Annotated in this window: 47 protein-coding genes and 1 pseudogene (1 of these 48 running past the window's edge); 15 read left to right on the forward strand and 33 right to left on the reverse strand. The window is 45.9% G+C overall.

Translation table 11 applies throughout. The features are described 5' to 3' along the window. The 8 genes and pseudogenes from J7L64_01435 to dinB form a co-directional block, all read left to right on the forward strand. On the forward strand, nucleotides 1-779 hold a 779-nt coding region (locus J7L64_01435), incomplete at its 5' end, for a N(4)-(beta-N-acetylglucosaminyl)-L-asparaginase (protein ID MCD6451015.1). Nucleotides 780-847: 68 nt separating this feature from the next. After that, nucleotides 848-2,032: an aminopeptidase P family protein gene (locus J7L64_01440; GenBank protein MCD6451016.1), complete on the forward strand. Its 1,185-nt coding sequence runs from the start codon at nucleotides 848-850 to the stop codon at nucleotides 2,030-2,032. Between the two features lie 10 nt (nucleotides 2,033-2,042). Continuing rightward, complete coding sequence (locus J7L64_01445; protein ID MCD6451017.1) at nucleotides 2,043-2,570, forward strand: hypothetical protein; 528 nt, start codon at nucleotides 2,043-2,045, stop codon at nucleotides 2,568-2,570. Between the two features lie 16 nt (nucleotides 2,571-2,586). After that, a complete protein-coding gene (locus J7L64_01450; protein ID MCD6451018.1) occupies nucleotides 2,587-2,943 on the forward strand; it encodes a hypothetical protein in 357 nt (118 codons plus the stop codon). Next, a complete protein-coding gene (locus J7L64_01455) occupies nucleotides 2,915-4,258 on the forward strand; it encodes a glycerate kinase (GenBank protein MCD6451019.1) in 1,344 nt (447 codons plus the stop codon). Before J7L64_01450 ends, J7L64_01455 begins: the two co-directional genes overlap by 29 nt. A 3-nt stretch (nucleotides 4,259-4,261) precedes the next feature. Further along, nucleotides 4,262-5,184 (forward strand): annotated as a pseudogene (gene fba / locus J7L64_01460) (class II fructose-1,6-bisphosphate aldolase). A 215-nt stretch (nucleotides 5,185-5,399) separates the two neighbouring features. Then, complete coding sequence (locus tag J7L64_01465) at nucleotides 5,400-6,014, forward strand: MBL fold metallo-hydrolase (GenBank protein ID MCD6451020.1); 615 nt, start codon at nucleotides 5,400-5,402, stop codon at nucleotides 6,012-6,014. Nucleotides 6,015-6,151: 137 nt separating this feature from the next. After that, a complete protein-coding gene (gene dinB, locus J7L64_01470) occupies nucleotides 6,152-7,342 on the forward strand; it encodes a DNA polymerase IV (protein ID MCD6451021.1) in 1,191 nt (396 codons plus the stop codon). An 18-nt stretch (nucleotides 7,343-7,360) separates the two neighbouring features. On the opposite strand, the gene J7L64_01475 is transcribed toward dinB, so the two are convergent. Next, nucleotides 7,361-7,579 carry a DUF2007 domain-containing protein gene (locus tag J7L64_01475; protein ID MCD6451022.1) on the reverse strand — a complete coding sequence of 73 codons (219 nt, stop codon included), beginning with the start codon at nucleotides 7,577-7,579 and terminating at the stop codon, nucleotides 7,361-7,363. Between the two features lie 98 nt (nucleotides 7,580-7,677). On the opposite strand from J7L64_01475, the gene J7L64_01480 reads away from it, so the two are divergent. After that, a complete protein-coding gene (locus J7L64_01480) occupies nucleotides 7,678-8,880 on the forward strand; it encodes a dipeptidase (GenBank protein ID MCD6451023.1) in 1,203 nt (400 codons plus the stop codon). A gap of 29 nt (nucleotides 8,881-8,909) precedes the next feature. On the opposite strand, the gene J7L64_01485 is transcribed toward J7L64_01480, so the two are convergent. Together J7L64_01485 and J7L64_01490 are read right to left on the reverse strand one after the other, a co-directional pair. Continuing rightward, complete coding sequence (locus J7L64_01485) at nucleotides 8,910-9,929, reverse strand: hypothetical protein (GenBank protein MCD6451024.1); 1,020 nt, start codon at nucleotides 9,927-9,929, stop codon at nucleotides 8,910-8,912. 106 nt (nucleotides 9,930-10,035) lie between these two features. Continuing rightward, complete coding sequence (locus J7L64_01490) at nucleotides 10,036-12,630, reverse strand: hypothetical protein (GenBank protein ID MCD6451025.1); 2,595 nt, start codon at nucleotides 12,628-12,630, stop codon at nucleotides 10,036-10,038. 104 nt (nucleotides 12,631-12,734) lie between these two features. Here J7L64_01490 and J7L64_01495 point away from each other — a divergent pair, with 104 nt between their 5' ends. The 5 genes from J7L64_01495 to J7L64_01515 all read left to right on the forward strand — a co-directional run bounded on the left by J7L64_01495 (nucleotide 12,735) and on the right by J7L64_01515 (nucleotide 20,994). Beyond that, nucleotides 12,735-13,496: a methyltransferase domain-containing protein gene (locus tag J7L64_01495; protein MCD6451026.1), complete on the forward strand. Its 762-nt coding sequence runs from the start codon at nucleotides 12,735-12,737 to the stop codon at nucleotides 13,494-13,496. 116 nt (nucleotides 13,497-13,612) lie between these two features. Beyond that, the gene (locus J7L64_01500) at nucleotides 13,613-14,614 is read left to right on the forward strand and encodes an O-antigen ligase family protein (GenBank protein MCD6451027.1); all 1,002 of its coding nucleotides are present in this window, start codon (nucleotides 13,613-13,615) and stop codon (nucleotides 14,612-14,614) included. A 217-nt stretch (nucleotides 14,615-14,831) separates the two neighbouring features. Then, a complete protein-coding gene (locus J7L64_01505; protein ID MCD6451028.1) occupies nucleotides 14,832-15,668 on the forward strand; it encodes a DUF4388 domain-containing protein in 837 nt (278 codons plus the stop codon). A gap of 6 nt (nucleotides 15,669-15,674) precedes the next feature. Next, on the forward strand, nucleotides 15,675-18,116 hold the full coding sequence (locus tag J7L64_01510) for a GAF domain-containing protein (protein ID MCD6451029.1): 2,442 nt from the start codon (nucleotides 15,675-15,677) through the stop codon (nucleotides 18,114-18,116). 199 nt (nucleotides 18,117-18,315) lie between these two features. Next, nucleotides 18,316-20,994, forward strand: a complete 2,679-nt coding sequence (locus J7L64_01515) for an LptF/LptG family permease (protein ID MCD6451030.1) — start codon at nucleotides 18,316-18,318, stop codon at nucleotides 20,992-20,994. Between the two features lie 60 nt (nucleotides 20,995-21,054). Here the strand turns inward: J7L64_01515 and J7L64_01520 are convergent, their stop codons facing one another. The 25 genes from J7L64_01520 to J7L64_01640 form a co-directional block, all read right to left on the reverse strand. Continuing rightward, on the reverse strand, nucleotides 21,055-23,358 hold the full coding sequence (locus J7L64_01520; GenBank protein ID MCD6451031.1) for a S9 family peptidase: 2,304 nt from the start codon (nucleotides 23,356-23,358) through the stop codon (nucleotides 21,055-21,057). 332 nt (nucleotides 23,359-23,690) lie between these two features. Beyond that, the gene (locus J7L64_01525; GenBank protein MCD6451032.1) at nucleotides 23,691-24,947 is read right to left on the reverse strand and encodes an adenosylhomocysteinase; all 1,257 of its coding nucleotides are present in this window, start codon (nucleotides 24,945-24,947) and stop codon (nucleotides 23,691-23,693) included. A gap of 33 nt (nucleotides 24,948-24,980) precedes the next feature. Continuing rightward, nucleotides 24,981-26,132, reverse strand: a complete 1,152-nt coding sequence (gene metK / locus J7L64_01530) for a methionine adenosyltransferase (GenBank protein ID MCD6451033.1) — start codon at nucleotides 26,130-26,132, stop codon at nucleotides 24,981-24,983. A 209-nt stretch (nucleotides 26,133-26,341) separates the two neighbouring features. Continuing rightward, the gene (locus tag J7L64_01535; protein ID MCD6451034.1) at nucleotides 26,342-26,833 is read right to left on the reverse strand and encodes a hypothetical protein; all 492 of its coding nucleotides are present in this window, start codon (nucleotides 26,831-26,833) and stop codon (nucleotides 26,342-26,344) included. A gap of 663 nt (nucleotides 26,834-27,496) precedes the next feature. Beyond that, entirely contained in the window at nucleotides 27,497-27,982 is a 486-nt protein-coding gene (locus J7L64_01540) for a hypothetical protein (GenBank protein MCD6451035.1), read from the reverse strand. 223 nt (nucleotides 27,983-28,205) lie between these two features. Next, the gene (locus tag J7L64_01545) at nucleotides 28,206-29,366 is read right to left on the reverse strand and encodes an undecaprenyl/decaprenyl-phosphate alpha-N-acetylglucosaminyl 1-phosphate transferase (GenBank protein MCD6451036.1); all 1,161 of its coding nucleotides are present in this window, start codon (nucleotides 29,364-29,366) and stop codon (nucleotides 28,206-28,208) included. After that, nucleotides 29,366-30,409 carry a DegT/DnrJ/EryC1/StrS family aminotransferase gene (locus tag J7L64_01550; GenBank protein MCD6451037.1) on the reverse strand — a complete coding sequence of 348 codons (1,044 nt, stop codon included), beginning with the start codon at nucleotides 30,407-30,409 and terminating at the stop codon, nucleotides 29,366-29,368. The genes J7L64_01545 and J7L64_01550 overlap by 1 nt, the downstream gene beginning before the upstream one ends. 10 nt (nucleotides 30,410-30,419) lie before the next feature. Then, nucleotides 30,420-31,034, reverse strand: a complete 615-nt coding sequence (locus tag J7L64_01555) for a PIG-L family deacetylase (GenBank protein ID MCD6451038.1) — start codon at nucleotides 31,032-31,034, stop codon at nucleotides 30,420-30,422. Continuing rightward, nucleotides 31,031-31,720, reverse strand: a complete 690-nt coding sequence (locus tag J7L64_01560) for a WbqC family protein (GenBank protein MCD6451039.1) — start codon at nucleotides 31,718-31,720, stop codon at nucleotides 31,031-31,033. Before J7L64_01560 ends, J7L64_01555 begins: the two co-directional genes overlap by 4 nt. Continuing rightward, nucleotides 31,717-33,180, reverse strand: a complete 1,464-nt coding sequence (locus J7L64_01565; GenBank protein MCD6451040.1) for a hypothetical protein — start codon at nucleotides 33,178-33,180, stop codon at nucleotides 31,717-31,719. The genes J7L64_01560 and J7L64_01565 overlap by 4 nt, the downstream gene beginning before the upstream one ends. Then, the gene (locus J7L64_01570) at nucleotides 33,177-34,337 is read right to left on the reverse strand and encodes a glycosyltransferase family 4 protein (GenBank protein ID MCD6451041.1); all 1,161 of its coding nucleotides are present in this window, start codon (nucleotides 34,335-34,337) and stop codon (nucleotides 33,177-33,179) included. The genes J7L64_01565 and J7L64_01570 overlap by 4 nt, the downstream gene beginning before the upstream one ends. Further along, entirely contained in the window at nucleotides 34,330-35,478 is a 1,149-nt protein-coding gene (locus J7L64_01575) for a glycosyltransferase family 4 protein (protein MCD6451042.1), read from the reverse strand. Before J7L64_01575 ends, J7L64_01570 begins: the two co-directional genes overlap by 8 nt. Then, nucleotides 35,475-36,587 (reverse strand): glycosyltransferase family 4 protein, encoded by a 1,113-nt coding sequence (locus tag J7L64_01580; protein MCD6451043.1) that lies wholly within the window; start codon nucleotides 36,585-36,587, stop codon nucleotides 35,475-35,477. Before J7L64_01580 ends, J7L64_01575 begins: the two co-directional genes overlap by 4 nt. Beyond that, nucleotides 36,584-37,705 carry a glycosyltransferase family 4 protein gene (locus J7L64_01585; protein ID MCD6451044.1) on the reverse strand — a complete coding sequence of 374 codons (1,122 nt, stop codon included), beginning with the start codon at nucleotides 37,703-37,705 and terminating at the stop codon, nucleotides 36,584-36,586. Before J7L64_01585 ends, J7L64_01580 begins: the two co-directional genes overlap by 4 nt. After that, on the reverse strand, nucleotides 37,698-38,483 hold the full coding sequence (locus J7L64_01590) for a glycosyltransferase family 2 protein (GenBank protein ID MCD6451045.1): 786 nt from the start codon (nucleotides 38,481-38,483) through the stop codon (nucleotides 37,698-37,700). Before J7L64_01590 ends, J7L64_01585 begins: the two co-directional genes overlap by 8 nt. Then, entirely contained in the window at nucleotides 38,480-39,460 is a 981-nt protein-coding gene (locus J7L64_01595; protein ID MCD6451046.1) for a glycosyltransferase, read from the reverse strand. Before J7L64_01595 ends, J7L64_01590 begins: the two co-directional genes overlap by 4 nt. Continuing rightward, a complete protein-coding gene (locus tag J7L64_01600; GenBank protein MCD6451047.1) occupies nucleotides 39,457-40,494 on the reverse strand; it encodes a glycosyltransferase in 1,038 nt (345 codons plus the stop codon). The genes J7L64_01595 and J7L64_01600 overlap by 4 nt, the downstream gene beginning before the upstream one ends. Further along, entirely contained in the window at nucleotides 40,494-41,948 is a 1,455-nt protein-coding gene (locus tag J7L64_01605) for a flippase (protein MCD6451048.1), read from the reverse strand. The genes J7L64_01600 and J7L64_01605 overlap by 1 nt, the downstream gene beginning before the upstream one ends. Beyond that, nucleotides 41,945-43,318 (reverse strand): O-antigen ligase family protein, encoded by a 1,374-nt coding sequence (locus J7L64_01610; GenBank protein MCD6451049.1) that lies wholly within the window; start codon nucleotides 43,316-43,318, stop codon nucleotides 41,945-41,947. The genes J7L64_01605 and J7L64_01610 overlap by 4 nt, the downstream gene beginning before the upstream one ends. Continuing rightward, on the reverse strand, nucleotides 43,315-44,286 hold the full coding sequence (locus J7L64_01615) for a P-loop NTPase (protein MCD6451050.1): 972 nt from the start codon (nucleotides 44,284-44,286) through the stop codon (nucleotides 43,315-43,317). The genes J7L64_01610 and J7L64_01615 overlap by 4 nt, the downstream gene beginning before the upstream one ends. Before the next feature lie 8 nt (nucleotides 44,287-44,294). After that, the gene (locus J7L64_01620; protein ID MCD6451051.1) at nucleotides 44,295-46,574 is read right to left on the reverse strand and encodes a polysaccharide biosynthesis tyrosine autokinase; all 2,280 of its coding nucleotides are present in this window, start codon (nucleotides 46,572-46,574) and stop codon (nucleotides 44,295-44,297) included. A gap of 29 nt (nucleotides 46,575-46,603) precedes the next feature. Next, the gene (locus tag J7L64_01625; protein ID MCD6451052.1) at nucleotides 46,604-48,748 is read right to left on the reverse strand and encodes a VCBS repeat-containing protein; all 2,145 of its coding nucleotides are present in this window, start codon (nucleotides 48,746-48,748) and stop codon (nucleotides 46,604-46,606) included. Next, the gene (locus J7L64_01630; GenBank protein MCD6451053.1) at nucleotides 48,745-50,598 is read right to left on the reverse strand and encodes an HD domain-containing protein; all 1,854 of its coding nucleotides are present in this window, start codon (nucleotides 50,596-50,598) and stop codon (nucleotides 48,745-48,747) included. The genes J7L64_01625 and J7L64_01630 overlap by 4 nt, the downstream gene beginning before the upstream one ends. A gap of 15 nt (nucleotides 50,599-50,613) precedes the next feature. Further along, complete coding sequence (locus J7L64_01635) at nucleotides 50,614-50,850, reverse strand: helix-turn-helix domain-containing protein (protein ID MCD6451054.1); 237 nt, start codon at nucleotides 50,848-50,850, stop codon at nucleotides 50,614-50,616. Nucleotides 50,851-50,998: 148 nt separating this feature from the next. Further along, nucleotides 50,999-52,420 carry a CCA tRNA nucleotidyltransferase gene (locus tag J7L64_01640; protein ID MCD6451055.1) on the reverse strand — a complete coding sequence of 474 codons (1,422 nt, stop codon included), beginning with the start codon at nucleotides 52,418-52,420 and terminating at the stop codon, nucleotides 50,999-51,001. A gap of 28 nt (nucleotides 52,421-52,448) precedes the next feature. Here J7L64_01640 and J7L64_01645 point away from each other — a divergent pair, with 28 nt between their 5' ends. Beyond that, on the forward strand, nucleotides 52,449-53,651 hold the full coding sequence (locus tag J7L64_01645) for an alanyl-tRNA editing protein AlaX-L (GenBank protein MCD6451056.1): 1,203 nt from the start codon (nucleotides 52,449-52,451) through the stop codon (nucleotides 53,649-53,651). On the opposite strand, the gene J7L64_01650 is transcribed toward J7L64_01645, so the two are convergent. The 5 genes from J7L64_01650 to J7L64_01670 form a co-directional block, all read right to left on the reverse strand. Next, a complete protein-coding gene (locus tag J7L64_01650; protein ID MCD6451057.1) occupies nucleotides 53,648-54,151 on the reverse strand; it encodes a hypothetical protein in 504 nt (167 codons plus the stop codon). The genes J7L64_01645 and J7L64_01650 overlap by 4 nt on opposite strands. 47 nt (nucleotides 54,152-54,198) lie before the next feature. Continuing rightward, nucleotides 54,199-55,617, reverse strand: coding sequence for a B12-binding domain-containing radical SAM protein (locus J7L64_01655; GenBank protein ID MCD6451058.1), 1,419 nt, complete (start codon nucleotides 55,615-55,617; stop codon nucleotides 54,199-54,201). 133 nt (nucleotides 55,618-55,750) lie between these two features. Further along, on the reverse strand, nucleotides 55,751-56,845 hold the full coding sequence (locus J7L64_01660; protein ID MCD6451059.1) for a radical SAM protein: 1,095 nt from the start codon (nucleotides 56,843-56,845) through the stop codon (nucleotides 55,751-55,753). Further along, complete coding sequence (locus tag J7L64_01665) at nucleotides 56,835-57,128, reverse strand: PqqD family protein (protein MCD6451060.1); 294 nt, start codon at nucleotides 57,126-57,128, stop codon at nucleotides 56,835-56,837. The genes J7L64_01660 and J7L64_01665 overlap by 11 nt, the downstream gene beginning before the upstream one ends. Next, nucleotides 57,112-57,671, reverse strand: partial view of a hypothetical protein gene (locus J7L64_01670; GenBank protein ID MCD6451061.1) — the 3' portion only. Its footprint extends 139 nt past the window's final position; the window shows 560 of its 699 coding nt (coding positions 140-699); its start codon lies off the right edge, out of view; its stop codon occupies nucleotides 57,112-57,114. The genes J7L64_01665 and J7L64_01670 overlap by 17 nt, the downstream gene beginning before the upstream one ends.

A 57,671-nucleotide genomic window follows, 5' to 3' on the forward strand; every position in this document is an offset into this window, starting at 1 on the left:
CCAACGAAGAAGGAGTGGTTCAGCTCGATGCCTCGGTGATGTATGGACCAACTTTTGGTGCTGGAGCGGTTGGTGCCCTCGAGAATATCGCCACTCCCTCGTCGGTAGCCCGATTGGTAATGGAGAGGACCACTCGGATATTCTTAGTGGGAGAAGGAGCCTTGAAGTTCGCCTTAGCCCATGGGTTCAAGAAGACCAATCTTCTTACTGAAAAAGCGAGAAAGATATGGCTCCTTTGGAAGGAAACGATGAGCGATAGGGACGATTGGCTTCCACCGGCTGATTGGCGGAATAAATATCCTGAATTTGCTGCTGTTTTTGACGAGCTCTGGCTCCATGAGGGGACGATCAATGTCCTCGCTATCGATGCTGAGGGCAATATAAGTGGTATAACCACCACCTCAGGGCTTCCCTTCAAACTCGATGGTAGGGTGGGTGATTCCCCAATCATTGGTGCTGGCCTCTATGTGGATCAGGAAGTAGGGGCTGCTGGCGCCACTGGTAGGGGTGAGGAGGTGATAAGGACCTGCGGTTCTTACTATGTGGTTGAGAATATGCGAAAGGGAATGGATCCAGATGAAGCTTGCCGGGCAGCCGCTGAACGCATAGTGAAGGTGAATAAGGGGAAAGCGAATTTTCAAGTGAACTTTGTAGCTTTGAGGGAGGATTGTAAGTTCGGCGCCTTTTCTATCCGCAGTGGGTTTAAATTCGCCGTTTATAACGAGCGCGGTAACAACCTCTACGATGGGAAATACCTATTCAAAAGGAAAGGGAGATAAAACGAGTTAAAAAAATAGCCAGGGGGCTTACCCCTGGCTTCTTCTATATCTATTAGGAGCGGAAAACGATGGCCCAGATCCCTACCAAAGAGATAGAAAATAGGATAAAACTTCTTCAAGGGAGGGTTAGGAAGGAAGAAGTAGACCTTTTCCTCGTCTTCCAGCCGGTCGATCGGTTTTATTTCTCAGGGACGATGCTCGATGGACTTTTGGCAGTACCTAAGGAAGGAGAGCCATTCCTCGAGATAAAAAGAGGTATCGACAGAGCCAAAAAGGAGACTCCGATTTCTTTGCTACTGCCCTTCAGCCTCTCTAAGTTGCCAAGCGTTCTTGCTGAATGTGGAATCGGAGAGCCAAATAGGATCGCCCTCGAATTCGATGTCCTTCCCAGCTCAATTTACTTGAGGATAAGAGAGATCTTCCCCAAAGCGGAGGTAGTTAACGGAACCCCATTCATTATGGATTTGAGAATGATAAAGTCGGAGTATGAACTTTCTCAGATGAGAAGGGCAGCTGATGTGATCAACAAGGTATTCTCTCGGATCCCTGAATTGATCGAGGCTGGTGAGGAGGAGATCGAGCTTGCCGCGAGAATAGAGGAGGAGTTCTTAAAAGAGGGGCATCAAGGTTTTGTCCGTCTCCGTCGCTTCGGGCAGGAGATGCATTTCGGAGGGATCGCTGTAGGTGATAGTGCCTGCCTTCCCACCCCCTTCGATGGACCGGTGGGGGTCTCCGGACTTGGTCCTGCTTCCCCTTGTTCTCCCGGAAGGAGGAAAATAAGAGTGGGAGAGCCGATAATCTGTGACCTCGTCGCTGGGGTAAACGGATATCTGGTAGACAAAACCCGGGTATTTGCTTTAAAAAATGTTCCCAAAGTCATTCGGGATGCCCATAGATTCTCCATCGAGCTCACGAGAAGGATCGAAGACCTCCTTCGTCCTGGATCCATCTGTGAGGATATCTATCAGAAGGTAATATCGCTCGTTTCCTCTTCCCCTTATGAGGACAACTTTATGGGATGTGGTCCGAATAAGGTCAGGTTTGTCGCCCACGGTATCGGGCTTGAGCTCGATGAGCCCCCGGTTATCGCCCCAAAGATGAAATATGCTCTTGTCCCTGGTATGACCTTGGCAGTTGAACCTAAGTTCTTCTTCCCCGGGATTGGTGGAGCAGGAATAGAAAATACCTACATTATAAGAGAGAACGAACTAGAAAAGCTTACTACTACTTCTGAAGAGATAGTGGTAATCTAAAGGAGAGAAAGTGATTCGCCTTTCCACGATTATCTTTCTCCTAATAGTAGTAGGATATGTCTTTGCCCAGGAGGAAGCCGAACCAAAGGTTACCCTTGACATCAAGGAAGGCGAAATAAGGGAAATCCTAAAGCTCTTCGCTCAGGCGTTGGGAGTGGACTTGGTGGTCTCCCCGGATGTCAAGGGAAAAATCACCGTTTTCTTCAAGGATGTACCGATAAGTCGCGCACTTCCATCTCTTCTCCGGGCAGCGGGACTATATGCCGAGTTATCTGAAGGGATACTCTATGTCGCTCCCATCTCCCGGTTTATTGAAGAAGAAAGGGAAAAATCAGAGTTAAGAGAAAGAAGGCTCCTATCCGCTCCGCTTATGACCGTGATCATTCCCCTCTCCTATGCTGATTGCCGAGATGTTGCCCAGATCGTCAGGAAATTCCTTTCCAAAAGGGGGAAAGTGATGGCAGACCCTCGAACTAACAGCTTGATCATAACCGATATACCGAGTAAAGTGGCGGAGATCAAAATGGCAATAAAATAATAAGGAGGATCGCAAAATGGGGGTAATGCCTCCGGAAAGGATCAACTTGGAAAAGAGCAATGAGAAGGAGATATATGTAGTATGTTCCCATTTTCACCTCAAAACGACCATATTCGAAAGGAATAAGCAGGAAAAAAGCATCCACGAAATAGTAATAACAAAAAAGGGCTGCCTTCATACCTGCACTGCCCAGGGTAAAAAGGGAAAGCTCGCCTGCCCGGTCGCCCCTGGCGGAAAGGGGATAAAGACTTATTTCGAATATTACGCGAAAGCCACAGGCGCTAAGAAAAAACCTACCACGAAGAAGAAAACCGAGGGGAAAAACAGAAGAAAAAAGGGGAAGGATGAAGGCACAAAGGGCTCTCCTGAATGACGCCCTTCATCTTTTCAATTACGCCCTTACCAAGGTGGCGGGTGGTAACCTAATCCGAGAGAGGGTTAGGCGAGAGGGGGATTTTCTTTATATCAATGATCTCTCTCTCAACCTTAGGAATTATCAGAGGATAGTAGTGGCAGGAGCGGGTAAATGTGTTGCCGCAATGGGGGAAACATTAGAGAAGATACTTCCTGAATACATAGATTCAGGGATAATAGTGGTAAAAGAAGGACATACCCTCCCTTTATGCCGGATCGAGGTGATCGAGGGAGGACATCCTTATCCTAATGCTCAGAGTTTAGAGGCGGGAAAAAGGATATTTCGTTTAGCGGAAAAACTCGGTGAGAAGGATCTCCTTCTCTTCCTTCTTTCTGGAGGGGCATCTTCCCTTTTAACCCTTCCTGCTCCCAGCATCTCGTTTGCAGAGAAGGTCAAAACCACTGAGCTTCTCCTCAAATCCGGGGCAAAGATAAGGGAGATAAACACGGTGCGAAAGCACATCTCTGCGATTAAGGGGGGCAACCTCGCCAAAACAGCTTATCCTGCCTCGGTCATCTCTTTGATTCTCTCCGATGTCATTGGAGGAAGGTTTGAGGACATCGGCTCAGGTCCCACTGCTCCGGACAGCACCACCTATAATCAAGCCAAGGAGGTGCTCATTAACTATGGGATATGGGATGAGGTCCCCTCATCTATAAGGCAAAGAATAGAGCAGGGTATAGCAGGTGAAGCAGAAGAAACGCCCAAGATGGATGATCCCGCCTTATCTCGAACTACAAATATACTTATAGGCGATAATCGAAGGGCACTTTATGCAATAGAGGAGGAGGGGAAAAGAAAAGGTTATAACACAATCCTTCTCACCAGTTCCCTTGAGGGGGAAGCGAAGGAGATAGCCAAGGTATTTTCCGGAATAGCCCGGGAGATAAAGGAGAAGGAAAAACCCGTTCCTCCTCCAGCTTTGGTGATATCTGGAGGTGAGACCACGGTAAAGGTGAGGGGAAAGGGGAAAGGAGGGAGAAATATGGAACTTGCCCTTTCCTTTCTCATTGAGACAGAGGATATAATGAAGGAGATTGTTTTTCTTAGCGGTGGGACCGACGGCAGTGATGGACCAACGGAAGCAGCGGGGGCAATAGTGGATTACGCGGTTATCGAGAGGATGCGAAGAATGAACATCGACCCGAGGGAATATCTCCTTCGAAACGATTCCTATACCTTTTTCAAGGAGACCGGTGGCCTGTTAATTACTGGTCCTACCAATACCAATGTGATGGATATCCAGCTTCTTTTAGTAGAAAGGAAGGAGTAATCGATGGGGCTTACCAATAATTTGGAATTACAAAAAAAGGCAAAAGAGGGGGGGTATGCCATTCCCGCTTTCAACACGAGCAATCTGGAGATCACCCAGGCGATAATCGAGGTGGCTGAGGAGATGAGATCCCCAGTGATTATAGCGACCTCTCCTTCAGCGATGAAATACGCCGGCGCCAAGGAGATAAGTGCGATAGTGCGCTCCCTTGCTACGAGGCAAGTATCCCGGTATCGTTTCATCTCGACCACGGAAAGGACCTCGAAACGGTAATTTCTGCATTACGCTATGGTTGGACTTCAGTAATGATTGACGGCTCTCATCTTTCTTTGGAAGAGAACATCGCCCTCACCAAGGAGGTGGTGCGGATCGCTCATTCGATCGGGGTATCGGTTGAGGCTGAACTGGGAAGGATCGGAGGGAAAGAGGATCTTGTTTCTGTATCCGAGCGGGAGGCAACCTTTACCGATCCTGATGAAGCGGTTTCCTTTGTGGAGGAGACAGGTTGCGATACCTTGGCGGTAGCCATTGGCACCTCGCATGGAGCCTATAAATTCAAAGGAGAACCGAAACTCGATTTTGACCGGCTCTCAGAGATAGCAAGTAAGGTTGATGCCCCCCTTGTTCTTCATGGAGCATCGAGTGTGGTTCCGGAGCTGGTAGAAAAAGCGGAGCGTTATGGCGCCACCTTAGGAAAACCAAAAGGCGTTCCCGAAAAGGATATAAAGGAAGCAGTAAGGAGAGGAATAACCAAGGTTAACATTGATACCGATATTCGCCTTGCCTTCACCGCTGGTATCAGGGAACTTCTGGCTAAAAATCCGGATGTCTTTGACCCAAGGAAGATACTCAAATCAGCCAAAGAGGAGATAAAGAGGGTAGTTGCTTCTAAAATCGAGCTCTTAGGTAGTGGAGGTAGATTGTGATGGAGAGTTCCCAGCTATTCCCTTGACATATGTGTTTTATCGCAAATACAATATAATAGTTAAGTTCCTCATAGGAGGGAGAGATGAGAAGACATAAACCGATAGTAGTGGTATGGGTTATCCTTTTTGGGATGGGGTTCTTAAGCCTGGGAGGTACCTTCGGTAAGCCTACTCCCTCCCATCTTTTATCCCCTGTAACCTCGGAGGTAAATAGAATGTTGGAAAAGATCAAGTGGTTAGGTCACGCCAGTTTCAAAATAACTGGTCCTCCGGTAATATATATAGACCCTTGGAAGTTAACCGATGGAGAGAAAGCGGATATCATCCTAATAACCCATCCGCATTACGATCACTGCTCCCCCGAAGATATAGCTAAGATTCAGAAAGAGGACACGATAATAGTTGCTACTCAGGACACGGCGGCTAAGCTTAAAGGAGAGATCAAAATCGTGAAGCCGGGTGATAAGATCAGGGTTAAGGATGTGGAGATAGAGGCTGTTCCAGCGTACAATATCGGTAAGCCCTTCCATCCCAAGGAGAATGGATGGGTGGGTTACATAATAACCATCAATGGAGTGCACATTTACCACGCTGGCGATACCGATTTCATCCCGGAAATGAAGGATATTAAAGCTGACATTGCCTTTCTTCCCGTCGGCGGGACTTATACGATGAACGCCGAAGAAGCAGCTCGAGCGGCAAACACCATTATGCCCCAGGTAGCAATACCAATGCATTACGGCACCATAGTGGGTTCCATAAAGGATGCGGAGAAGTTCAGAAAGCTTTGTAAGGTTGAGGTAAGGATCTTAACTCCAACTGCTCCTTAAATTCTTCCGTCCTCCGTTTATCGATCCTCCTCCCCAAAAGGGAGGTTTTTTATTCGACCGAATTAATTGATGCGTTTTTCCCCTCTATATTGTAAGCTATTGGTAAAGAGCCACATAAAAATTGAGGCTGGGGAGATATGGCCCGGGTGATTCTCCATGTAGATATGGATGCCTTTTTCGCTTCGATAGAGCAAAGGGACCATCCGGAGTTAAAAGGAAAGCCGGTAATCGTGGGGGCGGACCCCAAAGGAGGAAAGGGGAGGGGAGTAGTTTCCGCTTGTTCTTACGAGGCGAGAAAATACGGCATACACTCCGCCATGCCCATCTCCTACGCCTATTTTCGCTGTCCTCACGCCCACTTTCTTCCCGTCGATATGAAGCGATATCAAGAGGTTTCTAAGAGAATAATGAGGATACTAAAACGCTTCACCCCAGCTGTCGAGCCGGTAAGTATCGACGAAGCCTTCCTCGATGTAACGGGCAGTATCCGCCTGTTCGGCTCCGGAATGAGGATTGCCTTCCTTATCAAAGAGGCAATCCGGAAGGAGGAGGGTTTAACCGCTTCAATAGGGGTGGCTCCCAACAAGCTAATAGCCAAAATCGCCTCTAGCGTCAGCAAGCCTGATGGTCTTCTTGAGGTAAAGCCCGAAAAGGTGAAGGAGTTTTTAGCACCGCTTTCCATAGCCCGACTTTACGGGGTGGGAATGAAGCTTGAGGCAAAACTCCTCCGGATGGGGATCGAAAGGGTAGGAGAGCTGGCTAAACTCTCTGAAGAGGAGCTCACCTCACTCTTTGGAGAGATGGGGCGAAAGCTATGGGAGATGGCTCAGGGGATCGACCACAGCCCGGTGCTTCCTCCAGGGAAGCCGAAGTCCATATCACACGAAGTCACTTTTGAGGAGGATATTTCACAAAAAGAACTCATAGAAAAGGAGCTTCTGCTGATCGCAGAAAGATTAGCCAGACGGCTAAGGAAGCGTGGATTTCAGGGGCGAACCATCACCCTCAAATTTCGCTTCCCCGATTTCACTACCCTAACCAGAAGCAAAACCCTCTCTTATCCTTTGGACTCAGCAGAGGAGATATACAAAGAGGCGAAGTGCCTCCTCTCGTTTATCAAAAAGAGGAGGTTGACTGCTCGTCTTATCGGTATTGGGATAAGTAAATTGGAGCCAAGGGAAAAGCGACAACTCCCCCTTTTTGAGGATAAAGAAGAAAAGTTATTGGAGGCGGAGGATAAAATAGCAGACCGATTTGGCGACCAAGCTATTACCCGTGCCTCCCTTATAGATCTTTTAAGAAAACCACCCTCTAATTCTCGATCTTAGCCAGTATATTACTCCAACTTATTCTTTCTTTTCTTCCTTAATGATTTTTACTGCTCGTTCATAATCCTCCTCATTAACAAGGACTTTTATCTCTCCAAGTCCATTTACAGTGAAGGGATATACGCCTTGTGCGATGTTTCCCCGGAGGAGACATCTTATGCCATTAGCCTCGAGAAGCCCCTTTATTACCTCTGCCTCGGCAGACCCCATTGCAGTGTATAATTCCTTCAATCCCATTTTGTCCCTCGATTCTCTCGAAAATGATTTTAATTCTTCTCCTCATCTCGAAAAGTAGTATAATGAAATGTTTGAGAATAAGAAAGGAGATTGTTGAAATGAGAAGGAGTGGGTATCTAATTGTTTTATTCATTTTTTTAGGCTTTACCGTTGCCTTCTCTCAAACAAAACAGATCAATGAGGCTCAGGTGAAGAAGGTGCACTTCAATGCGATCGTCATTGACGGCCACTGTGATACTATTGGGCGGGTGCTCGATGGGGGAGTTGACTTGGGCATAAGGAGCAACAAGGGACATATTGATATCCCAAGGATGATCGAGGGCGGACTTGATGCTCAGTTCTTCGCCTGTTTCGTCCATCCCCGTTATATGCCTGACCATTGCATCAAGCGCACTATAGATATGATCGATGCTTTATATCGTGAGGTAGCGAGACACCCCGACAAGATGGAGATTGCTTATAGCGCCTCTGATGTCATTCGGATAAACAAGGAGGGCAAGATAGCAGCAATACTCGCTATTGAAGGGGGGCATGCGATTGAGGATGACCTCGCTGCTCTTCGTACTTTTTACCGACTTGGAGTTCGGTATATGACCCTTACCTGGATGAATAACAACAATTGGGCAGATGCCTCGGGTCCAGAACAGACCATTCCCAATCATGGGGGACTAACCGATTTCGGCCGGGAGGTTGTCCGGGAGATGAACCGGTTGGGAATGATCGTCGATGTATCCCATGTTGCCGATTCCACCTTCTGGGATGTTATTGAAGTGGCTAAGAAACCTATAATTGCCTCACATTCCTGCTGTTATGCTCTGAACCCCCATTATCGCAATCTAAAGGACGATGAGCTCCGAGCCCTGGCTAAAAACGGCGGAGTGATCGGGATAAATTATTCCCCCAGCTTCCTTAGCACCCGCTATTGGAAGGAAAGTGAAAAAGTACGAGAGGAGCTCCGACCTAAGGTGGAGAAGCTGCGCAAAGAATATAAGGATCAACCAGATGTTATGCGGAAGAAGATAATGGCTCTCTATCGTGAGGCGAGGAGTAAAGTAAAACCGGTGCCACTGAGTGTCCTCGTCGACCATATCGATCATGCGGTGAAGATAGCGGGAGTGGACCATGTAGGCCTTGGCTCCGACTTCGACGGCATATCCAACACCCCGGAAGGACTTGAGGATGTGAGCAAACTACCTAACATTACCAGAGAACTATTAAAACGGGGCTATACTGAAGAGGAAATCAGAAAAATACTCGGAGGAAATTTCCTTCGCGTTTTAAAGGCAAATGTAGGTAAATAAAAGTTAAATGAAGAAAGAGAAGCCCCTTTCTATTTAATGAAGGGGGCTTTCTCTTTAACCTCGTCCGGAGAGAGAAAGGAGAGGAGATTTCCCCCTTTCCCCCTTTTTTTGGAAAGAATGGCATACATTGGCGAAGGTATTATCTCTCCATTAGTACCAATTTTAATAAGGGACCATTCGCTCCATCCCACCGCTTCATCTCCATCCCAAAGACACCACCAGAAAACCCTTTCCGGATTTAGCTTGGTGAGAATCAGGTAGTAGTCGTTGCTAACATAGGGAAGTTGAAGATCCCAGTAGGGTACACCGCACTCAGTTACCCATACTCGGGCGTTCTTCACCCGATTTATTTGTATGAGATAGTCTTCGAGGAGAACAGCGCTCAGATAAGTATGGATGTTTAGAATTACTCCATTGATATCTCCCAATCCTGCATCGATGAACCTCTTAAGATGATCTGGTCCATCGAGAACATCACCTCCAGGGAATGACACGATGAAAGTGAAGCCCCTTTTTGCAAAATATGAATGACACCACTTCATCCGAGCCACGAATTCAGGGATATTGAGATCAGGGGATATATTTAGAGGCTCGTTCGGTCCCTCCCAGTATCTTATCTCGGGAAAGGTGGCGATGACGCTATCGATATACTCCTTCCAATCCTCAAGCGGTTTTATCGACCCATCCTTATCAAAAAGAGCCCATTTGTCCAATATACCCAAGGTCTCAAAACGAGAGGCAAATCGGTGGACCACCTCGTCATTTGCCCTCTGGCCTATGGGAATGCGAACAAACTTGGTATCGATCTGGTAGAGCGCTCCCATCAACTTATCTGCTACTGTATCATCTCCCAGGCGGAGATTTATATTCCTCTGAAAGTACTCCTCCCACAAAGGATAATAATCAAGAGAAACACCCTTACTTTTTCCTGAAATGACCTTGCCCGGCTCAGTGGGAATAGAAGGAGCAGTAGAACGGCATCCAAGGTGTACAAGGGCTAAAATGAGAAAGAAAACCGTCCACTGAAAAAGTCTCAGATCATCCTTCACTCCTCCCTCTCCCCTCCTTTCCTCTTCCCCTAATTATACTCAAAGTGTCCATTAATAAAACAAAAAGGGGCGAGAAATTCTCGCCCCCTTTTTTCCTCTGAGGTTGTTATCTCGTCTTACTCCCGGCAGCACTGGAGGAACAGCCGTAATAGATGGAATTGAAGAGCAGTTTGAATGTACCATGAGGCTGGGCTCGATGCTGACAACGGAATCCTATCAATATTACCCTGCCTTTGCCTATTGGCACTTCCACCAAGGCAGCTTTGTTCTTCAAGTAGTCAGGACCTATCAACCAACCGCTCATAAGAGGGTTTTTATTAGGATATTTTGCCACCACCTGGGGTTTCAAATTGAATGAAGGGAGTACTTTGAATACCGGGCTCCCTCTAAATACCGCTGCTGTCTTTCCCGGCATCCCATAAGCGATAGGATGATTATTATTCACCTCTATCTCGAGGATAGAGCCGGGACAGAAGAATTTATCCGGTTTTATCTTCTCGACTACATTGACTACCGGGAGGCCAAACTTCCCGATGAAGAGTAGCGAAGCGGTGTCAAGGGCTATGATTGTCCCTCCAGCATCGACGAATGTTTTAAGATTCTCCACCCCTTCAGTACCAATGCCACCGCAATATTGAGGAGGCATTGTTCCCTTTTTCCTTCCCTCGATTATCCGCTCAGGAGACATATCGGGGATTATAATAACATCGTAACGCGATTTAAGATCCCCTGCCTTTATCTCCGCATTATGAATGGTGGTATATGGGAATTCGTACTGCTCGAGGAGCCAACGGGTCCATCCTTCATCCATATTGGCGGTCCAGGGTTGATAAAGGGCTATCCTTAAAGGCTTTAATCGATAGGTTGGGATTGAAGATAGCGAACGGTTGAAAGGAAAGATGGTTAGTGAAAGTTCCTTTGCCAGTTTTGAAAGGAGGGTAGAGGCTCCTTTTCTTCCAGCAACGATAACCGCGCCCGGGGCGAAACTTCGCTTACCAAGGGTAAGCCTCTCCTTTGCAAAATAGACCTTATATCCTGCTTTTAGAAGCCTATTTATCGCAATAGCGCTGTTATTCAACTTATGAGAGAAGATGTAATTCTTTCCCTTGCCTAAGAACCTTCCTTGGGTGAAGGGAAACTTATGAACGGGAACGAGATCGGCATTGAGCGGACTGTTAATGGGAACCACTTTTACTCCCATCTGATAGGGGAGGGTCCAGCCGCAGAGATCGTAGGGAAAGAGGGGAGGACCACCAGGATAAACCCTGATATCAGGATAACTCTGTGGTTCGAGGAGATCTTTGACATATCTTCCGTAGGGTTGAGCAGTAAGGATTACATAGGTACCAGCAGGGTAAGTAATCCCTTCAATAGTGAAGGGCTCTTTTGCTTTATGGATCTTCACTCCAGTCTCTTTCAAGAGGGTGAGCATCTTCGTTGCTACTGGTGGGTCCCACTGTTCTTTAGGAATTAGGAAGGCAAAAGGAGGCTCCTTTTTTCCTTTTTCTATCGCATCTTTCCCCATCAGATAGTAGTTATACTTGAACTCTTCCTTATATCTGGAAGCGGTATCGAGGAGGGAGTAAGAGATAATAAGCTCGTAGCGAACGATATCCCTAAGACGCCACCAGCCGCCCTCCCAAGGGTGAGGGAAATTTATATGAGGAGCATAAGTGGGAAGCCCGCGGCGAGACCCCCGAAGCTCATCCTTGTTCTGGAAGATTGGAGAAGCGATCCTTACTGAAGCAGCCTCACTGAGCAGACCCACTATATTGTGCCACCAAGGGGATTGAAGAAACGCCCCTTCCCACCAACCAGTATAGTAGGCGAAGTTAACCACCCCAGTACACCCTGCGGCTTCAAGATCGGTTGCCATATGAGCTCCGATTATCTCCATCTCTCTCCAGATTAAAGGGTTGATATTGGGATTAATCGGATCACACATCGGAGGGATAAAGAGACGAGCCCCACGGTTTCCCATTTGATGCTCATCGAGAACTATCTCCGGAAACCACTCCTTGTAGAGGACATCGTTCACCAACCTCGTTTCCTTCTGGGTAAGCATATAGGCATCACGGTTGTTATCGTGCCCCACATATTTATGGTAAAGCCAAGGAAGAGGGCAGCCTTCATATTGGGTTCCCAACCATTTGTTGTACCAATCGACCACCATAATTTGCCCATCGGGATTATGGGAGGGTATGAGGAGAAGAATTACATCATTTAGGATCCTTTTCGTCTTAGGCGAATTGTCGGTGGCGAGTTGATAGGCAAACTCAAGGGACATCTGGCTCGAGGCGATCTCGGTAGAGTGAATATTACAACTAATCAGGACAACGACCTTTCCCTCTTTAGCGAGTTTCCTTGCCCGAGCGTCGGAAAGGCCAGTGGGATCAGCGAGCATCCTCTGAATACGCTTGTACTTATCAAGGTTTGCCAAGTTCTCCTTTGATGAGATGATTACCATAATGAAAGGATTACCCATCGTCGTTTTGCCGAGCTCAACCACCTTAACTCGATCCGACTGAACATCGAGCATCTTGAAGTATTCCACCATCTTGTCCCAGCGAACCAGTTTGTAGTCCGCGCCCATCTCGAAACCGAAGACATCCTTGGGAGACCTTCTTATCTGAGCAAGGGAGAGAGAGGCGGTTAAAAGAAACGCTAAGCCTAATATTGCCAATATCTTAATTCTTCGCATCTCCTCCTCCTATTATTAATTTGTAATCTCTTGATATAATGTTACCGTAGTCTTTTTTCTTTTTCAACGAGCTTTTGAGAAGAGGCAACAAGGAGAGAAATTGTATGGTAGTAAAACCACTACTTAAACACATCATCCCTAAGCCCCTCCATCCTTTGGCTAAACGGGTTTACACAAAGCTCAAGAGGCTATGGTACTTTGGGTTCAAGTTCACCTGTCCTTGTTGTGGAGGACACTTCCGAAAATTTCTCCCCTACGGGGTCCAGCCAAGACCAAACGCCTTATGCCCTAAATGTGGCTCCTTGGAACGTCATCGCCTCCTTTGGCTCTATTTGAAGAATAGAACCAATTTCTTCCAGAAGAGGCTGAAGGTCCTTGATATTGCTCCGATGCCCTTTTTTAAGGAGAAATGTGAGGCTCTTCCTAACATCGACTATATCAGTGCCGATATAGTCTCTCCTTTGGCTATGGTAAGGATGGATGTTCAAGAGATACCTTTTCCTGATGATCAATTTGACTGTATTATATGCTACCATGTTCTTGAGCACCTTCTTGATGACCAAAAGGCTATGGGGGAATTATACCGTGTTTTGAAACCAGGAGGCTGGGCAATAATCCAATCTCCTATTGACATAAATCGGGAAAAAACCTACGAGGATCCGAGCCTTCCTCCGGAAGAGCGGGGGCGTATTTTCGGAGGCAGGGAGCATATAAGGATATATGGGAGAGATTACAAAGATAGACTTGAGAAAGCGGGTTTTGTGGTGAAAATCGATAGTTATGTGCGGCAGTTAGGAGATTCTACAATTAAAAAATACGGTTTGATGAAAGGTGAGGACATATATTTCTGTTCAAAACCCCGATAGTATTTCTAAGATGGTTCTTATACTTTACTGTATCTCCATATCACAAAATATTTTTTACTTGACATTCAAAGAAGGGCTCATAGCGTCCGCATTAATGGCTGTTTTGATGTTTACTTCTGCTTTTTATCCTTCTTCCCTTCCTAATAACGATCGCTAACTCGTACAATATCAGCTCTAAAAGAAACCTTCACACCCCAATTGATTTGATCCTTTTCACCCTAAATTCCAACAATATGTTAGATAAAATATTTAGTGAACGGCTAAGCACCTACTGGAAGGTGGGGATGGAAATGATAAAAGACCACCCACTTTTTGGGGTAGGGGTGGGCTCCTTCATCGTTCATTTTAAGGATTACAAGAACAAGATAAAGTATTCTCAGCACCCAGAAAATGCCCATAACTATTTCCTCCAGATCGGAGCAGAGTTGGGCTTGGTGGGCTTAGTGGCATTCTTCTACCTTATCGGGATGATATTCAGCTACGGGTTTACTGCTTTGAGGTTTTCCTCCGAGGCTTTTTGGGAAACCACCTCGTTAGGTATATTAACCGGTATATTTGGCTTTATTGTCAGCTGTTTAGCCCAACATCCCTTACTGTTGATAGAGATTCAATTCATCTTTTGGCTCTTTGTCTATTTGATCTTCCTAATGGGAACCCCCTACAGGGTAAAAGGGGAGCAATACCTTTGTTCTTTTTCAAAAAAGCTTTATTTAATCATTATATTTGCCATTTTCGCAAGTATTCCCTTTAGAATCGTTTGCCTCCCAAAAAATAAAATTATAGCCAACCACGGCTTTTATTCCTGGGAGAAATGGGGGGGTAAAGTCCCATTTCGATGGACCAAACGAGTTGCTTCAGAGAGAATAGAGATTAAGGGGAGGGTACTATATCTGCCAATATTGGCTTATCGGCCGGACATATCCAAAAACCCAGTAAAGCTAACTATATATTTTGACGGACAAAAGGTTGACAGCATCACTCTTAATAAGAATGGGTGGCGGATCTTTAGTTATCCAATTGCGAATAAGAATAAAAGGCTTATAATCTCTTTCATAATCGATAGGACCTGGAATCCACTAAAATCTGGTTTAACAAAGACAGCCGTAACCTCGGGATAGGGGTTGGAGAACCTTCTTGGGACGAAATCCCATCCTGTTTTAAATGTCTAAACTCAGAGGGAATGGCAATGGGGCAGATCAAACCCTCGAAGGAGATAATCTTTACTTTCAGTAGACTTTTATTCCCTTTTATTTAAAAAATCTTTAACTTTTCAAATTAAACTCTTGATAAGAACGGAGAAATATGTTATCATTGTCTTACAAAAGGGAGGAAACAGTGGGGAAAGGGGTTATTCTTGTCATTCACGAAGATGATAACTTCGTAAAGAAGATTAAGGATAGCTTTCCTGAGGAATTTGAGATATATACGGCGAGTAGCAGTAAGGAGGGGTACGAGTTATCCTTAAAGCTTATCCCGGATGTTGTCCTTTCCAACACATCTTCACCAGAGATCGATGGTTGGGCTCTTATAAAACAGTTGAAGGAAGAGAACAAAACATCTCATATTCCTTTCATTTTTCTCTCTGAAGAGAAGGGGATCTCTCCCCGGATAAAGGCGTTTGAGCTTGGAGCTTATGATTACATAACCAAACCGTTTGACTTGGATGAGCTGAGGGCGAGAGTAGAAATAGCACTTAGGCGAAGTAAGCGGGTAGATACGACTCCTCCTCCAGAGAGAAAGAATATATCGGGAAAACTGGGGCAAATGAGCCTTGCTGATATCCTCCAGATCTTGGGGATGAACCGGAAAACTTGCACCGTAACTCTGGAGAAGGGTGGAGTGAAGGGGAAAATATTCTTTGAGCATGGGAAGATACTCCATGCTTATGTGGGGAATATCGAAGGAGAAAAGGCGGTTCATCTTCTCCTTCGGTGGCAGGATGCCGATTTTCTAATAGAGGATGGGATCACCGCTATCTTCGATGTCACCATAGGGAAAGACCCTCAATCTCTTCTTCTCGACGGGATGACCCAATCAGATGAAGAAAGGAGGAAAAAGGGGGAGGAGCTATTGGAGGACTTTCTCTTTCCTGAAAGTGGAGATAACACTGAGGTCATAAGGGCTCTTGAGAAGTTGGAAGCTATGGGATTGATAAAGAGAGTGGAGGGATAAAAAGATATGGAGGAGGAAAAGATAAAGGTAGCCATAATCGGGGGGGATTATCCGGGTCTTGAGCTGATGGCATTAATCAAGAAACTTCCTTCTCCCTCATTTGAGGTAGCTGCGGTGATTGACCCTAACGAAGACGCTCTCCTTTTCCACCTCGCGGATTATGGTTATCAGTTTGCCGACCCTCCCGAAGCTATCTTCTCTTCTGATTTAAGGACTTTAGAGAAGATAGAGGGGCTTTCTCTAATTATCGACACCACGGGGAATAAGGATATCCATCAGGCTCTTTATAATTTAGATCTTCACCAGGTAAAGATCTTAAACCGAGAAAGTGGCAATTTTCTTATCCGAATGAAGCTTTCCGCAGGGGAACCCAATGAAGAAGGGGAGGTTGACTTAGCCAAAAGGCGGATATTTATCTTCCAGAACTTCATTGGAGCTGCGAACTCGATCAATCTGGCGGAACATCAAGATGAGTTCTACGAACTCTTTCTCACCACTGCGATGGAGGCTACCCAGGCTGATACAGGTTCGGTGATGCTCCTTAATCGGAGCAGGGAGTATCTTTATTTAGTGGTAGCGAGAGGACTATCTCCAGATTATATAAATGCTCTCGGTCGTTTCCCTAGAATAGGGGAGGGGATCGCAGGGCGGGTCGCTCAGATTGGGGAACCACTACTCCTTTCCGGGAGGTTTGAGGATCTCCGCTTTGCCCGAGTAGAAGAGAAGAACGGGATAAAGTCCTCCATTTGCGTGCCCATAAAGGTGGGTGGTAATAATGTGCTGGGCGTCCTCAATGTGGGGAACAAAAGATCGACCTCCGCTTTCAGTCGGGAGGACCTGGTTTTTCTCTCCCAATTCTCCAACTTAGCGGCAAAATATATTATGGAGATCGCCACCCATCAGGAACTCAAGATCACCCAGCTCGAGCAACAGTTGACCAAAGCAGTAGGAAAGATAGTGAGCCTCTCCCTTCCCTTAAAGGATAAGCTTCAGAAAGCGATCCTTGAGATAGCCAATGTCCTTAATCTGGAATCCTTAAACCTCTACTTGAAGGAATCTCCAGCTGATGAGCTCACCCTTCGCGCCTCCACCGATATCACCCCTTCCTTATTTGGCATTCTCAAACTTAGGGAGTTAAAAGGCGCCATTGGAAAGGTAGTAAAGACAAAAAGGCCCCTTTTGCTAAAGGAACAGTCGAGTTATTTGATCTTCGATGAAGATAAGAAAGAAGGTGATAGGGATATGGGTGAGGCGTATCAGTTCATCCTTCCCCTTCTCCATAAGGATAAACTTCTCGGCGTGATGAGCATCCTTTTCTCCGAAAGGATCGATCGCTCAGATTATCGGCTTTCCCTTTGTCAGCGTCTCTCTAATACCCTTGCTGATACCATTCATAATCAGCTGGAGACGGAGAGCCAACGGGAGGCGGCGGTACGCCTTACCACTGCCAACGAAGCGGGAATGTCCCTCGTCTCCATAATAGACCGAGAGAAGCTCGCCTTTACCATAGCCGTTTCCGCAGTTCAACTTGTTAACGCCGAATTCGTCATCCTCAGAATCTACAACAAAAAGGAGAACAAACTTCCCATCTCCTCCTTTTATCATCGAGGAGGGGATAGGCTCTCGGATGAGATAAGGCGTTACGACGGGGAGCTTTGCTTAGCCACCTTCCAAAGCCAATCGGTGGAGACAGAAGCGTCAATCCCTTCTAAGGTAGAGGCGATAAAATCGGCGATAGCCTTCCCCTTAATTGTGGAGGAAGAGATATTAGGGGTACTTTCCGCCTATAACCGCCAGGACGAAGAATCCTTCTCGCCCATTCCTTTTACTGAGAACGATCGGATTGTACTGGATAAGTTCGCCTTCTATGCTGCGATGTCCTTGAGGAACCTGCGTGATTTTGAGGAGCGAAAGCAGTTCTCCTCTGTCAATGAGCTCACTGGGATGTACACCAAGAAGATCCTAGAAGCTCGTCTCCTGGAAGAGGTGAAGAGAGCAGATCGAACACAGGGCAAATTTAGTCTACTGATGTTTAAAATCGCCAACCTTAACTCCCTTGAGGTAAATATAGGGATCTCTAAAACTCAGCTCATTAAGTTGGTTGCTTACGAGATCGAACGCCACTTCAGAAAAAGCGATATCCTTTTCCATTTAGAGGACGATGTCTTTGCTGTCCTTCTTCCCGAAATTGGGATGCAAGTTGAGGAGGCACTGGAACGGTTCCGCTCCTATCTATCGAGAAGGAACCTCCGAATTAGAGGGTTAAGTGAACCGTTAACCCTACTTGCCGGCTACAGCTCCTATCCAGTTAACGCCTTTTCCCCCGAAGAATTACTTGAACAAGCCTCTCAATATAAGGAAAAGTTGTCCTTCGGCGGAGGAGAAGGTAGGGTTAAAGGGATTTCTCCCTTCACCCAATTTGAGGAAGAGAGCTCAGCTGGCGCCTGATTTTCAATCATCTCCAAAAGGAAAGAAACGGAAACTGAAATAAAGTGGTTTTATATTTTCCTTCCTCATAATTTAACATAATATATATTATCAGACATTAAAATTGAGGGGGAAAAGCTTTAACTAAGGTTTATGAGGATGCGGTTTACAGAGAAGACTTCAGATGGTATTATCTTAAGGAAAGAAATGGGAACCTTAAATGCGGTTAATTGAACGATATCTCTTAAAAGAGATCTTTCCTCCTACCTTGCTCTCCCTTTTTATCTTCAGCTTTTTGCTTCTTATGAACACCATTCTCCATTTGGCTGACCTTCTTATCCGCCGTGGAGTAGATTTGAGGCATATCCTTCAGATGATGCTCTATCTTACGCCAAGCATTGTCGTCTTTACCATCCCTATTGGGGTGCTACTTGGAATAATGGTGGGATTGAACAGACTCGTCTCCGACGGAGAAGTGACTGCTATCCTTGCTGGAGGGATCAGCCCCTATCGATTTCTCCGTCCCATTATGATATTTGCCCTTCTCTTCTTTCTCATCGATCTATGGCTAATGAACTACGCCCTTCCCTGGGGGAACCAATCATTTCGGGAACTCGATTTCAAGATCCTTTCCGGACGAATCATCTCAGGAGAAGTAAAACCAAGGGTATTCAATGAAGATTTTCCCGGAAAAGTCCTTTATATCTCGGAAGTAGACGAAAAAACTGGCTTGTGGAAACGAGTATTCATATTCGACCAGGGACATCCTGGCGAGTCCCAGGTGATCCTGGCCAAAGAAGGGCTCCCTATTTTTGAGAAGCGAAAGAGGCGTCTTATCTTGGAACTATCCGAAGCGAAACTATATCAGACCTCTAACATCGATCCAGAAAAAAGAACAAGCTTCGCCAACTTCAAACATATGTATTTGGTGCTTCTTTCTATGCCTTCGTTAGCTGAGTTGAACTTAGGAAAGGATGAACGCTCTATGCGAGCGGATGAGTTAAGGGAAGAGATATGGAGAACGCGAGGTGAAAGCAGATTAACAGGAATATTAATAAACAAAAGCAGTGAAAAAAAATCTCTTCAAATTAGATTAAAATTTGTCCAAAATTCCTCAGAGAAGGAGTATACCTTCCCCCTTTCCCTCTTACCCAAGGAGAGGAAGTATATTTCTCTGCCGTTTATCGCCCCCGCCTTTCCCCAAGATAGCTCTTCCGTAATTATTTCTCTTATTTTTTCGGGAAAACTTGTTTTTTCTCGAGAATTTACTTTAAACAAACTCCCCCCTACCCTTCTCCGTCATCTTCGAATAAATGGTGATTTGATCGTAGCCAGTCTTGGCTTTCAAGAATTGAACCCAAAAGGCAACCATTTCCATTTTGAGGTAGAATATCACAAAAGATATGCCATCCCCTTTGCTTGTCTCGTCTTCGGCATCCTTGGGTTTAGCTTTGCCCTCAAATTCCGGCGGAGTGGAAAGGCAGGAAGCTATGTTATTGGACTTATTGTTTTTGTTGTCTATTGGGCTTTTTTCATCAATGGCGAAGCATTCGGGGACAAAGGAATAATTCCTCCCTTCCTTGGAATGTGGGCGGCCAATATCTTTTTTGGAGCCATTGCCCTCCTCCTGTTAGCCAAAATAAAGTTTAGCGAAGGAACCAGATCTTCTTTACTTAGATTTCTTAGCAACCAATCGTTGGTATTCGTAAGCAACATTCGAAAGATCTTTAGAAATCGACGAAGAGCGAAAAGGAGAAGAATGATTAATAGCGAAGCCTCCTTCTCTTTTTCTAAAAAAATCCCCTTCCCCAGCATACTCGATCGGTATATAACCAAGAATTTCATCACTATCTTCTTCTTAGTACTATTCGGGGTGTATTCCATATTTGCCTTAGTAGATTTCATAGAAATGAACCAAGAAATAGAGAAAAATAACCTATCACACATCCTTCTTGTCGATTTTTTCAAATTCAAGTTACCTCAAATACTTATCTTTATTATTCCGATCTCCATCCTAATGGCGACTATGGTTACTTTGGGAATTATGGCGAAAAACAAAGAAACAACAGCAGCTAAGGCGGGAGGTATAAGCATTTATCGCCTTTTCATCCCCTTTCTTGTATTTGCCTTAATAGGAAGCGGAATAGTCTTCCTCATCCAGGATCGGATCCTTCCTTACTCCAATCAACGACTTAGTGAGATAATCCAGATAATTAAAGGAGCTCCTCCTCAAACCTACCGTCAGGCAAAAGGAAGCCGGTACCTATTCGGTAAGGGTAACCGGATCTTCCACCATGAAGGGTACGACGAAGAGCACGGAGTCATCAGAAGATTCACTGCCTACGAATTTGATCAGGAAACTCTTTCCCTTAAAGAAATGATATTCGCCCTCTCACTCAGATGGGACAAGGCATCCGGTAGATGGTTAAGTTACAATGATGGTTGGCTCTCTCGTTTTTCAGCCAATAAGGTAACCGTTAAGAGGTTCCATAAATTAAGAAACCACTTTCCCCCTGAGGAACCTTCCTATTTTAGTCGGATAATTCGAGAACCAGAGGAAATGAGTTTTAATGAATTGAGGCTCTACATAAAAGAACTCAAAGGATCGGGCGTAGATACCACCAGGGAAGAAGTGGAGCTATATTGGAAGACAGCTTTACCCTTCCTTACCCTGATCATCACCCTCATTGGTCTTGCTTTTTCCCTAAGGGGAGAAAAGGGAGGAGCGATAACGGGTATCTTCTTTAGCATAACCATAGTAGTAATCTACTGGGTTTTCTGGAGTGTCTTTAAAAACCTGGGCTATCTTGGAATACTCCCCCCCTTTCTCGCCGCCTGGAGCCCAAATCTCATCTTTGGAGCAGGAGCATTATATCTCATCCTCACCTTAAGAACTTAAAAGAGCCCTCCCCTCTCGCTCCTCCCGATGCAGAAAAAAACATCGCCCCAATCAATCCAATCACCTTGGTCCTGGAGGAAGATGCTTCAGTAGATAACGGAGGAGAAGCGTCCTCAGGTGGACGGTAGTGTTCTTACCCTCAAAGATTCCATGGGACCGATTGGGATAGATCATCACGCTAAACTGTTTATTATTCTTGATCAACTCGTTTATCAACTTTGCGGTGCCCTGAAAGTGCACATTATCATCGCCAGTGCCGTGAACCACCAAAAGGTTCCCCTTCAGCTGATGGGCAAATGTAATGGGAGAGCCTTTTATATATGCCTCCTTATTCTCGCTGGGCAAACCGGTGTACCGCTCTTGATAGATGGTGTCATATAGCCGTATATCCGGTACCGGCGCAACAGCCATCCCGGTTTTATAAAGGTCAGGATAGCGGAAAAGGAGGTTTAGTGTCATCGAGCCACCACCACTCCATCCCCAAACGCCGATCCTCTCTGGATCCACATAGCTCCATCTACGGATGATTTTTCTCACCGCTGCTGCCTGATCAGCGGAATTCAAAACTCCGATCTTCCCATAAATGCACTTCCGCCATTCACGACCCCGGGGGCAAGGTGTTCCTCGGTTATCAAGCGCCATAACAATATAACCTCTTTGGGCGATCATCAGGTGCCAGAGATCGGTTCTTCCTCCCCAGGCATCCCTTACGATTTGACCCGCTGGCTCACCATAGACATAAAACAGGACCGGATACTTCTTACCGGGATCGAAGTTATAAGGTTTGATTTGATAGCCATCGAGAACAACGCCGTTGCCGATATCCACCCGGAAAAACTCTATCGGGCGATGTTTAAGTGCCTCTACCTTCTTCTTCAACTTATCGTTCCTCACCAGGGTACGAACAACCTTATGACTTGGGAGTTCAATGAGGTCAACGGTTGGAGGGATAAATTTCTTGGAGAAGGTATGAAACGCCCACCTGCTGTTTCTGGAAATCTGATAACTATGGGTCCCGCTTTGAGACATTGGGGTTATCCGTTGAAGCTTTCCCTTCCCATCTAACCGAACCCGATAAAGATATCTCCTTAGAGGATCGTCAGGAGAGGCGATGAAATAAACCCAACCATCCTTTTCATCGACATTCGCAATGCTGATCACATCGTAAGGACCGGGGGTAATACAACTAACATCTCTTCCATCCCGGGAGACAACATAAAGATGGCGCCACCCATCTCTCTCGCTTACCCAGATGAACCTTTTCCCCTTATCAAGCCAATAAATCCTATCTACCACCTCCACCCAGGCATTATCGCGTTCAGTAAGGATCGTTCTCACCTCACCAGTAAGCGCATCGCCGATCATAACCCTATCGGTATTCTGCTTCCGGTTGAGCACCTGAAAGATAATCTCCTTAGGGCTTTTTGCCCAGTCCATTTGGGCGATATACTGATTCCGTGGGTCACCTGGCACCTTCATCCATACGGTCTTCCCCCCGGAGGCGCTTATCACCCCTACCCGACAGGCAGAGTTAGTGGTTCCCGCCTTTGGATAGCGAATGGGAATCAACTTAGGATAAAGGGAATCGGTGTAATTGATTAGATAGAAAATTTTTACCTTCGAGGAATCAAGTTGCCAATAGGCTATGAATCGGCTGTCCGGACTCCAGCGAAAACCGTCCCTTAAGCTGAACTCCTCCTCGTATACCCAGTCGAAGGTACCGTTGATGATCGTGTCTGAGCCATCTTTTGTAAGCTGGATTATCCTGTGATCCTCAAGGTCCTCAACATAGATGTTGTGCTCCCGGACATAGGCCACCTTTTTGCTATCTGGCGAAAATTTGGCGAACATAAGGGTTGAGGGTTTGGCATCACCACCGAGCTTTTTTAGCTCCCAGTTCTTAAGATCGAGTACATAGTAGTCCCCCCTCGTATTACGACGCCAGACCCGCTTCGAATTGGTATAGATAAGAAGATACTTAAAATCGGGAGAAAAAGCAAAATCATCAATCCTTAACGGTTTCGATCCCCCTGTAGGTATCAGCTTCGATGCGGAAACGAGTACCTCCCGTTTTCCGGTCTTGGCGTCATAGCGAACGATATCCCTTCCGCCCTTTATCTCCTTGGATGGCTCAAGAACAACATACCCATTTCCATCCTCAAGCCACCTTGCTCGGAAGTACTTGGCGCTGAACTCCCTACTAGCGTAGATCCTCTCGATGGATAAAAGTCCGGTATCTTTCCCCACCGTTTGTGAGAAGGCAGAGGAAAAGGCGAAAACAACCCCACCGATTAAGAGCAAAGATGCCCATAACAAAACTCTTCTTCCAGCGGTGGTTAAGCTGTTATTGTAGTTTTTCCCCATTTTTCCCTCCTTTTTTATGCGGTATATGAAAGTATTATATCCCGAAGTGGATGGCTTACGAAATCTTTTTTAAGGAGTTCCTTACTGGATGAAAATCCGAAGAATAAAAAAATAAAAATGGGAATCATCCCCCTCTTCAAATATCCTCATACTCTAACAAATTTCTTCTGCCTTTACACTCTATCCAAGCTTTTAAACAATCCTTCCTCACACTTATAATACGCCTCTGTGCATTCTATTTACACAATCGCCGCTCTTTCCCCTCTGCAATTTATTATCCTTGGGAAACGGTATTATACAGCTTGCACCAACAAAAATTAAAAATAAGTGATCTAAGTCCCTTCAGACCAAGAAGAGAGATATTCCCTCTGCTCCTCGGTGAGGACATCGATGTTCACCCCCATCGACTTAAGCTTAAGCCGAGCGATCTCCTCATCTATCTCCTTAGGCACCTTATAGACTTGGGGCTTTAAGGAAGCACCTTCCCTCACTAAATAGTCGACCGTAAGCGCCTGATTGGCGAAACTCATATCCATCACCATTGCCGGATGTCCTTCTGCTGCTGCTAGGTTTATCAACCTACCTTCACCGAGGAGATATATCTTCTTTCCATCGTAAAGGGTGAATTCCTCGACAAACTCCCTCACCTTTCTCCTGGAGGAAGAAAGTTCTTCAAGGGCAGTTATGTCGATCTCCACATTGAAGTGTCCCGAATTGGCTACTATCGCCCCATCCTTCATCGCAAGGAAGTGCTCCTTCCTAATGACACTCTTATCCCCGGTCACGGTGACGAAAAGATCGCCTACCTTAGCCGCTTCTATCATCGGCATCACCAGATAGCCATCCATCACCGCCTCAAGGGCTCTCACCGGGTCAACCTCACAAACTATCACCTTCGCTCCCATCCCCCGCGCTCTCATCGCCACCCCTTTACCACACCATCCATAGCCGGCAACCACAAAGTTGAGCCCAGCGAGTAGGATGTTGGTCGCCCGGATTATCCCATCAAGGGTGCTTTGTCCCGTCCCATAGCGGTTGTCAAAAAGATGTTTGGTATCGGCATCGTTTACCGCGATTATGGGGTACTTAAGAACCCCGTGCTTCGCCATACTCTTTAACCTGATGACGCCAGTAGTTGTTTCCTCAGTACCTCCAATAATTCCTTTCGCCAATTCCTTCTTCTCTGAGAGCACCGTGGTTACCAGATCAGCTCCGTCATCCATCGTTATCATCGGTCTATGAGCTAAAGCAGAGTAAATGTGTTGATAGTAAGTCTCTTTATCCTCCCCCTTTATAGCGAAGACGGGGATGTTATAGTCGGCGACCAGAGAAGCGGCGACATCATCCTGCGTACTCAAAGGGTTGGAAGCACAAAGCACAACCTCCGCCCCTCCGGCCTTAAAGGTTAGGGCAAGATTCGCCGTCTCAGTGGTGATATGGAGACAGGCAGAAATCTTTACCCCCTTTAGAGGTTTTTCCTTCTCAAACCTCTTTCTGATACTTTGGAGAACGGGCATATTCCTCGATGCCCATTCGATCCTCAGCTTACCTTCTTCAGCCAGACCAAGATCTTTTACATCGTAATCCATAAACCAACACTCCCTATCTCAGTTTCTTCGCAGTTATAATCCTGCCTCCCTCCTAAGGGTCTCGGCCAAGTCGGTTCTCTCCCAGGTGAAATCTTCGTCCTCTCTACCGAAATGACCGTATGCCGCCGTCTTCTTAAAGATGGGACGGCGAAGCTTCAGATAATCAATGATCTCAAACGGCTTCAAGGGGAAATGCTCCCAGATCAACTCCTTTATCTTATCCTCTGAGATCTTCCCTGTCCCCAAGGTATCGACCATTATGGAGACGGGATCAGCTACCCCAATGGCATAGGCAAGCTGGACCTCTACCTTATCGGCAAGCCCTGCTGCTACGATGTTCTTCGCTATGTAACGAGCCATATAGGAGGCGGAGCGATCGACCTTGGTCGGATCCTTGCCGGAGAAACAACCACCACCATGGCTACCTACCCCACCATAAGTATCGACTATTATCTTTCTCCCAGTGAGACCTGTATCCGCCTGGGGACCGCCGGTGACGAACCTACCAGTAGGGTTTATATGATAGATGGTATCCTTATCCCGAAATTCCTCAGGGATTACCGGGAAAATAACCGTCTCCCTAAGTTCTTCCTTTAGTCTATCGGTGCTAACCTTATCGCTATGCTGGGCAGAAAGGACAACCGTCGTCACCCTCCTTGGCTTTCCCCCATCGTACTCCACCGTGACCTGAGTCTTTCCATCGGGACGAAGATAGTCAAGGATCTTCTGTTTCCTCACCTCAGCCAGCCTCATCGCCAACTTATGGGCAAGCATAATGGGGAGGGGCATAAGCTCCTTTGTCTCATTACAAGCATAACCAAACATAATACCCTGATCGCCTGCTCCACCAGTATCCACCCCCTGAGCAATATCCCGGGACTGCTCATCAATAGAGGTAATCACCGCGCAGGTATCCCCATCGAACCCATACTTCGCCCTGGTATAACCGATATCCAATATTGTCCGGCGCACGATCTTGGGAATATCAATATAGCAATTGGTGGTTATCTCACCCGCCACTACCGCCAACCCTGTAGTTACCAATGTCTCACAGGCTACCCGACCAAAGGGATCCTGCTCCATAATGGCATCGAGGATGGCATCGGATATCTGATCCGCGATCTTATCCGGGTGCCCCTCGGTTACCGATTCAGAAGTAAAAAGAAACCTCCCTTCCTTGCTCATACGTGCCTCCCTCCAATAGAAATCTCACATTCCGAAAAAATAACTTTATCACGCCCCAATTTCGAAATCAACAAAAAAAGAAAAGGATGTATAAGGGTGATTATTACCCCCTCCTCCTGAATTGTCCGTCCAGCAATCTATCCAAACGAGGACGCCTCTCTTGAAAAGAGTACTCTTTAGAAAACGACTAATTCAACCCTTATATCCAACTATAATCGCAAAACAACCCCTCTCAGTAAGGATAGGCTATGGATGTTATCTGGCGTCGAAACTATGATCGCATATCTAAGATCGAACCTCAATCCCGCAGTTTGATCCAGAAACCAGCAAAATCCTCCGCCCATATTAATTATGGGATCAACCGTCCTTTCCGGCGTTAAAATCTCCACCGTATCTCGATCAGAAGGATCCTCTCTTCTCACCTTGGAAGAAAAACAAACTCCTCCATTAAACTCAATCGCTATCTGTTCCTTGAGGAGATAGGCAATGCCCAACCCTATGTTTGGAGAGGAATGAGCAGGGGTAACCGGAAAATCATTTCCACCGGAGATATAATCGTCTTGAGATCCGTACTGGAATGTCCGAGTTAATCCACCGAAAAAGATCAATTGGAACTTCTTTTCTTGCCCATACGAGATACCACTCCCTACCAAAGAGAAGAAAAAGATAATAAATCCTGTCTTTACTCTCTTCTGTCTCATATCACCTCCCCCCCTTTAATTTCTTCACCTTCTTCACCCTTATCTCCACCTCTTCTCTATCCACATACCAACCACCGGTAACGATGAGATAAACTTTATAGGTTCCCGATTGGGTGAAATCCGGTGTCCAAGAAAAGAAACCATATACGGATAGTAGAGGGTAAATGAATTACCGACGCCGGCGGTTCCAGTAAGTAATCCCGTGTCGTGGGGAAGGCCCTTTATATGAGGCCATCTATAGAGCCGAGGCCAACAATACCTTATCTTAATCCTAAGGAAAGCCTTCTATAACTCACTCCAAATCCAGAAATCAGCTGCAAATCTCCTTTCCTGATATTTGTTATCGGTTTTATAACGATATCGTTCTTCCTGTCCACCATCTTGCTTGTCAGGCAAATATCAAACTCCACCCCTAAGGTGGTAAAAATGCTAAACCCTGAAAGAGGTAAGCGATAATGGGCTAAAAGTGGTAGGGCTAAGTAAGTGAGCTTATAAAATGTATCCCCCCACTTCACCCCGGAAAATTCAACAAGTTCTGACCTCTTCTCTTTATACAGGAAACATCGGTTTCTAAGAAAAACCTCTTAGAGAGGTCGAAGCTAACCCCCACACCAGCACAATATCCCAGCTTCGCTTCATGCCTCGGAGGAGGAATAAGAGGGTTCACTCCCTCACTGTAGCCGAAATTTTGATTGTATTCGAGTCATCCTCTATTAAACCAGCGTTCTTTAACTGACAGAAAAGGCACCAAACCTCTTTACCTTTCTCAAAAAGGGCATCAACTAAGTCCTTCCTTCCCTTAACAGTAGCAAACTCCTCAACCCCTTTAGCTTCAGGATAACTGAAATCCCAATAAGCATCGCTCCAATCTATGTCTTCGAACCCCCAATAAGCAATGACACCACCCCTTTCGCCCCCATAGTTCTCGTCATCGATGTTTGCTATCCAGCAAACCGTATATAGATGCTTCGGGTAAGGGAAAATCCCTTGCGTTGACTCTCCCCTTACCCAGCCATAATTCGGGATCCAGATTTCCACTATATAATGTGACGAGGGTTTCCTCCTCTTCTGAAAAGGAAAAGGAACAAAAAGCGAAGAGAAGGAGGAAACAGCTATAACGAGAAACCGCCTTCTAACTTTTAGCCCCATTTTTAGCTCCTTTCCCTGAAGAAGAATAAAGAGATATTCAGATTCCTTTTTTGTAGAGCAAAAGTTATGCTATCTTCCTTAATTGACTCAGAGATATTATCTTAATAAATTTTTTATACTTAGACAATAAACCAGGTAAGAACGATCGGCATAATGTATTCTATCGGATACAACAATCGTCACCTCTTGAGGACAGTTTCAAATAAGAATGCTATTTGAGATATTATCTCCTGCGTTCGAGGCGGTTTCCCGCTCGCTCGAGGAAGGTGATAAGAATGAGTATTGTAGCCCCTTGACCAAGAAGGATCAATGCATCCTTGGTGGTCGCCGAGCGGAGAAGAAGGGCGGTAATACCAAGGCAAATGCTTATAAGGTAAATGAAAAGAACACTCTGTTTTTTACTGCGGAAGAGAGATTCAAACCGATGATGGATATGATCCCGTCCCACATAAGCAATCCACTCCTTCACACTCTTTACCTTTCCCGTAAGAACACGGCTCACCGTGATATGAACCATATCATAGATCATCACCGCAAATATAAGAAGAGGGGCGGTAAGAGAGACGATGGGATTGTTATCCGCCCACTCCCCTTTTACCGCGATCGAAGCGAGGATGAAACCGAGGAAGGTGCTTCCCGAGTCCCCCAAGAATATCTCCGCATCTCCTCTTATCTTAAAGTTATAGGGAAGAAAACCGACCGAACTTCCTAATGCAGCCACCGCCAACCAGCCAAGATAGGGCTGATTGGTCTCAAAGGCGACCATTCCAAGAAAAAAAGCAGTGATCCCGGAAAGCCCTGCAGCAAGACCATCCATACCATCAAGGAAATTAAAGGCATTGGTTATTCCAATAACCCAGAGGTAGGTGAGGACGGCATTTACCACCATCCCCCACCAAAGATAGGGAGGAAAAAGAACAAGATAGACCCCATATTTAAGAAGCAAAGAAACAGCGAGTATCTGCACTCCTAACCGGAAGGCAGGTGAAAGTCGTCTTATGTCATCGATAAGGCTAAAAAGAAACACAACCGTTGCTCCAAGAAGAACCGCTTTCATCCCTGGATCGAGGATAAAGTTCTTCAAAAGGGAAAAGGTGAACGCAGAATAAACTGCAACTCCACCCAAGATGGGAGTGGGATGGCGATGAATCTTCCTTGCCGAAGGGAAATCGAGGAGCTTAAACTTGAGGGCGATCCGCTTCATAATTGGAGTAAGAGAGAGAGATAAGGAAAGAGAGAAAATAAGGATGTAAACCCACCTCAATCCTGCTCTCCGGAAGAACGATTCCACCGAAGGAAACCAAAGCGATATAAAAACAACCAAAGCAAGCGGGTAGCAAAACTTGATAGGTATGATGTTCAGACACTTCCTCTCGACATTCATCAACCGACTGCCTCAATTACTGCAGAAAGTACCCCTTTTATCTCCCCCTCCTTTAAGTCAGGATAGATGGGGAGGGACACCGCCTTGCTAAATGCCTCATCGGTTCTGGTAAAACCGGATAAACCGAGATATGAGGAAAGGGGACGGAAAACCGGCTTCCTCGCCTCTATGCCTCGCTCTTTTAGGGAATGAACAAGCTCATCTGCTCCCTTATTTTCAGCCCGGATAACAAAGCGAAAGAATATACCCTCCCTCTCCGAAGATGTTTCTGGAAGAATTAAGGGCAGTTTCTCAAAAGCGGAAATATACCTTCGCGCTATCTTTCTTCTTTTCTCGATAAACCGGGGAAGCTTCTTAAGCTGTATCAACCCTATCGCTGCCTCTATGTCGTTCATCTTGAAGTTGAAGCGGGGGATAAAATCTTCTTTCTCATCGTACTCTCGCATCTCCTTCACCCTTTCTATTATCCGACGAGAATGAGAAAAAACCATCCCCCCCTCCCCAGTGGTGATGACCTTGGTGGCGTAAAAGGAAAATATCGAAACCACCCCAAAGGAGCCCACCGGCTTACCCTGATAGCTTGCCCCGATACTCATAGCACAGTCCTCAATCACCGGGATGCCGAGCGACAAAACCTCATCTAAGCTCGCAGGAAAGCCGAACATATGAGGAAGAATAACCGCTTTTGTCCTCTTGGTAATCTTCTTTCTTAAATCGGCAGGGTCGAGATTAAACCCTGAGGGCTCTATATCGATCAACAAGGGGGAAGCACCACAGGAGATTAAAGCATAAAGGGGAGCGGTACAGACGAAGGCGGGAAGCGCCACCTCATCGCCCTGCCCTATCCCGAGTGCCTTTAAGGCGAGGAATAAAGCAGCAGTTCCCGAAGAGCAAGCAGCGGCAAATCCCCCCCCCAGCGATTGGGCAAGGGCTTCTTCAAATTGGACTACCTTCTCTCCCCCTGCTATCATCCCCGAGCGGATAACCGCATTAACCGCCTCTATCTCCTCTTTACCTAAGCTCGGTTTTGAGTGCGGTATCATTGTAGCTCCGCTATATATTGATGAACAGACGAAGAGAAACAAACCCCTCGGCGTACTGAACCTTTGCCTGGGTTCCTCGGAAATGAGCAGTGGCTCGAGCTATATCCAATATGGAAAGACCCTCTACATTGGTCTTGGTTATCTGGGAGCTATGGGCTTCAAGGGAAGCGAGCTTTGCCTCGAATGTCTGTTTTATATCTATAAACACATTGGGTGAGAAATTGACCGTGGTCGGAACCTCATAGAAAAGCACATTGCGAATGTATCTGGTAGCGGAAAGGGATGCTTTCGCCAGGGCTACATGGTCTTGGTGGGTATCCTCATAATAATTGACGAAGATAAAACTCGGCTTCACCCTTTCGATAACCTCCTCGATCTTGTGAATAAGGGGTAAACTCATCGTTAGCTCGGTATCCCTATACCCACCAAAAAAGACCTCTTTTGCTCCGATAATCCGTTTTGCCTCAAACTGCTCCCTCCTTCTCACCTCGGGATCCCCACCCAACTCTCCCAAGGTTAAGATAAGAAGATAGATATCACATCCCTTCTTCCGATATTTTATCAGGCTACCCCCACAGCCAAACTCGATGTCATCGGGATGGGCACCTATCGCCAATATATTCATAGCTTCCCTCCCTCAAGGATTATTTTGCCACTTTCCTCTCCCAAGTTAAAGAGCAGGTCTACCACAGAGAGATAAGGTTCAAACTCTCCATAAAGTTGAGGATATACTGGATGCTTGAATTCCTGAAAGATTACCTTTATCCCTGCCTTTTCAAACTTCGTTAATTCAAGATAACCTCTCCCCCCAGCGCCGGATATGTAGGTGTTTCCACCAAGCTTTTGGCAGATAGCCACCAATCTATCCGTCGCCCCCTCTGGAAGGGATTCAAGCTCAGAGGCCACTACAAACCTTTTCTCTATAGCCAGCGCTTCGGCTATCTTTTCAACGAAGTAAACATTAAGGGGAGAAAGGTAAACCCATTCCTTCTCAAACCCTTCAACAAATATGGGGAAAAAACGCTCAAAGTACGGCGCCTTGCGGTAGTTTATCTCGAGCGTCCTCAGATGCTTTTTTCTCCAATTCTCCCGATTGTTTATCATCACTTCAGAGATAAGTTGAGGAAAACGGTGAATAACGGGTACGGTGAGCCAGATCACCCTGTCCTTTGTCTTTATCCGATTCCTGTTTTGGAACTCGTTCTTCTTGAACTGGACATTATCGAGAAAGACGAAGACATCAGCCATCATCATCTTATGGAAATAACCGAGCCAGGGTAGATACTGCGGTTGGTGAATAGCGATCTTCATTCCTTCATTCTCCGCACAAATATCGGGTTGCTAACGATGGTATGAGGGTAATGGGTAGTTGCCTCAATACGATAATACCCCTTTTTCATCCCCGCTGGAGGCACATCGACAAAGCTTATCTCGAGGCTCCCTTTGCCGCTTGCCGTCTTTATAACTTCACCATCTCTTATTACCTTTACCGTTATCATCTCATCAGGCTGCGGGGGGATGAGCGACAGGGATATATTGACCCTCACCAAAGAGGAAAAAGAAACGGTGTCCCCAGATATGCCCCTGCCTTTTTCCCCTTCCAAACTGAAATCATCAAGCACCATCTTATATTCCCTTGTCCTTCTTAAGGCGTACATTCTCCCCCGCTTAAGGGCAGATATTACACTCTTCTTGTCAATTGTATCTATCAGAAATACCGTCTGCACATCATCAATTCTTTTACCTCCCTCCCCTTCATAATGATAATCGAGCTCTCCTATAGTGAAGGGAGGATTCGCTCTTAATCCCATTATATACTCTTTAAGCGCCTTATCCCAATATCCTCCGGGGTTAGCACATTCCTTCATCCCCTCGTAAAGCGAGGCAAACCCGGTATAGTTCTTGGTCTTAATCAGCATTTCTGGATATTTCCTGGTCCTGAAAAAAGCCAGCCGGTAATCCCTGGTTGCCTCTGCCTCTGGATGAGCGATAAAAACCACCCCTCCCTTCCCCGTCACATAGTCTATGAAAAACTGATATGGCTTCATCCCTTGATCCCCATGATATTGATCGAAAGGAGCAACCTTAAATGGGAAATTGTTAGCTAAGAAGATAAGGGAAAGGACAATGAGCGATATCCCCCAACCCCGATATCTCTTCACCACCTTAACCTGAACCAATCTCAACTTTATTATCTTCGTCTTCTTCCTTTTGGTGAGAAATAAGCCGAAGAACAAAAGAACAAGGGGCCAAAAAAGGAGGATGGAACGAAAGGAGTAATGGTAAAGCCGTGAATTGCCAACCATTGGTAAATTAAGGATATCTTCCTCTTTCTCAAGGCCTATTACCAGAAGGTGCTTGGACCAAGAATTGACTTTAAGTCTTCCGGGAAGGGGAAGTCCGCTAAAATAGTAAAAGGGCGCTGCCTCTAAGCCGGGGATAACCAACACCTGAGGATGAGTTCTATCTACCCTTCTGATCTCCGCGAGGTACCGCCCAACCCCCTTGGTGAAGACCGAACTCTCCATCACCTTCTTCTTCACAATATTACGGAGAAGGGGGACACCATACTCAAACTCGGCTAAAGGGTGATCAGTGATAATTACCACCTTTATTCCTCTTTCCTCGGCGAGTTTAACTATCTTCTCAACGGAATATCTACCCGTGCTATAGGTAGTATGGATGTGGATTATCCCTGGCACCTGGTTCACCAGCGCCATTAAAGGGAAACCAACAATACTAAACAAGAAAGAGAGTAAAATCCTTTTCATTCCCTTCCCCCTTCTCCGACAAGCTCAAGGTAAACCTTTTCTATCTCTTTAACCATACGAGAGGCGCTGAAAAGACTTGCCCTCTCCCTTCCTTTCCTCCCCAATCTTTCACCAAGATCAGGATAACGAAGTAGGCTCAATATCGCCTGTGCTAAAGCATCGGGGTCAGCCGGGGGAACAAGAAAACCGGTCTCCCCCTCCACTACCACCTCAGGAAGCCCGCCTACTTTAGTGGCTACTACCGGCTTTCCCATCGCCATCGCTTCGACCGCTGCCCTTCCCATTCCCTCGTTTAGCGAAGGGAGAACGAATATATCGACGATAGCGAGGTAAGGACGGATATCATCCTTCATCCCGGTAATAGTAAGAGGAAGAGAAGCCCTACGAGCCAACTCCTCAGCCCTCGCGCGGAGAGGACCATCTCCTACCCAGATAAAGTGGATTTCCGGATACTCCTTCGCTATTCTTTCTCCTGCTATTATTAGATTGAGTGGATCCTTTATTGGGACCAGTCTTCCCACACTACCTATCACCTTGGCTTTAGCCGGTATATTCAGCTCTTTCTTCACCTTCTTCTGATCGACATCGAACTTAAAAAAACGCTCAAGCTCAACACCACTTGGAATGACAACGAACCTGCTCTTCTTACCGATCTTCCTCTCCAGATGTTCCTTCACCTCCCTTCCGGTTAAACCGATTATCACATCGGTAAACCTGGATACAAACCTCTCAAGGAGGATGAAGAGCCAACTGATAATCCTTCCGTAATAGCCGTAAAATATATGACCGTGAGGGGTATGGACGATATACGGCGTTCCAGCGAAATAGGCGGCAAGACGCCCTAAAAAACCGGCTTTCGAAGAATGGGTATGAACGATATGATATCTCCCCTTCCTAATCCTCCTGAAAAGGGCGAAGAAGGAAACGATATCTTTCACCGGATTGACCGGGCGAATGAGTGAGGAAAGTTCTTCATATTCTACTTTGTTAACTGCCTGGGAGAGCTTAGGTGAGGGATTAGTTGTCCTTCCCGCTATCAAGGCTACATCAAACCTCCTCCTATCAAGGCGGGAGACAGTGATCAAGGTATTATCGGCAGAACCACCGCGATCGAGCCTAGTAATGATATGAAGGACCCTTATTTTATCATCAGCCATAGAGCTTCCTCTTCACCTCGGTGAAAACTTTCTCCCCTACCTTTTCCCAACTCGATGCTAAGGCTATCCTCCTTCCACCCTCACCCAATTTCCTCGCAAATTCTGGATTTTCAAGCAACCCTATCACCGCTTCTGCTACCTTTCCCACATCTGCCTCAGGGAGAAGAACCCCATTTACCCCATCGATCACCGCATCTTCAACACCTCCATAACGCGAGGCGATAACCGGTTTACCACAAGCACCTGCCTCGAGGAAGACCAAACCGAACCCTTCGAAATCCACCTCATTTACCACCTGATTTACCATTAGGAATATGTCGCAGGCATTGTAATAAAGAGGAAGAAGGGCATCAGATACCCTTCCCACCAATTTGACTTCAGCTTCTACCCCAAGTTCTTCAATAAGCTTGAGAAGTTTCTTTCTCTCTGGTCCCTCACCCACGATAAGATAGGTAATATTAGGTATCTTCCGCTTAATAAGAGGGATCGCCCGAATAACGATCTCCTGCCCCTTTCTCGGAATGAGCCTTCCTACGGTTAGAAGTACCTTTTTCCCATTCAGGTTATACATTTTCTTGACGACATCACTGGCATCCATCGGTTTGAACCGATGGATATCTACCCCGTTGCCAATGACCAAGACCTTTTCCCTTGGCAAGTTAAGGGAATAAAGAAGTGAAGCGGTATAATTACTTACCGCAAAGGTAAGCTCCCCCCCCGCAAAAACCTTCTTCATCCAATTCCTTACAAAGGGCTTCCTCTGATATCTGCTTATCTCAAGTCCATGGGCGAATACGAAATAAGGAGGACCATTTCCTCTCATAAGGTAAGCCAAGCTACCCCCATAAAGCCAGGAGGTAGCGATTATTGCCTCTGGCTTATGGGTATTTATGATCTTTTTCAAGTTCACCCATAAAGGGATTGCTTTGAGATACCGAAGGGCATCCCATCCTGCCCTCAATATCCTTAGATCATCCTCCCTTTCATCGAACTCCTTATAACCGGAGGCTTTAGTAGCGAGTACCACCGTTTCCGGAAAGCCTTGCTTAATTGCCTCCTTCGCCAGATAGTAAGAGACCACGCCAATTCCTCCCGGAAGCGGAGGAAATTCAGTGGTGAGTATGAGGAGTCTTCCTCTCATCGTACCCTTTCCAACACCTCGATAAATAAACTCAATATTCCCTCTGTCATTTTCTTCGTGGTGAACATAGCTGCCCGCCTTCTCCCTTTAACGGAAAGTTCCTTCCGTAAGTTACGATCGGCAATAAGCAATTTTATCTTCCCCGTAAGTTCATCAGGATGAGTAGGGGGGAAATAGAAACCAGCATCTCCTACCACTTCAGGAAGAGATGAGGAGGAGGAAACAATTACTGGAGTACCACAAGCCATCGCCTCAAGCGGAGGATAGCCAAAGCCTTCATATAAAGAAGGGAAAATGAAAATAGAGGCGGCGGAGTAGAAATAGGAAAGCTCCTCATCAGGAACGAAGTGGAGAAATTTCACCTTTAGCGAAAGGCTATCGGCCATTTTCTTCAGCGGACGGGCACTCTGTTCATCGCCTCCCACAAGGAGCAAGGGGTGTTTCTCCCTGATTTTATCCGGGAGCTTGGCATAAGCGGAGAAGAGTAAAGGAAGGTTTTTGTGCGGTTTGAAATTACCTACATAGAGGAGGTATCCTTTCTCCAAGCCATATTTTTTTAGGATTGGCTCCGTCTCTTTCTCATTCTTCGGCGCGAAGCTCGAATCTATCCCCGGATAGATTACTTTAATTTTATCCTCTGGCAGGAGGAAGTGTTCCAATATATCCCTTTTCGAACAATTGGAATCGGTGATCACCGCTTGAACCTTTCGGAGGATAATACTTGCATACCGCTTAAACAGCGGATTCTTCAAAAAACGCTCCCCGAAGTTCTTTGGAAAATGGAGAAAAAGGAGGTCATGGATGGTTACTACAGCAGGACAGGGAGGATGAATCGGTGCTTTATAGTAAGGCGAGAAGAAAAGGTCGACCTCATCCTCCTCGAGTGCTCGAGGGAGATGATACTGGTCCCATAACGGGGTAAGCCATCCAGGAACGACTTTTAGCCTCGTTCGCGGAAGATTGAACCCTTTGATATCCGAATCGGCATAAAGCCAAAACTCAAAATCAGGAGCCATTCTCGTTGCTTCAGAAAGAAAAGAGAGGAGATAACGCCCAATGCCGGTGCGTCTCCCGGGAACCAACTCCCTAAAATCTATTCCCACCCTCAACCTTTGCTCTCCATTATGGTGCGATATAGTTTCTTTATCTCTCTGCTATGGCATTCCGCACTAAACAGTCTCTCTACCTTTTTCCTTCCCCGCTTCCCCATCTCCAATCTCTTTCTTTCATCCTCAAGCAGGGATAAAACCGCTGAAGCCATCATCTCAATATCACAAGGAGGAACAAGGATACCCTCTTCTCCATCCTCTACAATCTCCGGGATCGCCCCTGAACGATAGGCAACAACGGGAAGGGAACCCGCCATCGCCTCAATAACCACCCTACCAAAGGGCTCATCAAGCGAAGTGATAACAAAAAGATCGAGACTCCTTACAATTTTCGGTATATCCTTCCGGAAACCAAGGAAGAAAACCTTCTTTCCAATTCCAAGTTCTGAGACGATTTCCTTAAGTCTTGAGAGATACTCACCACCAGTGATATCCGCTCCCACCACTACAAATCTAACATTGGGGCAATCCCTTATCACCTTGGAAGCGAGAAGGATAAAGTCCTTAATCCTCTTTTTTGGTTGGAGTTGGGCGATGGTTCCGATCAACAAATCGTCCTCACCAATCTTCAGTTCTTCTCGTAAGGTAGGCTTTGCTCGATCAAATGGCAAAAGATCAACCCCGTTGTAAATCACAGTTAGCTTCTTTTCGGACAGCCAGGGGAACCTTCTTTCTGCCACAAACCTTGAAATGGCGATCACTCTGGTAGAAAGTGAAGCCAAGACCCTATCGATAAACCCATCGGATTCCGCTATCCGCACATGCCATATCACGGGCAACCGAAGAAGTCTTCCCACTATCCCTCCGTACCACATCGCTCTTGAGGTGTTGGCATGGATTATATCCACCTTCTCCCTTCGGCTGATCCTCCATATTTTAAGTAAACTCTTGAATATAGCAATTAAGTTGAGGTTTTTTAGGCTAACCAAGGGAAATACTTCAAGTGATACATTAAGTTTTCTCGCCCTCGAAGCTACTTCACTTTCCGAAGAAGGAGCAACGAGTATAGGACGAAAATCCCCACCCGCGAGATAGGAAAGAAGGGTGAGTAAACTTATCTGCCCTCCCCCCTTAACCCATCCAGTATGGTCGAGAAATAAAACCGTAATTTTATTCATCCCCTTTAATCTGCTTTTCCCAGACCTTGGCATAAGCGATAAAGATGGTGAGCCCGGAGGAAAAACTGATGAAGAAACCATAAAAACCGTCCCCCACACCCCACTTGACCAAATACTTGTAGAAGAAGAAATAAAGCGGTTTAACAAAGAAAAACAGAGGAATGTTATACCACCGAACCCTAACCCCCTGATCATATAACTCTTTTGCCATCTCTGTAGTGTACCGGTCCAGCTTACCCAAATATTGAGAAAGAGAGGAGTAAGAGAGATGGATTAAAGCATTTTTAAGATATCCGCATTTTCCTTTAGGTATCCCATGGGAATGAACGGTCGGGGGGAAATCAACAAAACCTTTTTTAACTAAACGGAGGATATAGCTCGGATACCAGCCACATCCCCTTATCCATTTTCCCAAGAAGTGATTCTTTACGGGAATATAGTAGCCTATCTCGTCACGGGTAGGATCGTTCACCAGACCAAGCATCTCCTCGGCAAGCTCTGGACTTACCCGCTCATCTGCCTCGAGGAGAAGGACCCATTCGTTTCTCGCCTTTTCTATGGAAAACATCCGATCAGGGTTACATATCCCCTTAGGTTCAGTAACGAATACCCTATCAGTGAACCTTTTTGCGATCTCAACGGTCTTGTCCTCACTCGACTGATCAACCACGATGATATCGTCCGACCAAACTACGCTCTTCAGGCACTCTTCAATATTCCTTTCTTCGTTCCTCACAATAAGGGCTATCGATATCCCCTTTTTGTTCTTATTTTTCATCGTCTTCTCCATAAATCAATAAGATAAGAAATCCTTCCCCATTCAAGTCCAACATCCATCACGAGCTTCACCAAAGGCAACACCAATAGGGGCGATAAACTACCGAGGTACCTATAACCAAAGCGATACCGATAGATCATCAAAATATAATAAAGCAAACCCGTTGCTGCGATGATAAACCAGAAGGGGAAGGGAAGAAAGGATCCAAAAGCAAACAGCAGAAGCAACTTAAGAGAAAGCGAACTTCTCACAAACCACCGATAAACCTCTCTTCTTGGGAAAAAACGAGCAAGGTCCATATCGGTTTTCCCTCTTACAGAAAACCAACGAAATATTTTTCCTAAACTACCTCGAGGAAGATGATATACCTTCGCCTCAGGATTATAGAGCAGAGGATATTTTGAAGAAATACGGAAGGAAAGGAGAAAATCTTCCCCAAAATAGCGAAGCCCTCTCTCAAATCCTCCTGCCTCTATAACTTTCTCCTTAAGATAGGCACAGTTACAAGTGGAAAGATATCTTGTCTTTCGCCAGTTTCCACCTGCTTGGTGATAGTACTTAAGCCCTCCTCCAGGGAAACCGAGTAGATTTTCAGCATAACCTATAGCCCCCGTGTCTTTGACAAACACTGATCCTCCGACACCAACGGCTTCACCAGCAACGATGGGAGAAACGAGTTCTCTTAGCCAATCCCTTTCCACCTCACAATCATCGTCGGTGAAGGCAACTACACCAAACTGGGCGTTCTCTAAAGCGATGTTGCGAGAATAGGCTATTCCCCTACCCTCTTCTGGTATAGGGATATACTTCACTCCCTTGATAGGTTGAGGGCAACTGGTTTCTTCCACTACTACCACTTCGTACCTATCCCGAGGGTAATCCATCCTAAAGATGGATGAAAGGGCTTTGTCAAGGAGTTTCCTCCTTCCCTTAGTGCTTATTAGGATAGAGACATAAGGCAATTCGGTATCTCTCATATACAAAACACCCCGAGTTTCAAAGAGGAGTAAATCCGTCCCAAGGTCATCGCGAACGATTTGAGGAAAAGAAGACCAACAATACCCATCTGCTCAACTATATCGGCTCGGAAGACTTCGTCTTTAAGCCTTTTCCTCACATCAACCAGTAAATACAGAAAATAAGCAGGGATTAAAAGGAAAAACAAATGATAAATCAACCCGGCAACAAGAAGAGACAATAGCTTTTTATCAGCCGAGTTAAAATTGAACCATATCCTTGCGGGAAAGCGGAAATTCATTATGGTCTTTCGGGGAAACTCTATTACCGCTGCTTTATCAAAGTGCTTCCTGAGCATTCCCCCCTGCCTCTTACCGAAAGCGAAACTCTGCCGGATCATACCTAATAAAGTTTCCCTATGGATGTGGTAAACAAGGGGTTTTGGTGAATAGAGTATCATATATCCCTTCTTATAAATCCGAGCACATAGATCGTGGTCCTCAGGAATAACCGGATTTTCATCGAACGACCCAACCTCATTAAAAACCCCCTTCCTTATCGCCAGATTGGTTGTAGCGAACCCTCCAAAGACCAGGTTATAGTTCCGCACCTTTATCTCCCGGGTAGGAGTATGCAGGGTAAAAAGGGAGAGAAACTTCTGAACCGTGTTCCTCGGTCTATATCCTCGTATCATCCCGGCTACTCCAGCAAGGAGGGTTGACTTCTCCCTCAAAAAAATCTGCTCCAACTCATAAAGCCAATCCCTATGAGGAACGCAGTCGGAATCGGTAAACACGATGATATCACCTTTAGCAATTGATATGGCTTTATTCCGAGGAGGAGCGAATCCCCTTTTCTTTTCAGTGGTTATAACGATTTTGAAACCAGGATCGCTTCTTAAAAATTCATGCGCTATCCTCAGGGAGGAATCGGTGGAGCTATTATCGACTAAGATAAGTTCATCTGGCTTCCGGAATTGATTGGCGATAGCGGTAAGACAAAGGGGAAGGGTCTTTTCGGAATTATAGAATGTGACCACTACCGATAACTTCATTATCTCCCTCTTGGAACAAAGAAAGACATCAATTCCATCCGCTCCTCTTTAGGAATGGCTCCCGAAACAAGGAGAAAAAATAAATAGAAAAAAGCGGCTACAGGGATAGAAAGAAAAAGGGAATAACCTCTTAGAAGATATGTAATTAACGACATAAGGAACACTCCTATCCCTCCCCTTACGGAAAATATCTTTCGGAGAGAAAGCGGGATCTCTCCCCTCACTACCAAGAAAGAGGTTAAGAAAAGGAAGATCTCGGTAAAAAGGGTGGCTACCGCTGCTCCTCTCGCCCCCAAAGCGGGGATCAATTCCATATTAAGAGCAACATTTATCCCAAGGGCAATACCGCTTATCAACGCTACCTTCTTCTCTTTACCCATTGAATTCAAGGTAGTTATAAGAGTGTAGTTCAGCCAGATGAGTGCCACCACTAAAAGAAGGATGGAGAAAACAGGAATGGAGGGAACATATTCCTTCCGATAGAAGAGAAGGAGTAGCTCCTTTCTCAGGATAATCCCACCAAAGACAATGGGAAGACTTAGAAGGAGAAGATACCTCAAGACCCGGGAAAGGGCGTGGAGCAATTTTCCTTTATCCTCCTCAGAATATCGAGAAAACCTGGGGAAAAGCGCGGCGGTAAGAGAGGCAGGGAAAAAATTTAAGGCATAAATGAGATTATAGGGGGCGTTGTAATATCCCACTTCTTTAACCCCCTTTAGCAACTTTAGCATCACACTATCAACCCGAAAATAGACAAAAAGGAATATCCCAGAAAGGGCGAAGGGGATGCCACGACGAATCAAAAAGCCAAAAAAGGTCCAATCGAATTTAAACATCGGCTTGGTGAGCCTACTCGGACTTATAGATACCCAAGCGAGAAGCCCGACAAGGCTCATCATCAGATAAACAGATCCTACTGCGATGAGGCCTCTATTCGTGAGAAGCACGAACATAATCCCTAAAAGCAAAAGAAGCTCTCTTCCTGTATTGATGATGGCGTTTATCTCCATCCGTTCAAAGGCGGTCGAGATATTTTCGAAGCAATTGGCAAAGGCGTTTGCCACCATCATCCCAGCTATCAAGGCAATAAGGATGAGTGATGCGCCTGTTTCCTTAAGCAGAAGGGCAATAACGATTATCAAAAAATAGGTTACAAGCGATAACCCTCCTCGCAAAAAGAGACTGGCACCGAGATACCGAGCTCCCTCTTCCCTTCTCCGTGCCACTTCCCTGATGGTGAGGGTAGAGATGCCGAGATCAGAAAGAAACACGAACAAAGTAACCAAGGATATGGCATAGGCTATTTTTCCATATCCTGAAGGACCAAAATGGTTGGCGATAAGGAGAGAAACAATAAAAGAAATCAGTTTATTTGCTAAGCTACTCCCGCTAAGGAATAAAGTGTTTTTTAAAACCTTCCCGTTTGTCTTATTGTTTTTTCCTATTAGAATCATAGTATTAAATCTGGCCGCTTTTCAGTTGGACGAAGTAGATCAGGAAGCATGATAACTATAGCGGTGAAGAGCCAGAATGGCTCCATAATTCTAATGATGATAAAGGTATTAGCCCCTATTCCATGGAATATTAAGCCAACGAAGCCAGCAATATACCCCATAACAATCCCACGATAAAAAGGAGAAGAAAGCTTTCTATATACCTTAATCGCCTCCCGATATATTCGAAAGAGGAGATAAAGGAATATGAAGAAACCAACCAATCCTGTCTCTACCAGAGTCCTTATATACTGAGCATCCATAAAGGCAAAACCGGTAACCCCATAGCCGAATAGCGGATGCTTGGTCCAACCGTTCAAACCAAATCTCCATGATCTTATTCTCGCTGAAGCCGAGGTATCGAGTTTAACACCTCCAACTTGGATCTGTCCCCTCGCTGGAGGCTGGTTGAAGGTGTAGTCGATCCGCTTTCTCACTTTAGACGGAGCAAAGATGACGAGCCCCACTACCAGAAAGATCAACAAAAATAAGACGGGAATCCTTTTATCACTGAGAATAAGAAAGACAATTGCCGCAGGGAGAGCTGCCAACCAAGAGGTACGAGATAATGTATAAAGGAAGGGAACTATCAAAACCAGCGCAAATATACCCCAGCGAAACCTTTCTTTCGAACTTCCCGTAGTGAGAAATATCCCTCCAGCAAGGGCTATCATAAATAAAAGATATCCTCCCAAGGTATTTGGTTCTCCAGTCTTTCCTTCAAAGGGTGCGGTCACTCTTTCTCCAGACGGAATCTGAGAGATGGCAAAAATCGCTATAAGAAAAGCGGTAAGAAAAGCGATGAATATAAACCTTTTTGCTTTTCTTTCACTATCGAGATTGTTAACCACCATAAAATAGATGAGAAAATACTCCACATATTTCAACACATAAAGGAGACCTAACTTCAGGTTCAGCCTACCAGCGAGTCCTCCTAAAAAGGTAGAGAGGAAACAGATGCTGATGTAAGCGAAAATGGGACGGTTTAATGGGGTCTTCAAGAAAAGTCCCAGCTCTTTATAAAATGCGGTCTTGGCAAGCCAGCTCAATCCTATAAGGAGGATTAGGATATCGTCCAACCTAACTATCAACTGCCTACTTGCCTCAAGGCTACCTCCGCCTGCTGCTGGAGCTATTGCAAATTCTGGTGAAAGAAGCATTGACAGAATAAGGAGGTAAATGGCGTATTCCGTCTTAACCAAAGCGAGTAAAGCAATGGCTATCCCAAAAAGGGAGAGCAACACCACCTTGGGAGAAAACTTGGCTATTCCAAAAGAAACTGCTAAGGATATGACCAAAATTATAATTGCAGGAAGAAAGACCTTCCTCATTTTCCCCTTTCTTTATAGCCAAGTCCTTCGTATTGAATAAGTCTATTAGCGATATCCCAAATCGCCCTTCCCGCATCACTCCTCGGCTTCCTGAGGAAGAAAGGCTCTTTTTCTCTTACTGCATTCATAACCTTTTTATCAAAAGGAACTGCTCCTAAGAATCTCACCTCAATAGCAAGGTACTTCCTTACTACCTCCTGAAATCGTTCATACAGTTTAAGTTGAGCTTTGTTTTGAACCATATTAAAAACCAGATAAGGGCGGAAACTGTGGATCAGAGTTTCTACACTCTGGGCGGAAATGGGGTCTTCCATCCTTATCCTGACTATTAGCTCGGCTATCGTGCGAACCCGCTGCTGGCTATTTCTCATTGAGGCATTCTTTACCAACGAAAGAACTATCGGATTTTTCCGGAATATTCGATTTAATTTACGATAAATGGCGCTCCGGAGAAAGAGATAGGTTGCCTGAATCGATGTTGGCTCTGGAGTGGTGACCAAAATGCCCCTCGTGGAGGTTCCGAAAAAGTCAATAGTATTATAACCACAACCCGGGCTGAGATCGAGAAAGAGAATCTGGGACGGTAAGGAGCGTAAGGCATTGATGATCCGCATCTTCTGTTGATAGTTAGGATTGGCGAGATAAAGGATACCATTAGCACCACTTATGAGTCCAAGGTTGTTGAGCTCCGTTTCCTCGATAATCTCGGACAGCGAGGAAACGGTACGTCCCAGAAAATCGTTCAGGGTGAGCTGGGGATATCTTATTCCGAGAAAAAGATGAAGATTCCCTATTCCCAAATCGGCATCGAGGAGGAGAAGTTCCTTTTCCGGCAAGATAGTAGCCAATGCCATACCCAAGTTCGCGGTGAGAAAACTCTTTCCCACCCCCCCCTTTCCACTTCCTACAGGGAAGACAAATCTCCCCTCCGCGGTGTCATCATACCGCCTATCTTGGACCTTGGACATCTTATCAATTATTCTTCGGTGATATCGAGGACATCTCGGTACTCAGAATCCGCCCCCTCCCCTTTCTTCTTGGGACCTCTTCTCTTAACACCTTTAGGAGGTTTCGGAGGTCGTTTAACCGTTTTCTTTAACCTTCCGAGTAAAGCTGACAATTTCTCAGAGAAGTTTCTCTCTTCCATCGGTGTGTAGTATTTGTAGTAGTATTGGGACTCCGGAGCAAACTCGCTCACCTCAGCCCTGAGATCATTCAGCACTACCCCAAGAACAGAAGCCCTTACTGCATCGAGATGTGCCTTAGCCCTTTTCAGTACTCCTCTTCCCACTTTACCCAGCTTATAAACAAGAATGGTTCCATCGACCTTTGAGCCGAGGATTAACGCATCGGCAACCGGCAAGACTGGTGGCGAATCGGCAAAAACTATGTCAAACCTCTCTCTAACCTCCTGAAGCACCTCTTCCATCCTTCCCGAACTGAGCAATTCCGCCGGATTAGGGGGTATGATGCCACAGGTAATGATGTAGAGATGATCCAATCCTGAGCTTGTGGCTATCTTCGCTATATCCTCTACATTCCCCTGGAAGAAGTCAGTGAAGTTATGGATCGTCTCCTCTAAGGTGGTAGTCCCTAAAAGCACATCGGTCAAACCGGGCTCTCGTGGCAAACCAAACATTCGATAGACGCTGGGACGCCGCCAATCACAGCCGAGGAGCAGGGTTTTCCTGCCCATCTGAGCAGTGGAAAGGGCGAGGTTGGAAATAACGGTTGATTTTCCCTCCTCAAGAGTAGAACTGGTGACATTGAAAAGCTTGCCCCCTCTTTCTATCTTGGTGAATTCTACATTGGTCCGGAGGGAACGAAAGGCTTCAGCGACTGGGGAGTTCGGCTGATAAAGGGTTACCAGATTCGCCATCCAATCGAGGGAGGAGCTTCTACCAACAGTGGGGAGAGAACTGAGGATTACCTCCTTCATCTCCGAGGTATCGATGTGAGGAATAACCCCTAAGACCTGGAGGTTGAGATATGTTTCCACATCCTCAATGGTGCCGATTGAGGTATCCAAGGTCTCCACAACAAAAGCCAACACCACCCCTAAAAAGATACCTACTAACACACCTAAGAGGGTTCTCGTTCCCTTGGTTGATTTCCTCAGTGGAATGGCGTTGGTGGCGCGATGAACTATCTCCACCTCCTTTATCTTCTCTGACTCCTGTATCAGCGCCTCTTGATACTTGCTTTTCAGCAAGAGATAGCTTTCTTCGTTAAGTTTCAGATCCCGTTCCAGTTCCGCAAGTTTCATCGACTTCTCTGGTATTTGTGCCAACCGAGCACTAAGTTCTCTCTCCCTTCTCTCAAGGGTCGATAAGTGAACTCGGTACTCCCGGATTATGTTGCTGATTATCTCCCTTATTTCCTTCTCTATCGCTACTACCTCGGGTGCTTCTTCCGTATAGTGCTTGAGAAGCTCTTCCTCCCTTAGCTGAAGATCGATCAACCTCGCATTCAACTTCTGCAGTGTAGGATTACCCTTATCCTCAAGAACCCAATCGATCCTTCCTTTTTTCCTCCCCCTCTGTCTCTCCTCAAGTTGGGCGATCTGGGTCGCAAGGGTGCTCTTTTCCTTCCTTACGGCATCGAGCTCTTTTTGAAGGTAGGACACCTCATCAGCAGAAAGGCTGAGGCTTCCTAAGTTCCTCTTCTTAAAAGCCTTAAGGCGTTCTTCGGCTTGCTTCAGCCGCTCCTCATAAATGGCGAGCTGACGCTCAATGAACTTCCTCTTTTCGATCGCCTGACGATTCCGTTCATAGGTACTCCTCTCTTGATATACCTCAGCAGTGGTATTGACCAATTTAATTGCCATCTCTGGGGTCGTAGCAGTTGCCGAGATCTCCACGATGCTTGTCTTCTCCGCTGGCTCCGTCTTTATCATCTGTTGGAGCCTGGAGACGACCTGAACATATTCCTTCCTCTTCAACACCTCTTCATCCGGGATATCGGGGATCAGCTTCAGTTTCTTGGCTACCTCGATCATAATGGGTTGGGATTGGATAATCCGAGCCTGGGTTTCAAGGGTATCTCCAGGAGCGAAAGTAAAGGTTTGAAGGAGGAAACCGGCGATCGAGGTGACCTTGGTTATCTTCACGCTGGAGGTGGCTCGGTAAAGGGGTTTGGTGGCGGGGGTAAGGAGAAAAGTAAATAGCCCAACAAGGATGGGCATGGTGAAGACATAAAACTTCCGCTTTCTAAGGATGCGGAGGTAATCTCGAAGGTTCATTTCATATTGAGCCATTTCTCCCCGGCTCCTTTCGCAAAGTTTCCTTAACGCTCGCTCAATTTCTTCATCGTGTATATCGTATAAACGCTTGTTAGAGCGGGATGAAATACCTTTATAAAATCACTAATCTTCGCAAAGAAAGAGCGAGGTACATATACGATGTCATCCCTGCTAAGGGGGATATTCTGGGTTACATCCACCCCCTTAAGGACCTTTGTAAGGTCAACTACTATTATCTCTGGCTTCTTCAGATAGTTTCCCCGAACCACGAAAACCTGCTTCAGATTGGCGTCCTTGGTAAAGCTTCCCGCTTTAGATATAGCCTCAAGAAGTCGCGTCCCTTCCCTCAGTTCTATGATCCCAGGTTTGTTAACCTCTCCTAAAACCAACGCTCTATTTTCGCTCAGGATTAGGGAGGGGATATAAATCACATCCCCATCATCCAATATTGGGTTCTGGGTTAAATCTCCTTGGGAGATAGCCCGGAAGAGATTCAGGACTACCGTCTTCCCCCTCCTGGTTAATCTCACCCGACTGAGATCACCCCTTGGGGTGGCTCCTCCATGTTGGGAGATAAACGATATAAGGTCGGTCTTACCGGTCAACGGGTACTTGCCAGGACCTGTTCCCGCTTGAGCAGTAGCCATCACCTCACCGAGGATGGAGACCCTATGTCCAACATATTTAGTAACTTTTACCTCTACCGCAGGAAGTCGAATAAATTTCCTTACTCTCTTCAATAGCTCCTGTTTCAATTCGGTGGCGGAAAAGCCCGCCACTTTGATCGTCCCTATGTTCATAAAGGGGATAAAAATGGTGCCGTCATTCTCCACAGTGAACTTAAAGCTTTTTTCCTCAGCTCCAGTCCAGAAATTTATCCTCAGCTCGTCCTGAGGGGCTATTCGATACTCGGGGAACCCCATCTTGGTAGTAAAAACCATATTTTCAGTAACGAGATGGGAAAGAATCATCCTTTTCTCTTTTTTAATCGGTGGAGAGAAACGAGAGGTAACCTCGTTTAAAACCTTTATCTTGCCACCTACTGTTTGAAGCCAGACCTGAACCCCCTCGTCATAACTTCCAGCAATGATATCAAGAAGACCGTCTAAATTTAAATCACCAAGGGTTATCCCATAGTACACATTCTCTTTAGCCAATCCCAACTTCATCTCTTTAAACCCTTTCCCCCGAAAAGAAAATACAATGATCCCCTGAGAGGTCAATGAGCTCGCTAATACCTCTAACCCTGCTCTTCGATCTATATCACCAGCAACTATACCATAAAAAGAACCTTTATCCGTTATCATCCTCGGCTTGGGATTAAAACTCCCCTTATGGTTGAAAAAAACCGCTAACCCCTCAGGATAGAGGGAAGCCAACACATCAAGCCAACCATCACCATCAATATCGGCAAGAGAGAGACCAGAAAACTTACCCTTGGAGATGAATATCGAGGGGGACCAACCTCCCTTCCCATCTCCCAACCAAACGAGAAGAGCTCCTTTTAATCCCAGTTCGGTTGCTACTATATCTAAATGTCCATCATGGTTGAGGTCTCCAGAGGCAACTGCCCTAAAGCTTCCAGAAGAGCGAGGTCCCCTTCCAGAAAGCCAATTCCTATCCCCTCTATTCAGCCAGACATACACCCCTCCTTCAGAACCAGGGCTTAGATTGGCAGCAGCCACATCGGGTTTTCCATCTTCATCGAAATCACCTATCGCTACACCTTCAAAACCATTTTTGGTGCTTAAATATAGAGGAGCCTCCCATCTGCCATCACCTTTGGAGATAAATACTGCCACCCCTCGTTCCTCCCCAGTAAAGGAGGCAACCAAATCAGAATTTCCATCCTTATCAAAATCAATCGCTTTTACCGAATGTACCTCAGCTCCAGAAAGGGGAGAATTGATTTCAACGAAACTACCATCTCCCTTTCCTACCCAAACCCTTATTCCGCCAGGCTGAAAAGAGCCGGCAGCAAGATCAGGGATCCCATCACCATTGAAATCGCCTACCGCAACCCCGTAATACCCTCCACTACTCACTGGACCCAACTCTTCTGACCAATCTCCCCATGGCAGGCGGGAGGAAAGCTTAATCCCCGAGGCACAAGAAAGCACAAAAAGAGCCGAAAGAACAAAGGCGATCAAACCAAAAATCGCTTCACAAGAAGAGGGGTTTCTCTTCATTTTGGAAGCTCCTCCTCATCTATTGACTTCTCTATAAATAGAAACGGCATTTCCTTTAGGTTAACGGTCTTGGGTGGTTCAACTTTGTTCCCCTTAGCATCGTAAACGATCTCTACCTTCGGCCGAAGGAGATTATCCCTCTCTATCTCGACGACCCGCCCTATCTCACCATTGTTAAGTTGAACATAGCTATTTAAGGGAAAGAGGCTAAACTCGTTGACCATCGCCTTCACCACCTGGCTGGGAAGATAATCTTCTTTCAATCTTATCACCTTCTGTAGGGCATCGTGGGCGATAAACTTCCTCCTCCAAGCTCGGGGATGAGAAAACGCCTCAAAGATATCCGCTGCTTGGATTATACTGGCAAAGGGGTGGATCTCCTCTCCCTTAAGACCTCGCGGATAACCCTGTCCTTGATGCTTCTCATGTTCTTGGTAGGCTATCTCAGCTATCCAGTGAAACTCCTCTCCCGCTTCCCGTATCATCTCATAAGTATACCGGGGGTGTTCCTTGACCAATTCAAACTCCTCCGGAGTGAGCCTCCCCGGTTTGTCCATTATGCTTCGAGGTAGTCTCGCCATTCCCAGATCATGCACCAAAGCTACCTCTGCCAGTCTTACCAATTCACTCTCCGGGTAATTCAGCCCAAACCCGATCTTAGTGGCAATTATCCCCACATTAACCATATGTCGAGGGAGATGATACTCCGGCATAGGCTGTAATGCTCTAAAGATCAATTCGCTTCCCTCCCGTAAAGAGGAAACTATCCTTCTCGCATACCCCTCAAGTGGCTTTAAATTCAGCCTTTCCCCTTTCTCCGCTTGGGATACCAGACTCGAAAGATAAGAGAGAAGTTCAGAATAAAGTACCGAATCGCCTCCCTTCTTCTCTTTAGCTTTTGCTTCTGAAGGCGCCCCTTCCTTAATTAAAGGAGTACTTCCTCCCCCACCTTCCACCGATCCTTTAAACAGGGTGAGCATCTCCCCCACTACCCGGGCAGAAGCGCTTCTTTCCCCAAAAAAGTTCTCTCTCTCCGGGAGAATGGCAGTCACTAAATCGCTATATCTCACCAATAGTTCCTTTAATATCTCCGGTGTTACCTGCTTAACCTGCTTTTGAGCAGCAGCCATCAATCCTAATTCAGCAAGTAAGTTAACCCTCTTCAAATCACCCTGGGTGTAAGCATAAATAAGGGAAATGGTCTCCTTAGGGAAGACATCGGAGGTTCCTCCACTCTTAACTAATCTGAACTTGAAATAGTCAACAAGGAAATCAACAGAGATAGCCGGCAGGCTAAGCTTCAAACTGATATCCGCCAACATAGGAGCTTGGGATTTCATCAACGGTAGAAGCTCGGGCAGACCAGTTAGAAATACCGTTAGTGGAAAGTCTACAGTCACCGTTGCCCTTATAAGCTCTTCGAGTTCAGTAAATATCTTTTCGTCAGAGATATGATGGGCGTCTTCAAGGATGAAAACCACGGGGGAAAAATTGAAAATGTTCCGAAAGGAAGAGAAGATGAGCTCGGAAAGACCAGCGGGAACCCTCTTCCTCTCCCTTTCTCCCCGAAGTTTATCCGCCAATTGGGAAATAAATTCTCCCCTTGATAGATTGGGAAATAACTTGAGATGAAGGAACTCCTTGTAGGGAAATCTTTGCTCAACCATTTGGACTAAGGTGCTTTTCCCCCCGCCCTTAGCGCCGGTTAGAATAACTACTTCCCTCCCCTCCCCAATGGCGAGGGATAGAAGTTCCAAAACCTCGACCTCCTTTTCAGAGAGATAAACAAGGTCAGGGTTAAACATATTGGCAAAGGGATTCTTTTTTAGGTTAAAGTAATCTCGATACATAAACCCTCCCCCAGCTTATCTACCCTTCCTCGATCCAAATGACCCTCCCTTCCTCTCCGCAAGCCAATCATCAATAAGATCCCGCCGAAAACGCCACTGATTCCCTACCTTAGTAGCAGGTATCATATCATTTTTCGCTAATCTGTAAATAGTAGAACGATGAACCCGGATATATCTCGCTACTTCATCCACCGTCATAATCTGGGGATCATTTTTTCTTTCTATTGCCTTCTCTCCTTCTTTCTTTATCATTTGGTATCAATTATTAGCAATATTAACCATCATTACCCAATAAAAAACCCCTTTACTTCTACATTATATTATTTATTTTACCAAATTAAGTTGAATTGTCAAGCATTTTCTCTAACTGAGAGAAAAATAAAGTCTTAACGGTAAATCTTTAGATTTTCTTTTCCAGATGATCCCCAAGTAGCTTTCTCACATATTCGATCGCCTCCCCTTTATTCCTCACCATCTTTAAAACCTGCGCCTCTCTTACCGCCTCAAGAAGTTTACCTATCACTCTCCCTTGCGGAAGGTGAAACCACTTAATAAGCTCGTCCCCATTCACTAAAAGCTGACTTTCAATCGCTGGAAGGTAGAAAGCGTAATATCCCAGGAGAAGTCTTTCGACCAAGGTGAAAACTGGTTCACCCTTCAACGCCACAAAAAGAAGAAGGGCAGAAGGAAATTCACTTCCCACCCTCCTTAAAAGATGGAACAGCTCCCTTTTCGATCCTGAAAATTTAGGAGATAGAAAGAGAAGAGAACGATAACCGCGTAAAACATCAAGCAGAAACCTCCTCTCTTCCCGACTAAGCCGAAAGCCTTCTCCCAATCGTTTAATCCTCTCCTCGGTGGGAGGAAGAAGTTCCCCTTGGTGGGAGGTAAATAATAGAGAAAAAAACTTTAGAAGTAAAAGCTTAGGACGGGCGTAGACAAGCTCCTGGGACAGTTCCTCCCTCAACCTTTGGAAAAACCGGGGGAAAACCTCAGCGAGGCTGGAGATAACCTCTTCCAGCCTTCCCAGTGGTGAAAGTTCCACCCTCATCGCCTCAGCAGAGAGGAAAGGGGAGAGAATCTGGAAAAGAAGCCCCTTTGCCTCGGTCATCCCTAATATAGAACAAGCCCTTTCCCCTTTAAGGATGGTCATAAGTTCAAAGGATACCCTCTCTGGAGAGGCTTCTTTGATGTTTTCCTTATCCCTGGATATCAGAAATAGAGTAGTGTTCTCTATCTTGAACTGAAGTTCTTCCGCCAGACGAAAGGCGCGAAGGAGCCTTACTGGATCATTCACAAAAATATCCTCCCCAACCGCCCGAATGAGCTTCCTTTTAAGGTCAAAACAGCCTCCTTGCGGATCAATTAGATCCACTTCAACACTTCCTCTTAGGGCAGATAGAGGAACCGCCATTGCATTTATAGTGAAATCTCGAGCGAGAAGATCAAGTTCTATTCCTCCTTCCGATAATCGGGAAATATCGATGCTGAGACGCCTTCCTTCTTTCACTACCACTCGAATCACCTCTTTCTCTTTCCCCAGCTTGAAGAAAGAAGCCTTAGAGAAAAGGCGGCCTATTCTCGATCCCAACTCCATCGGTTCCACATCCACCGCCAGATCAAAATCAGCTACCTCTCTTTTTAAGAGGATGTCTCGCACCGCTCCCCCAACAAGATATATCTTTCCTCCCTTAGCAATTTCTGCCACCTTCCTGAGGATATCCCTTAATTCTCCCGGTACCCCGACGAGGCTCACCCTCATAACAAACGGTATCTTACCACCAAGATGAGCAAGGGACAAACTTGACCCAATCTCCTCCAATATGCTATCTTTCCTGCGGTGAAAAATTATGACCGTGAGGCTTTATCTGGATAATTCCTATTGCAAAAAGTTCACTGCCACCGTCAAGAAGGTAAAACGGGAGAATGATCTTTGGGCAGTTATTTTGGATAAAACCGCCTTCTTCCCCACCTCTGGTGGGCAACCTCATGATACCGGATGGCTTGATGGAAAGGAGGTAATCGATGTATTTGAAGATGGAGAGGAGGTTGTTCATTTGATCAAGGAGGAGATAAAGGAGAAAACGGAGGTAGAGGGAGAAATAAACTGGAAACGTCGCTTCGATCATATGCAACAACATACTGCTCAACATCTTCTCTCCGCTGTCCTTCTCGAGCTCTATCGCCTCCAGACGGTAGGTTTCCACCTCGGCTCCGAGGTTACCACTATCGATCTTCCTTTACCCAACCTCGAGGAGAGAGCACTTATTAAAGCAGAGGAGATGACAAATGAATTGATTACGCGTAACCTCGGAATAAGGGCTTATTTTATGCCCCGGGAGAAAATATCGGAGCTGAATTTGAGAAAAAAAGAGGAGATCCCTAAGGGTACCTTCCTCCGGGTAGTGGAGATAGAAGGGGTCGATCGCTCCCTCTGCTGTGGCACTCACCTCGCTCACACTGGGGAAATCGGGATGATAAAGATAATCCAAAAAGAGAAGGTGAAGGGGAACACTCGGATAGGCTTCCTCGCTGGTTTCCGCGCCTTAAGGGAATATCAACGGGAACATCAACTATTAAAAGAGCTTTCCTCAGAACTTAACTTTAGCTTTGATGAACTGAAAAAGGCGATAGAGAACCTCAAACTCAAAGGAAAAAGACTAAAGAGAGAGAATAAGGAATTAAGGAATAAGTTAGCGGACCTTCTGGCGGAGAGGATGATCAGCGAGGGGGAAGAAGAAGGAGATATTTTGGTATATTCTGGGATCTTAAAAGGTATAGATAGGGAAACCCTTAGGCTTTCGGTAATAAAAGGGGCGAACAAGAGAAAAGCGGTTCTTCTCGTCGGAGGGATAACGGGGGAAGAAGTTCATCTGATCTTCGCCTCCTCCAAAGGATTAGGTCTCCCAATGCACGAAGCTATGGAAAAGGTGGTGCCTCTAATAAAAGGAAAAGGCGGCGGTAGTAAGGAATTTGCCTCAGGTGAAGGAAACGATCCATCCCGGCTTGAAGAGGCGCTCCTATTAGCGAGAAAAACCTTAAGAATCGGTTAGTTTCTCCTCTCAAAAAAGGATAGGAGTCGGAGTGGTAAGCGATAGATCCTTTCCGAGAAACGGAGGAACCCTCTCTTCCATCCGGAAGAAGGGGGGTTATCCCAGAAGGTGCGATAGAAATTGGATCTTCCTAAAGTTCGGTATAGGATATGGGAGTAAAAAGCGATAAGGAGGGGAAGGTATCTATTTTTCTTCCTAAGGGTTATCTTTCTTCCCTCCCTTATCACCCCTTCAACCCTCCCTATGATAGCAGAAGAAGGGATATAGCCATCTATATCGAGAAGGACATCCCCTTTAATGACGAATTTCAGCTCACCATCCCCTTCTATTACCCTTATCACCCGATGAGAGAAGAGCTTTCCCTCCTTCATAAAAAGGACGATGTCCCCACGACTTATCTCTTTTGGGGGTATATAACGCACCTCCATCAGTTCGCCATCACGGATGGAATAACCCATACTCCTCCCCCGACATCTGAGGAAGAGGGGCTTCTTTCTCATTATCTCCCTTAGAAGCTCGGTTTCTACCTCTATGGGGATATCCCTTTTCATTCTGGCGATTTTTTCTTAATAAGCTGGGAATAAAGGAGGGAAAGGGTGGTATGATAATTTGTATATCGTTCCATTAGGATCCGATCGATCTCCCGCTCCAGTTTCCTTCGGAGCTCAATAAGTTTCTCCATAGGTAACGAGGTGAGATTGACCACCGGTCTATTGGTAAAATCTGGCCTTAAGCTGAGGAATTCCTTCACCCCTTTTATCTTCCCCCGTTTCACCGCCTCCATAAAAAGAGGAGTGCCCGGTATGGGAGTGAGATAGAAAAAATGGACCTGAGGAAAAACACTCCAGTAGGAAAGAGGGCGAAAGGCTTCATCGACAAACCTTATTGTATCCTCTACTGTCTCTTCATTCTCCTCAAACATCCCGATCATAAAGTACATTACTGGGGTAAGTCCGGCGTCAACCGTAGCTCTTATCGCCTCGATAGCTCGCTCTACCTTTACTCCTTTCTTAAAGGCATCGAGTATCCGCTGGCTACCACTTTCGATCCCATACCTTATTGAATAACAGCCAGCCTCTTTCATTTTACGGTACATCTCGAGGTCAGCGGTATTGACATGACCATTACAGGTCCAAAATATCTTCAAGCCCTCGCTAAGAACCCTCTCACAGAACTCCATCACTCGATCCTTATTGAAAGTGAAGATGTCATCCCAGAAGTAGAAATTGTTCAGCTTATATCTTTTATAAAGCTCCTTTATCTCCGCTATCAGGTTCTCTATTGAGCGAGCACGGATTTTGTTACCTTTAATATTATGGTCGCAATAGGTACATTGATAAGGACACCCTCTACTCCCTATAACCGCCATTTGCCCAGATACATAACGCTCCTTAGTGGAAAGATCAGGGTCGAAGAAAACATTCCTTCGATAAAACTCTATCGGAAAGAGATCCCAAGAAGGAAAAGGGATAGAATCGAGGTCCTCGAGAAACCGACGGGGCGAGGTGAAAATCGCCTCCCCTTCTTTCCTATAGGCAATCCCGGGAATGGAATCAAAGGTTCCCCCGGAAGCGATTGCTGAGAGAAGTTCCGGAGTAGTCTCTTCACCCTCCCCGATTACGATAAAATCAACCGGTAGTTGCTCCAACAGATAGCGCGGAATGGCGGTAGCTAAGCTTCCACCAAGAACTATCTTCGTCTCTGGATGATAATGCTCAAAGGCTCGGATAAGACCCTCAATGTACCCATAGTTCTTGATCATCCCAGTAATACCAACCACATCATAGCCTTTGGCAGAACGAATCTGAGCAACCGCTTTATTAAGAGAAACCTGGGGAGCATTAAGGTCCCATACCTCTACCTTTATCCGCCGGGAAAGAAGGGAAGAAGCAACATAAGCAAGGCCCAAGGGGAAACTGGGGACTATATCCTCTCCATAAGAGGGATTAATAAGAAGAACCTTCATTTCGTCTTAACTTCTTATCACTGCGCTACCCGGTCCCTTCCTCGGACAACAGGTCATTTGCGGTGTCTGAGTGGGGGTGTAGTTAAAGGTACATTGAAGAGCCGCTTCCTCAAATACCTTTTCCGAGGTAATTTTAGGTTTTTGATAGGGTTTTTTCGCCATTTTTCTCCCTCACCTTGTTCTCATTTTCTAATTTATTGACTATTTTTGCAATACGGCAAGCCTCCCGATAGGGAGAGCGGACATCCCCCTCCTCAAGCTCTGCCAGAGCAGGACAGCGGAGACATTTCAAAAAGAAGGGGCACTTTCTACATTCAGCGAGATCCGAAAGATGGATCTCCCGCAGTCTCAGAAAGATGGGGGATGAAGCCCAAATCTTAGAAAAATGATCTATTTTAAGGTCACCAGCTGCTCTAAGAAATTGGGCACAAGGGAAGACAAGCCCATTAGGGGAAATCCTTGCCGAGTTCACTCCCGCCCCGCAAGGATGAGTGGTAGCAAGATACTCCTCATCCATTGAGGGTTGCTCTTTAGATTCACAAACAGGATCTTCCCTGGTGGGAGTAGTCGTTTTGAATAGAAAATAAAGCTCCTCATCGGTTAATCGGAGTGAGAGGGGTGATCTATCTCCGTTATTCCTTGGGGAAATAATAACCGAACCGCGGAAGCCCGCGCCGATCTTCTCAACCAGATCCAGTAGTTCCCTGGCTTCATTAATATTTTCCCTCATCCAAAGCGTTTTCAACACCACCCTGACCCCCATCTCCTTAAGGAGCTTAGCACTTTCTATCGTTTTCTCAAACGATCCAGCTACCCTCGTTATCCTCTCGTGAGTGCGTGCTTTTGCTCCGTAAATGCTTATCTCCACTGACCAAGGGGAAAAGGAGGCTATTCTCTTAGCAATATCTCTGGTTATAAGAGTGCCGTTGGTGAAAATGGTGATAGCAAACCGTTTTTTTCTAAGGTACTCTACTATATCAAAGAAATCGCTTCTAAGAAGGGGCTCACCCCCAGTCAAGGTGAGAAAAAGGGTTCCTGCCTCAGCCAGATCGTTCGCTATCTCCTTTATCTTAGACAGGGGAAGCTCCTCCTCTTTCTCTCCAAGAAGATAACAATGGCGACACTCGAGATTACAGCGATAGGTGAGCTCCCAAATAATGGAAAAGGGCAGAGCCTTCTCCCTCGTTTTTGCGATAAAGTGGGATAAAACGCCCTCCTCAACCTTCATCTCCTGCCCCTTGTATTACGATTATTCCCTTCTCCTTTAGTTCCCCGAGGAACTCAAGCACATCTCTTTCTGCCTGTCTTTCATCTACTTCGTACTCTTCGCATATCTTGGCGATCAAATCGCCAACCTTTATCCCCGTGTCTATAAGCTCCCAAATTCTCGTTCCTACTTCGTTTAGGGTATGGATCACTCGGTCTTTAGCGGTGAGGATTATCGCCTCTCCCTGGATTACCCGAAAGGCGAGATCATCGCTCCGAGATACAAAGTCATCGGGCTTTATCATCGGCAATCACCTTCCATAATTCCCTCGTGGGCTTAAAATGAAGCTTATAACAGGGAACGCTCAAGATCAACTCCTCAGCTGTCCCCATAAACTCCTCGATTCGGGTAGAATCGGTTTCAAAAAGGAGGGAATTACTCACCACTTCTTTAAGAGAGAAGGGAAGAGAGGCTGGTTCAAGGTAATTCAGTTCATCCTTCTGGTTGAGAAATAAGGCACCAAGGGGAACACCGAAGTTTGCTCGAAACCTCCGGCTAAAACCGGCAAAGGGGGTGCCGAAAACCCAGAAGTCTCCATTCTTCTTAACCACCAATGAAAGTTCATCGGTCAAAACAGTGTAAGATGGAGGAGTAAGTTTGGCTATGGTGGACTTGCCGCTTTCTGAGGGACCAATGAACAACGCCCCCCTTCCCCCCATCCTAACCCCCGCAGAATGGATAAGTAAGCCTTTATGTCTCAAGCTCAATCGGGAAAAGAGGATCCTCATAAGGGAATCGAGAGCTGTTGGATTTATATCCTTAAACAAAGCGTACCCCACATCCCCAT

The sequence above is a fragment of the Acidobacteriota bacterium genome (assembly GCA_021161905.1).
Lineage (GTDB): Bacteria > Acidobacteriota > B3-B38 > Guanabaribacteriales > JAGGZT01 > JAGGZT01.

Excerpts from the sequence above, each read along its gene's own strand:
- J7L64_01440 (MCD6451016.1), top strand. The coding sequence starts at position 848 with ATGGCCCAGATCCCTACCAAAGAGATAGAAAATAGGATAAAACTTCTT.
- J7L64_01450 (MCD6451018.1), top strand. The coding sequence starts at position 2,587 with ATGGGGGTAATGCCTCCGGAAAGGATCAACTTGGAAAAGAGCAATGAG.
- J7L64_01455 (MCD6451019.1), top strand. The coding sequence starts at position 2,915 with ATGAAGGCACAAAGGGCTCTCCTGAATGACGCCCTTCATCTTTTCAAT.
- J7L64_01465 (MCD6451020.1), top strand. The coding sequence starts at position 5,400 with ATGTTGGAAAAGATCAAGTGGTTAGGTCACGCCAGTTTCAAAATAACT.
- dinB (MCD6451021.1), top strand. The coding sequence starts at position 6,152 with ATGGCCCGGGTGATTCTCCATGTAGATATGGATGCCTTTTTCGCTTCG.
- J7L64_01475 (MCD6451022.1), bottom strand. The coding sequence starts at position 7,579 with ATGGGATTGAAGGAATTATACACTGCAATGGGGTCTGCCGAGGCAGAG.
- J7L64_01480 (MCD6451023.1), top strand. The coding sequence starts at position 7,678 with ATGAGAAGGAGTGGGTATCTAATTGTTTTATTCATTTTTTTAGGCTTT.
- J7L64_01490 (MCD6451025.1), bottom strand. The coding sequence starts at position 12,630 with ATGCGAAGAATTAAGATATTGGCAATATTAGGCTTAGCGTTTCTTTTA.
- J7L64_01495 (MCD6451026.1), top strand. The coding sequence starts at position 12,735 with ATGGTAGTAAAACCACTACTTAAACACATCATCCCTAAGCCCCTCCAT.
- J7L64_01510 (MCD6451029.1), top strand. The coding sequence starts at position 15,675 with ATGGAGGAGGAAAAGATAAAGGTAGCCATAATCGGGGGGGATTATCCG.
- J7L64_01515 (MCD6451030.1), top strand. The coding sequence starts at position 18,316 with ATGCGGTTAATTGAACGATATCTCTTAAAAGAGATCTTTCCTCCTACC.
- J7L64_01520 (MCD6451031.1), bottom strand. The coding sequence starts at position 23,358 with ATGGGGAAAAACTACAATAACAGCTTAACCACCGCTGGAAGAAGAGTT.
- J7L64_01525 (MCD6451032.1), bottom strand. The coding sequence starts at position 24,947 with ATGGATTACGATGTAAAAGATCTTGGTCTGGCTGAAGAAGGTAAGCTG.
- metK (MCD6451033.1), bottom strand. The coding sequence starts at position 26,132 with ATGAGCAAGGAAGGGAGGTTTCTTTTTACTTCTGAATCGGTAACCGAG.
- J7L64_01535 (MCD6451034.1), bottom strand. The coding sequence starts at position 26,833 with ATGAGACAGAAGAGAGTAAAGACAGGATTTATTATCTTTTTCTTCTCT.
- J7L64_01540 (MCD6451035.1), bottom strand. The coding sequence starts at position 27,982 with ATGGGGCTAAAAGTTAGAAGGCGGTTTCTCGTTATAGCTGTTTCCTCC.
- J7L64_01545 (MCD6451036.1), bottom strand. The coding sequence starts at position 29,366 with ATGAATGTCGAGAGGAAGTGTCTGAACATCATACCTATCAAGTTTTGC.
- J7L64_01550 (MCD6451037.1), bottom strand. The coding sequence starts at position 30,409 with ATGATACCGCACTCAAAACCGAGCTTAGGTAAAGAGGAGATAGAGGCG.
- J7L64_01555 (MCD6451038.1), bottom strand. The coding sequence starts at position 31,034 with ATGAATATATTGGCGATAGGTGCCCATCCCGATGACATCGAGTTTGGC.
- J7L64_01560 (MCD6451039.1), bottom strand. The coding sequence starts at position 31,720 with ATGAAGATCGCTATTCACCAACCGCAGTATCTACCCTGGCTCGGTTAT.
- J7L64_01565 (MCD6451040.1), bottom strand. The coding sequence starts at position 33,180 with ATGAAAAGGATTTTACTCTCTTTCTTGTTTAGTATTGTTGGTTTCCCT.
- J7L64_01570 (MCD6451041.1), bottom strand. The coding sequence starts at position 34,337 with ATGGCTGATGATAAAATAAGGGTCCTTCATATCATTACTAGGCTCGAT.
- J7L64_01575 (MCD6451042.1), bottom strand. The coding sequence starts at position 35,478 with ATGAGAGGAAGACTCCTCATACTCACCACTGAATTTCCTCCGCTTCCG.
- J7L64_01585 (MCD6451044.1), bottom strand. The coding sequence starts at position 37,705 with ATGAATAAAATTACGGTTTTATTTCTCGACCATACTGGATGGGTTAAG.
- J7L64_01590 (MCD6451045.1), bottom strand. The coding sequence starts at position 38,483 with ATGAAAAATAAGAACAAAAAGGGGATATCGATAGCCCTTATTGTGAGG.
- J7L64_01595 (MCD6451046.1), bottom strand. The coding sequence starts at position 39,460 with ATGAGAGATACCGAATTGCCTTATGTCTCTATCCTAATAAGCACTAAG.
- J7L64_01600 (MCD6451047.1), bottom strand. The coding sequence starts at position 40,494 with ATGAAGTTATCGGTAGTGGTCACATTCTATAATTCCGAAAAGACCCTT.
- J7L64_01605 (MCD6451048.1), bottom strand. The coding sequence starts at position 41,948 with ATGATTCTAATAGGAAAAAACAATAAGACAAACGGGAAGGTTTTAAAA.
- J7L64_01610 (MCD6451049.1), bottom strand. The coding sequence starts at position 43,318 with ATGAGGAAGGTCTTTCTTCCTGCAATTATAATTTTGGTCATATCCTTA.
- J7L64_01615 (MCD6451050.1), bottom strand. The coding sequence starts at position 44,286 with ATGTCCAAGGTCCAAGATAGGCGGTATGATGACACCGCGGAGGGGAGA.
- J7L64_01620 (MCD6451051.1), bottom strand. The coding sequence starts at position 46,574 with ATGGCTCAATATGAAATGAACCTTCGAGATTACCTCCGCATCCTTAGA.
- J7L64_01625 (MCD6451052.1), bottom strand. The coding sequence starts at position 48,748 with ATGAAGAGAAACCCCTCTTCTTGTGAAGCGATTTTTGGTTTGATCGCC.
- J7L64_01630 (MCD6451053.1), bottom strand. The coding sequence starts at position 50,598 with ATGTATCGAGATTACTTTAACCTAAAAAAGAATCCCTTTGCCAATATG.
- J7L64_01635 (MCD6451054.1), bottom strand. The coding sequence starts at position 50,850 with ATGATAAAGAAAGAAGGAGAGAAGGCAATAGAAAGAAAAAATGATCCC.
- J7L64_01645 (MCD6451056.1), top strand. The coding sequence starts at position 52,449 with ATGACCGTGAGGCTTTATCTGGATAATTCCTATTGCAAAAAGTTCACT.
- J7L64_01650 (MCD6451057.1), bottom strand. The coding sequence starts at position 54,151 with ATGAGAAAGAAGCCCCTCTTCCTCAGATGTCGGGGGAGGAGTATGGGT.
- J7L64_01655 (MCD6451058.1), bottom strand. The coding sequence starts at position 55,617 with ATGAAGGTTCTTCTTATTAATCCCTCTTATGGAGAGGATATAGTCCCC.
- J7L64_01660 (MCD6451059.1), bottom strand. The coding sequence starts at position 56,845 with ATGAAGGTTGAGGAGGGCGTTTTATCCCACTTTATCGCAAAAACGAGG.
- J7L64_01665 (MCD6451060.1), bottom strand. The coding sequence starts at position 57,128 with ATGATAAAGCCCGATGACTTTGTATCTCGGAGCGATGATCTCGCCTTT.